Here is a 55195-nt window from a genome sequence, read left to right on the forward strand (position 1 = left end):
CAACAGGTCGAGGACAACCTCGCGCTCTGCAACAGGCTGGCCAGCGAGGCGCGCCAGCAGAGCGGCGCGGTCTCGGCCGCCGAGCGGACCGAGGCCCTGGCGCTTGTGCAGTACCGCATGGGCGCCATCACCTACCTCGAAGTGGTGATCGCCCAGACCGCCGACCTCCAGGCCCAGCAGATGGAGCTGAGCGTCGAGACCCGGCGCCTGCTGGCCAGCGTCGACCTAGTGCGTGCGCTCGGCGGCGGCTGGACCCCGACCACGGCGGCGGCGGCGACCACGACGACGGCCCCGGCGGCTCCGGCCAACTGAGCGGGTCACCCGCCCAGGATCGCGGTCGTCCCGGCGGACCCGTCCCGCGAAGGGAAGGGTGCGCGCTTCGACAGTCGGCGCTCAATGTGACTTGAGAAAAAAAAGAGGCCGGCGCCCCGAAGGTGCGCCGGCCTCGTGTGTCCAGCCCTGCCGGTCGGCGGGGCGTCGGTCAGGCGACTACCGCCACCAGCCGTGGCCCCAGGGACCCCAATCGAACCGGCCCCAGTTCCAGTTGTCCTGGTAGGTCATGGCGGTCATCTGCTGCTCGTCGACGATCTTCTTGGTCAGGACATCCTGCCGATAGGCGCCGTAGGCCTTCTGATCGCCGATGTAGAGGCAGTCGCACACGACCGGGTCGGCATAGACGTATTGCATCGTGTCGCCCGTGGTCTTCGGCACGAACTTGTTCGGCGGGAGCTGGCTCAGTTCAGCCTGGCGCTCGGGTGTGTTCGCCGGCAGCACCGTGAAGCCGGCGGCGGCGAGGGTGTCCTCCTTGGAGCCGATCCGCTGCGCCGTCGTCTCGCAGGCGGCGAGGGCGAGGGCGGTTGCTGAGACCGCAGCGAGGGTTGCGAATGTCTTCATGGCCTGTCGGCTCCTGACCTTGATGGTTCCGAAATGCGCCCAGGACGTTTCGGGTCTCGGGGCGCGTCTATCGTCGAATACTTTGAGAAGCCGGGCTGAGATCCAGCATCGGCATCCTTCCGCATTGATAGGAATGATAACGATTGGGCCGCGCAAAAGTTGTTGGCGCGCCCCTGAGTTGACCTGAGAACATCTGAGTGGAGCACGGTCGGCGCGCGAGGGCCCGGCTGCTGGGGCGATCCTCCGCATGTCTGTAGATTGCAGCCGAGATATTCTCAGCTCTTCTTGCAACAACTCAGACGCGGCGCCGGGATTTCCGCGCGATTTTGCCGGAATGTCTGCAAGATTCGAGCTGAATCGAAGCGCATTCCAGGCAATGACCATGACGCGCCTGTTCGACGATCCGCCGACCCCGGACGGCGCCCTGCGGGCGTCCGGAGGGGCCGTCGCCTGGGCCCGCGCAATCCACCGCAAGTCCCTGGCAAGGAGGACTCCATGGCGAAGCAACCGATCGTGATCCAAGACGCCCGCCGCCTCGGCCGGCGCCATCGCGACACCACGCTCCTGCAGGCCGCCCAGGCCTGCGCCAATTGCGCGCTGAGAGACGGCGTGGCCTGCGCCGACTGCATCTCGCACGCCCTGAGCGGCCACGGGTTCGTCTATCGAACGCCCATCGTGCGGCACTGACCGCCCGCCGCCGGCCCGATCGGGGTCGGCGGCCTTGGCCTCGTCGTCACCGTCGCCGCGGCTGCTCGAGCAGATGGCCCCGCGGCGTCCCTCCGCTCAGGGCTGGCAACTCGCGCGCACACCCCAAACCCCTCCCGCAAGCGGGAGGGGAGCCAGGCAGCCGCCGGCCTCCGTTGAATGTCGATTCAGTCTCGGGCGCGCCGGACGGGTGAACCGGTTTCCGCCTCACCCTGACGCGCGCTAGCGGTGGCCGCCGCCCCCGCCGCCGCCCGTGTGTCCGCCGCCGCCGATGTGCCCACCGCCACCCATGTGGCCGCCGAAATGGCCGCCGCCGCCCATGTGGCCGGGCGCGCCGCCGAAGTGGCCGCCGCCATGGTCGCCTCCGCCGAAGTGGCCGCCGCCAGGGCCGTGATGGTCGCCGCCGGCAAAGCCATGATGGTCGCCGCCGTGGCCGTGGCCGTCGCTGCGCCAGCCGTGCCAGCCGCGCGGGCCGCCCCAGCCCAGGCCATCGCGCCACGCGTAGCCGCACCAGTACCAGCCCGGACCGCGCCACCCGCCGGCGTACCAGCAGTACTGCCGGCCGCCGAACAGGTAGGATCCGAGACTGACGGGGGTGAGCACGGCGCCTTGCAGGTCCACGGGGGCCGCCCGCGCGGCGCTCCCGACCGACAGGCCGCCGGCGAGCGCCGCCGCGAACACGGCCGCTCCGAGCAGTGGTTGTTTCATCCGGTGTCTCCGGGCCATCCGCGGCGCTCCGATGACGGGGCCTGCGCCGGCCGTATGAAGTCCCGCTTCGAAAAAAATGGCGCGGCCGGCCCACGGGACTGGGATCAAGGACCGGCCGCGCCGCGGCCGCCGAAATACGCCGGACCGACCGCACTCGAACCCGACGGGAGGTAACGGGTTCGCCATCACAATCCCGCAGGCCAGCGGCCGCGTCCTTGGCGAGGCCCTGAAGAAACGTGAGATGATCTGAGGCCACCGCCGCGGCCGTTGCATGTAAGCTGAGCCTCGCCCCCGGGACCGCCGCCGAACCGAGCCCAGAATGACCCCTCGCTTGACCCATCCCGCCTCATCCCTGCCGGTCAGCCGCCGGGCGCCCGTCATGCGCATGGGCCGTGACGGCGGCGCGCCGGACCACCGCGAGGTCCCGGAGGAGACGCCGGTGGCCCTGGTGCACGACGGCTCGACCACCGCAGTGATGATGGCCACGCCGTCGGACCTCGAGGACTTCGCCCTGGGCTTCAGCCTGACCGAGGGGATTGTCGCCGACGCGCGCGAGATCGAAAGCCTCGAGGTTGTCGAGACCGAGCTCGGCGTCGAGGTGCGGATGTGGCTGTCGCGCCCGCGCTCGGAGACGCTCGCCGGCCGGCGGCGCTATCTGGCGGGGCCGACGGGGTGCGGGCTTTGCGGCATCGACAGCCTGGGCGAGGCCATGCGCGCCAGCCCCAAGGCCGCGGAAGGCCTCCGCATCTCGCCCGCCGAGATCGCCGCCGCGCTCGAGGCCCTGCCGGAGCGCCAAACGCTGGGCGCCGCAACGCGGGCGGTGCATGCGGCGGGGTGGTGGGCGCTGTCCGGCGACTTTGCCTGCCTGCGCGAGGACGTGGGCCGCCACAACGCCCTGGACAAGCTGGTGGGCGCCCTGGCGGCGGCAAAGACGCCCCGGCCGGACGGCGCCTTGTTCCTGACCAGCCGCATCTCGGTGGAGATGGTCCAGAAGGCCGCGGTCCTGGGCGCCCAGGTGCTGGTCGCGGTGTCGGCCCCGACGGCGCTCGCGATCCGCACGGCGGAGCAGGCGGCGATCACCCTGGTGGGCGTCGCCCGGCGCGACGGCTTCGAGGTCTTCACGCGACCGGACCGGATTTCCTGAGGCCCGCCGTCAGTCGGGCGCGGCGGGGCCGGCCAGCAGGCGCCGGCGTTCTTCGGGCGTGTTGGCCCCCTTCAGCCTGGGCCTCGCGCCGTCGCCGCACGGCAGGATGGCCAGCCCCGCGATCTCAACGAGCCGCTTGAGCGGCCACTGCGCTTCGGTGGCGGCCGGAACGGCGGCGAGGCCGATCACCATCGGCAACGGCAGGCCCTCGTAGGCCGCGCCAGGGTCGCCGGCCTCCAGGAGCGGACGGATGTCGGCCGCGATGATGGTCGGCGCATCGACCGCCAGGATCAGCGCCCGCGCGTAGCCCTCGGCCCGTAGCCGCTGGGCCGCAGCCAGGACGCCGCCGCACGGGCCCTCTCCCGGGCGGGCGTCGAGCACGGCGGGCAGGCCATGGTCCGCGCCTGCCGTCAGCACCATCCGGATTCCCAGATCGTGCGAGAGGGCCGCCAGGCGGTCGATCGCCGAAACGCCGTGCCAGTCGAGGCGCGCCTTGTCCGCGCCCATACGGGACGACGCGCCGCCGCAGAGGATGACAGTGGCCAGGCGTTCCAAGGCTCGTCTCCGGATTTCCTCCGCGCCATTGCGGCCCGAGACGCGCTCGCGCGCAAGGCCTCGCGCGCCGTTCGGCAGTCCCGGCGTGGCGGCTCAGAAATACTCAAGACTCTTCAGAGCTTCGCCAAGGATTTCGGCTCGGCGGGTCGAATAATTGCTGAGGAATATCGAGGCGGTCCTTGCCGTCGTGACGGCTCTTTGGGCGTCGGCCTCTGGAACGATGGATCCCGCTACGCGGCAAGGTCTGCGCGGGCGACTGGAACATGGAGACTGGAATGCGCGAACTCTCCCGGCGCAACTTGTTGGCGGCCACGACGGTCGTGGGCGCCACGACGGCGTTCTCCGCCGCGGCGAGCACCGTGCAACTGGGCAATCCCGATCGGCCGCCCGAGGGCGCGGTCAATGTGAGCAACCCCCAGGCGCTGACCGAGCCCGGGCCTCAGAACCGCATTCTGGCGGACCAGATCCCCGCCGCCGGCAATCCGCCCGCCACCGACGTCAACGGCATGCCCATGTTCTGGTCGTCGTTCAACCTGGCGCACAAGCGCATCCAGGACGGCGGGTGGGCGCGGCAGGTCACCCAGTCCGACTTCCAGATTTCCGAGGATGTTTCGGGCGTGAACATGCGGCTTGGTCCCGGCGGCGTGCGCGAGCTGCACTGGCACCAGCAGGCCGAGTGGGCGGTCATGGTCGACGGCAAGTGCCGCGTCACCGTGCTGGACGCCGAGGGGCGGCCCGCCGTACGGGACGTGACGGCCGGCGACCTCTGGTACTTCCCCGCCGGGCTTCCGCACTCGCTGCAGGGCCTGGGACCCAGCGGGGCGGAGTTCGTCCTGGTCTTCGACAACGGCAGGGCCTCCGAATACAACACCCTGCTGCTGAGCGACTGGATGATCCATACCCCGCCCGAGGTGCTGGCGGAGAACTTCAACCTCCCGGTCAGCGCCTTCCAGAACATGTCCCTCGACGCGCGCTGGATCTACCAGGGCGCGGAGCCGCCGCCCCTCGCCGAGGTCCAGCGCCAGGTGGCCTCGCCCCTGGGCGAGCCGGAGCTCGAGTTCGTCTTCTCGACCAGCAAGATGGCCCCGACCAAGCAGACGCGCAGCGGATCGGTGAAGATCGTGGACACCCGGAACTTCCCCGTCTCCACCACCATCGCGGCGGGCATCGTCACCATCAAGCCGGGCGGCCTGCGGGAGCTCCACTGGCACCCCAACGCCGACGAATGGCAATACTGGGTCCAGGGGACCGGCCGCATGACCGTGTTCAACACCGGCCCCGCCGCAGTGACCATGGACTTCCACGCCGGCGACATCGGCTATGTGAAGAAGGGCCTCGGCCACTACATCCAGAACACCGGCTCCACCGACATCATCATGGTGGAGACCTTCAAGGACAAGCAGTTCGCCGAGGTCACCCTCTCGCAGTGGCTCGCCAATTCGCCCCGGCAGATGGTGGCCGAGACCCTGAAGATGGATCCGCGCCTCATCGAGCAGATCTCCAAGAGCCGGCCCGACGTCGTCCCCGGCTAGACGCCCCGCCTGACCGCAACGTCAGCAACCCAGGGTCCCGAACATGCCGCCGCCCTCCGACATCGCCTTCGTCGACTTGCAGGGGAATGTCGGCGGCCCCGTCGGCGTTGCGGCGGCCACGCGCGCCCGCTTCGCGCCGAAGCGGTGGCTGCGCCTTCGGTTTCCGGCGGCGGCCGCCCTGCTGGTCGGCCCCGGCGCCCTGGCGATGCTGGGCGAGAACGACGGGCCCAGCATGTTGTCCTACGCGACCAGCGGGGCCACCTACGGCCTTGGTTTCCTGCTGCCCTTCATCATCGCGACCTTCGCCGCCGCCTATGTGGTCCAGGAGATGGCCATGCGGCTGGGCGCGGTGACCGGTCGCGGCTACGGAGAACTGGTCTTCCAGCGGTTCGGCCGCGTCTGGGGCTGGGCCTCGGCCGTCGACCTGGCCATCACCAACCTGATCACCCTGGTGACCGAGGTCATCGCCATCCGGCTGGGCATGGGCTTCTTCGGCGTGCCGCCCTGGGCGGCGGTGGCTTGCGCCGTCCTGCTGGTGGCGATGGGATCCTGGGGCGGACGGTACGCGACCTGGGAGCGCCTCGCTGCGGGCCTGGCCGTGTTCAACCTGCTTTTCGTCGCGGTCGCGGTCTTCGCGCGCCCCTCCGCCGACCAGATCCTGCACGCCGTCGCGACCTGGGGCCCGACGCCCAAGACCACCCTGCAGGCGTTCCTGTTGATCCTGGCGTCCAACATCGGGGCCACCGTCACGCCGTGGATGCTGTTCTTCCAGCAGAGCGCCTCGGTGGACAAGGGCATGGGCCGGCGCGACATCCGCCGCGGGCGCCAGAACACGGCGATCGGGGCGGTCATCGCCGCGGTGACGGGCTGCGCCGCCATGGTGGCCGCCGCGCCGCTGTTCACCCATCACGTGGACATGTCCCACTACCAGGGCGGCGCCGGCTTCGCGGAGGCCCTGCGCCCGATCATCGGCGCGCCAGGCGCGGCGCTGTTCGCCCTCGGGCTTGTCGAGGCCGGTGCGGTGGCCATGCTGACCATCTCGGCCAGCACCGCCTATTCGATCGCCGAGATGATCTCGGGCGCCGGCCGGAGCTTCAACGCCTCGCCCCGCCAGGCGCCGCTGTTCCACGCGACCAATATCGGGATCGCGATCCTGGCCGGCGCGGTCGTCCTGATCCCCGGCGCGCCGCTCCTGACCCTGTCGCTCAACGCCAACCTGCTGGCGACCATTCTGATGCCGGCGGCTCTGGTCTTCCTGCTCATGATGAGCGGCGACCGGCAGATCATGGGCGCCGACGCCAACAGCCGGACCGTGACGGCGCTGGGGGTCGCGATCGCCGTGCTGGTGGCCGTCGCGGGCTCTGCCTACGCGGTGGTGGGGTTCCTCGGCGCCCTCGGAATTCACTGGTTCTAGGAGACGAAGCCATGACCCATCTCGATCGCCACCCCGACCGACGCCCCCGCGCGCTGGCGGCTCCGGCTCCCTTCCCGCCGATGCCGTTGGGCCGCGGGACCCAGGCGGCCCTGATCGGCCTTCGCATGTTCATCTGCCTGACCACCGCCATGGCCATCTTCACGATCGTACATGGCTAGGCGCGTCGCGAGCGCGAGCGGCTACCCCGTCAGCACGAGGGGATTGGGCGCGTGCCGCGACCAGCCGGCCTCGGCGACCAGGACGTCCAGTCCCAGCGAGGCGAGGTCGTCTGCCACGGGATCGACCTTCATGTCCTGCGGCTGGTAGAGCATCTTGGCGTAGCTGCGGCAGTCGCCACAGACCTCGGCCCGGACCGCGCCGGACTCGCCCTCGACGCTCATCAGCGATAGCGCCCCCGACTTGCCGCAGGTGATGCAGACCGCCCGCACGTGGTTCCAGGCCGCGGAGCAGAGCGAGCAGTGCAGGTAGCGCGTTCCAGGCGCCCGCCCGGACGCTGTCACCACGCCCGACACGGGCAATGAGCCGCAGCAGGGACAAAGGCCGCGCTCCGGCAGCAGCCGCAGGTCCTCGGCGGGCAACTGCCCCGCGAGGCGGGTGAAATAGACCTGCAGCGCCGCCGCCACATAGAGCGTCGCGCCGGTTTCGGCGGGGGCCACGCCGCCGCTCAGGAAGTCGTCCGCCAGCTTTTCCTGCGCCGCGGCGCCCCGCGCGCGCAGGCTGCGCATCACCGTGCGCGCGTCCGCGGGGATCGTGCCGGCGAAGCGCCCGTTCTCGGAGCTGTCGAGCAGGGCGGCCAGGCCCTCGCGCCACAGCGGATGGCGGCGATGGCCGTCGGCGGCGAGCGGCGGCATGCGCGCCTCCACCGCCTGCCGCACCAGGGTTGCGTCGGGGCCGGCGAGGGGGCCCAGGGCCGCTAGGGCGTCATGCTGGGCCTGCGCAAGGCCGGCCATGAAGCGCAGCCAGTCGGCCATCGCGTGGCCGTCCGCCAAGACCTCCAGCCGCGCCGCGGTGGCGGCGAAGCGCGCGGCGGGATCGGGCAGGATCAGCGGATCGGGGGCGTCGACGCCGCCCTGCGGATTGCCGATCCAAGGCCCGTTGGGGGCGACCTCGCCCTGTCTCACGGAACCCCCTCAGGGCGTGACGTCGGGCCAGGCGACCTGGCGCCGGTCAGGCCGCGCAGCCATTTGCGGTGATGCCGCCACGCCCAGCCCGGCGTCACATAGCCCCGGGTCATCGCCTGCATCGACCCGCGGACCCAGATCCCCGCATAGACGTGAACGATCCAGACCAGGATGGCCGCGATCGCCGCGAGCGAATGGAGCAGGACGGCGATCCTCTGCACGACCAGCGGCGTGAAGGCGGAGAAATAGACCTCCCAGATCACCAGGCCGGTGAAGAGCAGCACCGGGATCAGCAGGGCCATGGCCCAGAAGACGAATTTCTGGCCGGCGTTGAACTGCCCGACCTCGGGAACGCCTTCCTCTTCGTTGACCAGGATGAGGTCGAACTTGCGCACCCAGGCGGTGTCGTCCGGGGTCCAGAAGTTGTCGCGCCAGAACTGGTACACGAGGCCCGCGTAGCTGAGCGCCAGGACGATCCCGATCCAGGGATGCACGGCGCGGGTCCATTGGCCGCCGCCGAACAGCGCCGAGAGGAAGAAGAAGATCGGGTGGAACATCGAAAGGCCGGACAGGGTGAGCAACACGAAGCAGATCGCCGTGATCCAGTGGTTGACCCGGGTCACGGTCGCGTAGCGGAGCACGGTTCCCTCGGGATAGATCATCTCGCGTCGTCCTCGCGATCGACCAGGCGCCGCCCTCGCGCCTCGTCTTCCGGCTGCACCTCGTTCGGGCCTGCGACCACCGAGTGGAAGAAGCCGGCGATCGCGGCCAGCGCGATGCCGGCCACGGCGAGGGGTTTCACCCCGCCTTTCCAGAGCTCGACGAAGGGGCTGATGGCCGGGTGATTGGGCAGGCCCGCATAGATCGACGGCTTGTCGGCGTGGTGCAGCACGTACATCACATGCGTGCCGCCGACGCCCGCCGGGTCGTAGAGGCCGGCGTTGGCGAAGCCTCGGGACTTCAGCTCCGCGACCCGCTCGCCGGCCCAGGCCTTCATGTCCGACTTCGACCCGAACATGATCGCGCCGGTCGGGCAGGACTTGACGCAGGCGGGCTCCAGCCCGACCGAGACGCGGTCGGAGCAGAGGGTGCACTTGTAGGACTTGTGGTCCGTCGGATTGACGCGGGGGATGTCGAACGGGCAGCCCTTCACGCAATAGCCGCAGCCGATGCAGGCGTCGCTGTTGAAGTCGACGATTCCATTGGCGTACTGCACGATCGCGCCGGGCGCGGGGCAGGCCTTCAGGCAGCCGGGATCCTCGCAGTGCATGCAGCCGTCCTTGCGGATCAGCCACTCCAGGTCGCCCTTGTCGTTCTCCCATTCGGTGAACCGCATCAGGGTCCAGGTATTGGGGTCCAGGTCATGGGGATTGTCGTAGGACCCCCGGAAATGCCCGACCTCGCCGCGCAGGTCGTTCCATTCCATGCAGGCGGACTGGCAGGCCTTGCAGCCGATGCAGCGGCTGACGTCGATCAGCTTGGCCACCTCCAGCTCGTGGCGGCGGGCCGAGGGCGGCGTCAGGGTCGACGCCGAGCGCCTGATGTAGTCCTGTGACTGCAGACCGGACATGGACGACTCCTCGAACCCGCGGCGGCGTCAGGCCGCGGGCCCACTCGCTTTCTCGATGTTGACCAGGAACGCCTTGAACTCCGGCGTCTGGGAATTGGCGTCACCCACCGACGGGGTCAGGGTGTTGGCGCCGAAGCCCTTGCGGGCCTGTCCGGTGAAGCCCCAATGGATCGGAACGCCGATCACGTGCGTGGGCTTGCCGTCCACCTGCATCGGCTTGATGCGCTTGGTCACATAGGCCTTGCAGACGACGAACCCGCGCTTCGAGGACACCCGAACCCAGCCGCCCTGCGTGATCCCCTTTTCCTTGGCCAGGGCCTCGCCGATCTCGATGAATTCCTCAGGCTGCAGGATCGCGTTGATCAGCGCGTGCTTGGTCCAGAAGTGGAATTGCTCGGTCAGGCGATAGGTGGTGGCGACATAGGGGAAGTCCGCGCCGGTTCCGAAGTTGGCCCTGTCGTCGGGGAACACCCGCGCGGCGGGATTTGATTTCACCTTCGGATGCAGCAGGTTCGGCGTCGGGGATTCGAAGGGCTCGTAGTGCTCTGGGAACGGGCCTTCCGCCATCTGGTCGCGGGCGAACAGCCGCCCGGCGCCTTCGGCGTTCATGATGAAGGGGCCGACGGAATCCTCGGGCTTGGTGGTCGGCACGTAGTCGGGCACGTCGATGCCCACCCACTTGGTCCCGTTCCACTCGATGACCGGCTTCTGCGGATTCCACGCCTTGCCGGCAGGGTCGGCGCTGGCGCGGTTGTAGAGGATCCGCCGGTTGGCCGGCCAGGACCAGGCCCAGTTCGGCGCGAGGCCCTGCTCGCGCGGATCGGTCGCGTCGCGCCGGGCCATCATGTTGCCCTTCTCGGTGAAGCTGCCGGTGAAGATCCAGCAGCCCGAGGTGGTCGTGCCGTCGTCGCGCAACTGCCCGAAACTGTCGAGCAATTGGCCGGCGTGCACGGTGACCGCGCCGGTGGGGTCCGTGATGTCCGCCAGGGCCCGGCCGTTCATCTCCTTGGCCAGCTCCTCCGGACCTGGATCGACGGGATCGGTGTAGTTCCAGGTGAGGTTGAGGATCGGATCGGGGAAGGCGCCGCCTTCCTTGCGGTACATCTCCCGCATGCGGTGGAAGATGCCGGCCATGATCCAGATGTCGGTCTGCGCCTCGCCCGGCGGGTTGGCCGCCTTCCAGTGCCACTGCATCCAGCGGGACGAATTGACCAGGGAGCCGTCCTCTTCCGCGAAGCAGGTGGTCGGCAACTGGAAGACCTCAGTCTGGATCTTGGACGGATCCGACGGGTTCTGCGGGCCGTGGTTCTCCCAGAACCGGGAGGTCTCGGTGTCCAGCGGGTCCATCACCACCAGATATTTCAGCTTGCCCAGGCCCTTGCGGATCTTGCCCCGGTCCGGGAAGGCCTGCATCGGGTTGAAGCCCTGGCAGATGTAGCCGTTCATCTGGCCGTTGTTCATCATCTCGAAGGCGCGGATGATGTCGTAGCCGCCGCCATCGTACTTGGGCAGCCAGTCATAGGCCCAATCGTTGCCGTCGGTGGCGGCCGCGCCGTAGATCGACTTCTGGAAGCTGACGAAGAACTTCCCGTAGTTCTGCCAATAGCTGGTCTGTCCGGGGCGCAGCGGCTTGTACTGCCGCGTCGACATATATTGCGCGTAGGTAGGTTCGGTCTCCTTCGGCAGCAGGAGGTAGCCCGGCATCGAGGTCGACAGCAGGCCGACGTCGGTCAGGCCCTGGATGTTGGAATGGCCGCGGAGCGCGTTCATCCCGCCGCCGGCCACCCCGATGTTGCCCAGCAGCAACTGGACCATCGCCATGGCGCGGACGTTCTGGGCGCCGACCGAATGCTGGGTCCAGCCCAGGGCGAACAGGCTGGTCATCGCCTTGTCGGGCGCCGAGGTGCTGGCGAACAGCCCGCAGATTTCCAGGAACTTGTCCTGGGGCGTGCCGCAGATGCGCGAGACCATCTCCGGCGTGTAGCGATCGACGTGCTTCTTCAGCAGGTTGATCACGCAGCGCGGATCCTGCCAGCTGTCGTCGACCTTGGCGTAGCCCTGGCCGTCGAGCTCGTAGTCCCAGCTCGTCTTGTCGTAGCTGTGGGTGTCTTCCTTGTAGCCGGTGAACAGCCCGTCCTCGAAGCCGAAGCCGTCCTTCACGATCAGGCTGGCGTTGGTATAGGCCCGCACATAGTCGTGCTGGATGAGGTCTTTCTCGAGCAGGTAGCGGATCACGCCATTCAGGAAGGCGATGTCGGTTCCGGGCCGGATCGGGGCGTAGACGTCGGCCACCGAGGCGGTGCGCGTGAAGCGCGGATCGACCACGACCAGCTTGGCGTGGTTCTCGATCTTGGCGTGGACGACCCACTTGAAGCCGCACGGATGGGCCTCAGCGGCGTTGCCGCCCATGACCACCACCACATTGGCGTTCTTGATATCCTGCCATGTGTTGGTCATTGCCCCTCGACCGAATGTTGGAGCCAGACTGGCCACCGTCGGTCCGTGTCAAACGCGCGCCTGATTGTCGAAGACCAGCATCCCGAACGAACGGGCGACCTTCCAGGTCAGGTAGGAGGTTTCGCTGGACGAGGCCGACGCCGCCAGCATGCCTGTGCTGACCCAGCGATTGACCGTGGTCCCGGCGGCGTTCTTGGCGAGGAAGTTCGCGTCGCGATCCTTCTTCATCAGGGTGGCGATGCGGTCCAGCGCGAAGTCCCAGGAGACCTCCTTGAACTCGCTGGAGCCCGCGGCGCGGTATTTGGGGACCTTCAGGCGGGTGGGCGCATGCACGATGTCGAGCAGGGCCGCGCCCTTCGGGCAGAGCGTGCCGCGGTTCACCGGGTGGTCGGGATCGCCCTCGATGTGGATGATGTTGGAGGTGGCGTTGATGGCCTTGTCGCCAAGGCTATAGATCAGGATGCCGCAGGCGACGGAACAGTAGGTGCAGGTGTTCCGCGTCTCGGTGGCGTGGGTGAGCTTGAAGGGCCGCACGGAGTCGGCCAGCGCCGGGCCCGCGGCGGCGAAGCCGAGGGCGCCCAAGCTCGACGCGGCCAGACCGGCCCCGGTAAGCTTGATGAAGCCCCGTCGACTGAGAGCCATTGTCATGGGCGGGCCACGCGCTCCTGCGAACCGACCTAACGTCAACGCGTCATTAAAGACACGATCCACGTCGGAGATCGATTCAAAAACACCCGGTCCGACCGCATAACTCGCCGAATCATCGGTTGGTTTCAAGCGAATTCCGAACCGTTCATGACGGTGCAATTTCCTCGATTTTCAGCCGCAGCCCACGCCGGTCGAAGAAGTCCGCATGCTTCAACAGGGAGCGGTCGCCCTCGAGGTGGCGCAGAAGCGATTGCAGACGGTGGCGCGCCACCGGATCGCGCACCAGTCCGGCGCGATCGGCCTGGTAGAAGGCCGCCCCATCCCAGGCCGCGCCGGCGCCCGCGAACATCTCGAGGATCTCAGGCCAGCGGGTCTCGTCGCCGATGATGTGCAGATAGGACGAACGCAACAGCCCGACCGTCGTCTCGCCGATCTCCACCAACACGATCAGAGAGGTGAAGGGGCCGACCCGGGTGAAGGTCTCGACCAGCCACTCGTCGAAATCCGTCGCGTAATCCGCAACCATCAGGATCTGCTCCGGGGCGGGGATGGCGGAAGAGAATGGGAGTCGAACCCACCTGGGACAGGCTCGCTGCCCCACTCGGATTTGAAGTCCGAACGCCCCACCAGGGACGACTCTCCTCCATCCGCATCGACCGATGAAACCACGACCGGGCCGAAGAGGTCCAGCCGATGCGGGTTCATTCGGCGCAGATCGCCCTTGCGCAGGGTGACGCCGTGCCGGTCGAAGAACTCGAGAATCTGGATGGCGACCTTGCGGCCGTTGTCGACGCGGTCGCGGAATTGCGCGGCGGTGAAGGCGCCGCCCTGCGCCCGGCCGGCCTCCTCCACGCCGATCGCGACCATCTCCCGCACGGTCGGGCGCAGGAAGAAGTGATCCTGCGCGATCTCGTCCGCCCAACCCAGTCGTCCCGCGAGCTTGAGCAGCCGGCGGATGTCGCGCTCCGGGCGGCCGGTCGTCTCGGCGAGGTCGCGCACCCGCGGCGGCCGGAACCGCTCCGCCCCGCCCAGGCGCGGCGCGACCAGGGCCCAGGCCGCCTCGTCCGCCGGCGCCAGCCGCACCGTGTGGCCGGCTAGGCGCACGAAGGCGCCGTCCAGGACCACCTCGCCGGCCCCGGCTAGCCGCTGGAGGGCGGCGACGAACACCGGCGGGGTCAGCCGCGGCTGCAGTTGCAGGCGCAGCTTTTCCCGGCCCAGGCCCTGCAGGTCGGGGTTCTCGGCGTGATAGGCGCCGAGCTGGCTGGCCAGGTCGCCCGCGAAGCCGCGCCAGCGCTCCGGCGAAATGGCGACGCCGGCGGCGCCGGCCTGCAACTGGACCACCCCCGATTGCGCGGCCAGCCGCTCGGCCTGGGCCGCCGACAGGGCATGGTCGCGGGCGAAGGCCGCCAGGTCCCAGGCGAACGGCGGGGCGTCCAGCAGGGCCGCGAAGGCGGCGGCGGGCTCGGGCAGGGCGAGGGCGGCGAGCTGCCGGCGCCGCTCGGGCGTGCGCCGCCGCCGGGCCGGGCCGCGCAGGTCGATGAAGCGGCCGCCGCCGATCGTGCGCCGGGCCGAGACGTCGCGCAGCACGAAGCGGTCCTGCAACGCCGCGGCGATGGGCCGCTCGAGCACGAGTTGGACGTCGCCTTCCTGGCCGGGCTCAAGGGGCGCGTCACCCAGGGGGACGATGCGGGCGCCGACCTCGGTGGCGGCGTGATGCAGCCGGACCGGGAACCACTGGCCGATGGGTTTGGCCTCGCCGCCCAGGACGCGCAGCCGCGCGTCGATCCGGTCGGCCGGCGCATGCAGGGCGGGATCGAGCACGATGTCGCCCCGGCCCACCGCCTCTTTCGACACCCCCGGGCCGGTCAGGTTGAGCGCGCAACGGTCGCCGGCCCGCCCGGTCTCAGCCGGCCGGTTCTGCGCGTGCAGCGAACGCACCCGCACCGGCAGGCCGGACGGGCTGACCAGCAACTGATCGCCGACATGCACCGCGCCCGACAGCACCGTGCCGGTGACCACGACGCCCACGCCTTGCAGGGTGAAGGCGCGGTCCACGGCCAGGCGAAACCGGGTCTCGGCCGAGCGCTGCGCCAGGGCCGCGGCGGCTGCGGTCAGGTGGCCGCGCAAAGCCTCGAGCCCCTGGCCGGTCACCGCGGACACCGGCAGGGCGTCGTTCGCCGCCAGCACGGTTCCGGCGATGGCCGGCCGGAGCTGGGCGGACACCTCGGCGAGCCGTTCGGGCGTCGCCAGATCGGCCTTGCTCAGGACCACCAGCCCCTGTCCGACGCCAAGCAGGTCGACGATCGCCAGATGCTCCAGGGTCTGCGGCTTGACGCCCTCGTCAGCGGCGACCACCAGCAGGGCGAAGTCGATGCCCGTGGCGCCGGCCAGCATGGTGCGCACGAAGCGCTCGTGCCCCGGCACGTCGACGAAGCCGAGCACCTGGCCGCCGGCGGTCGGCAGGTAGGCGAAGCCCAGGTCGATGGTGACGCCGCGGGCCTTCTCCTCCTTGAGCCGGTCGCCGTCCACGCCGGTCAGCGCCTTCACGAGGGCGGTCTTGCCATGATCGACGTGACCCGCCGTGCCGACGATCATGGCGCCGGCCCCGCAGGGCGCCGCGCCGCCGGGCGCTCACGCCAGGGCATCGCTGTCCAGGCCCGAGAGGGACGCGAGGAACGCCGCTTCATCGGTGAGGCAGCGCAGATCGAGCACCAGCCCGCCGTCCTCGATCCGCCCGATCACCGGCCAGTCGAGGCCGCGCAGCGCCGCCGCCAGGGCCTCCAGCGCGCGCGCGCCCCGATCCGACCTTATGACGAGCCCGGCGCTGGCCAGGGTGTCCAGCGGCAGGGCGCCGGAGCCGATCTGGCTGCGGCAGTCGCAGGGGACCACGGTGAAGGCCGCGCCGACCGCCTGGGCCACGGCCGGCGCCAGCCGCCGCGCCTGGGCGGCGATCTCGGCCTTGGGCCGGGCCAGCAGGCGCAAGGTGGGCAGGCGCTCGGCCAGCCGGTCGGGGTCGCCGTAGAGCCGCAGCGTCGCGGCGATCGCCGCCAGCCGGATCTTGTCCACCCGAAGGGCCCGTTTCATCGGGTTGCGGTTGATCGCGGCGACCAGGGCCTTGTCGCCGACGATGAAGCCCGCCTGTGGCCCGCCCAACAGCTTGTCGCCGGAGAAGGTCACGATCCCGGCCCCATGCGCCACCGCCTCGCGCACGGTGGGCTCGCGCTGCAGCCCGTAGCGCGAGAGGTCTGCCAGCGTTCCGGAGCCCAGGTCGTGCATCAGCGGCACCCCGGCGTCGGCGGCGATCACCGCCAGCTCCGCGGCGCCGACCTCGGCGGTGAAGCCCTGGATCCGGTAGTTGGAGGTATGGACCTTCAGGATCACCCCGGTCTCGGGAGTCACGGCGGCGCGGTAGTCCTTGGCGTGGGTGCGGTTGGTGGTGCCGATTTCCACCAGCCGCGCGCCGGCCCGCTGCATGATGTCCGGCATGCGGAATGCGCCGCCGATCTCGATCAGCTCGCCGCGCGAGACGATGGCCTCGCGGCCGCCGGCCAGGGTGGCGAGAGCGAGCAGCACGGCGCCGGCGTTGTTGTTGACCACGGTGGCGTCCTCCGCGCCGGTCAGGTCGCAGAGCAGTCCGCGCACATGGTCGTCACGCTCGCCGCGGCGGCCGGACCTTAGGTCATATTCCAGGGCCATCGGCTCGCGCATGGCCGCCACCGCGGCCTCGATCGCCGCCTCGGCCAGCACGGCGCGGCCCAGGTTGGTGTGCAGCACCGTGCCCGTGAGGTTGAACAGCGGCCGCAGGTCCGAGCGCGCCTGCGCCTCCAGCCGGGCCAGCGCCGCCAGGGTCAGGTCTTCGGCGGTCGGGGCCGAAGGCGCACCGGCCCGCACGGCCTGCCGCGCCTCGTCCAGGACGGCGCGGATGGCGGCGGTCGCGGCCTGGCGGCCGAAGCGGTCGAGGAGCGTGGCCGCGAGGTCGGTGTTGAGGACGGCGCTGACCGACGCCAGATCGCGCAGCCGCGCGCGGGGCGGCTGTTCCATCGGCGGCTCCAGCGCCGCGCCGAGCGACAAAGATCGGTCCGACATGGTTTCCAACCTCGGCCGGCGCGGGAGGCTCCGACCGCTGCACGATGATCTGGCGCCCCCAGCATCGCATGGATCGCCCCCATTTGGACCCGCAGACGGACAGGGTCTAGGTCGCGGCCGTCTGAAACCGCTCGAGCACGTTGCGGGTGATGCGCTCGACGAACGGGTCGCCGGCGCCCAGGCCGTGCGCCCATTCGGTGGTCCCGGCGTTGAACACCTCGCCCTTGCCGCGTCGGAAGCTGGCCATCACCGCGTGGCCGCGCAGGACCCGGGCCTGGGCCTGCGGGCCGTCATCGCCGAACGCGATCTGGGCGACCACATCGAGCTGTTCCGGCGGGATCAGGGGGCGATAGGGGCTGGGCGACTCCGCGAAAGCCGCCGGCGCCATGGCTGCGATCTCCAGGCCGGCCGGCACGCCAAGGCCGGGCCGCGGCGCGGGCAGGCCGTCGTCGCCGAAGGCGATCGGGCAGCCGTCGTTCTCGTAGCCCAGCAGGGGGACCTGATCGCCGAACACGTCGCCCCAATAGAGGTCGGCGCCGGCCAGCGCCCAATGGTCCGGCCGGTAGACCGTATAGCCGCCCGCGCCGCGCGCCGCGCACAGTCCGAGTCGGTGATAGCCCCCGAAGATGAAGCTGAGGCCGGTGATCGCCGCTTCCGGCCGCGCGAACATCGGATGCGACCACAGGTGGGTGGCGTCGGCCGCATCGACCTCTTCCGCCGTCTCGCCCTTCCATTTGTGGCAGACCAGGGTGCGGCCCGCGTCCTCCCAGCGCACCTTCCAGAAGGCGGTGTTGCCGGAAAAGATCGCCAGCCGGCCGCCCCCGTCGACCCAGGCCTCGATCCGGTCGCGCTGGGGCCCCGACCAGTACTCGCTGTGGCCGACCAGCAGGGCCACGTCGTAGGGCGCGAGCGCCTCGGGATCGGCGTCGAGGTCGTAGTCGGTGAGGTAGTCGAAGTCGTAGCCCGCGGTCTCGGCCCAGCAGACGAAGACGTGCTCCCATTTGTTCAGATAGCCGGCGGAGCCGTCGTAGGGCGACTGGCCGTGGGCGCGCGACCAGGCCGGATCGGCGCCGGCCCAGGGCCGCTGCTCGAAGCCGCGCTTCTCCAGGTTGACCAGCCGCGGCATGTCCTGCGGCGCCGCCAGCAGCAGGGGCGGGAAGGGCCGCTGGGTGGAGAGCACGCCGATCGCCCCGGCCATGGCCTCGGCCAGGCCCGCCCGGCGCGACATCAAGGCCTCGACGTCGCAATAGGCGCTGGCCCCGCCCCAGTAGTTGTAGGCGTGCAGGGTGTTGGTGGTCAGGACGAGCACCATGCGACGGCGGTTCGCCGGCGCCGCCTTCACGCAGACGAAGTGGCGCGCCGTCTCGCCGGCGGCGTTGGTCAGCGCCAGGTCGTAGTAGCCGCTGCGCCAGTCCGCCCCGATCTCGACCTGCGCCGCGGCAGGCCAGCCGCAGCCGTTCCGGTCGGCGTCGTTCGGCGTGGGATGGGCGCCGACGGCGATGCCCTCGCGAACCAGCACCGTCTCGCGCGCCGCCCCGATCCGGGCCACCTCGAGACGGCAGGGGCCGGCGTCGGTGGAGGCGTGGAGCGAGAACCCCTCGCCGGGCTGCAGCGAGGTGCGGTCCGTGTAGCAGGCGATCACGACGCCCGCGCCGGCTCGCGCCACATGGACCAGCAGACCGGCGCGTCGGGCGCGGGCCGGTACTCGGAGACGATCTCGTAGCCGTGCCTTTGGTAGAGCGGCACGTTGCGCGGCGTGGCGGTCTCCAGGAAGCTGGCGCGTCCGCGGGCGTCGAGCTGGGCGGTCTGGGCGGCCAGCAGCCGCGAGCCCAGGCCGTGCCCCTGCGCGTCGGGCCTCACGCCCAGGAACCACAGGTAGTCGTGCGGGCGCTCCATCGGGTGGTGGCCGTCCATGGCCTTGCGCAGGGTCAGCAGCCGTCCGAACCGCGACAGGCCGGTGGCGTTCAGCAGCATCGGCAGGCCGCGCAGCTCGCGGTGGACCGGCTGCGGCCCGAGGTTCTCGGAATCGATCCAGACCGCGGCGGCCGCACCGCTGGCCGGCCGCTGGATGCGCCCGTCCGGGAAGGCGACTTCCCTCAGGATGACCTTGAAGAACCGCTCGCGCGCGGCGTGCCGGCCGGCGTCCCCGCGCATGAACCAGTTGAAGAGGGGATCGTCGACGAAGGCGGCCGCGAGATCGTGCGCCGCATCGTCGAGCTGCGCCCGCGTCGCAGTGACCGGAGCCTGGGCTTCGCGCCGCAGCGTCTCAATATCCATGACCCTCTTCCATCCTGCAGGCCTTTCGACCAAGAGGGCTTCATCGACCCGGAAGGCGGCGCCTCGCCGACAGCCTTGCCGCTTTTACGGCGCGCGACAAGTCCGGGCCGAGGGCTGGTTCGCGCTTGCGCCCATGACGGGCAGGGCGGAGGCGGCGCCCGCATCTGCGACAGGGGCCCTCGACACGTCGACGGGACCGCCTCGCAAGTTGCGGACGCCAACCTCGGACTCTCCGGTCCCGTCATCACCGGGTTCGATCCCTGATCCAACCCGGCGACCTTCGCCGCCGGACGTCCGTTGAAGCTATTGCAGAGCCTTGGCGCCAGAGATCGCGGCGCCGAGGGACGACCTTGCCTCGCTCGCGGCGGACCTGACGCAATGGCCGCCGTCGAGGGTCGGGTTCATGAAGTCGTCGGTTTGAGCGCGCAGCTCCGCGCAATCCTTCTGCGCCACGGTCTGGATCTGCCGATCGATGGCCTTGACGTCCGCCGGGTTGGCCAGGTTCAGGCCGGCGTAGCTTATCGGCCGCGACACGGTCATCTCCTCGATCGGCGCGCCGATCGAGGTGCGCCCGACGATTTCGCGTTGCACGACGGGCGCCGCCGACGTCGCCATGCCGGCGTCCGCGGTCGCGGGTTGCGGCGGGGCGGCGAGGGCGGCCGACCCCAGCATCAGGCCGGCGGCGAGGGCCGCGGGGGCAATCAGGTTACGCATGAGAGAGGGTTCCTTCTGGTTTGCGCCGGCTCAGACCGGCGCCATCAGATGGGCTGGACGCCTCTCATCGGCCCCGTCGCGAGCCTAACATCCTTGCAAGGCGACGGGCTGGCTTGAATTCAAGTCAGCCGGGAAAAGACAGGGGCGTCGCCTATACTCACCTGGAGACCTTCCCACCCAGGTTGATCCAACCTGGGTGGGAAGGTCTCTAGCGCTGCGCGGAGGTCAAGGTGACGGGCTCGGAGGTCCAGGGTCTGGGATCGGCGGGCCAATATTCGCTCGGCGCATAGGTGAGCGCCGCGGTGTCGAAGGTCCAGCCGTCGCGCTCGACGATCCCCGAGGGTTCGGAGAACAGCGCGTCCGCCGATCGCGGGTCCCCGGGGAAGTTCTGCCAGAAGAGCTTCTTGCACTCGATGGCGTCGGCTTCCTTCGGCCAGTGATGCTGGGTCGGGTGTTGGACTATGGTGCCGGGATTGGCCCAGAGCCCTCGCGCCAGCTCGGCGGGATAGTCGCGGTCGACATATTCGAGGTCCGGCGTCGTCACCGTCACGCCGTGCGCGGCCAGGGCCGCGGACAGGGCCAGCTCGTCGCACAGGTCGCCCGGCCAGCGGACGAAGTCGTCGGGCTCCAGGTCGCCCAGGCCCCAATCCTCGATGATCGCGATCCAGGTGTCGATCCAGGGAAGGCAGCTCTCGTCGGCCATCACCGTGCCGGAGTTGTACCGGATCCAGAATTTCTGGGCGGGGTGGCGCATGGAGACCAATGGCGCGCGCCAGGATGGCGGCAGGGGCTTGAGCAGGCGGCACTCGACATCCAGGAACAGGATATGGCCGAACTCGAGGACGCCCCGGCGTATGATGTGCGGGTGGTTGCACCAGGCCTTCATCAGCGAGAGGTAGTGGGCGTCGACCTCGTAGAGATGGTGCCGGTAGCCCAGGCGCGCGCAGTCCTCGCGCAGGCCCCGGGCAAGGTGGGCGTAGTTTTCCGTGGCCCAGCTGATGCAGGTGGGAGCGCCGGCCATGGAGGGGCTCAGGCGTAGGCCTTCAGGGCATCGGCGGTGGGCGGCGCGTCATCCTTGGGCCGCCACCGGCCCGAGGCGAGCGCGTCGGCGATCACCAGGCGCAGCCCCTGGCGCAGGGGCACCTTGGGCGACCACCCCAGCCGCAGGGCGTTCTCGATGCTGGGCCTGCGGTGGACCGCGTCGTCGTAGGCCGCGCCGTAGTAGGCCGATCCGGCGAGCTCGTGCATCACCGCGTCTCCCGACAGGCCGGAGAACCCCGGGAACGCGGACAGCTCCTCGATCATGATGGTGGCCATCTCGCGGATCGAGACGCAGTTGTCGGGGTTGCCGAGGTTGAAGATGGCGCGGTCGGCGAGGCCGTCCGGATTCTGCAGGATGCGCATCAGCCCGTCGATGCCGTCGTCGACATAGGTGAATGAACGCTGCTGCGCGCCGCCGTTGACCAGCGGAATAGGCTCCCCGCGCAGGAGGTGCCCGAGGAACTGGGTCGTGACCCGTGCGCTGCCCGGGGCCGACTGGCGGATGTCGTCCAGGCTGGGCCCGAACCAGTTGAAGGGCCTGAAGAGGGTGAAGTTGAGGCCCTGGGCGCCCATGGCCCAGATCACGCGGTCGAGGAGCTGCTTCGAGCAGGCGTAGATCCATCGCTCCTTGGCGATCGGGCCCAGCACCAGCCGGCTGGTGTCCTCGTCGAACAGGCTGTCCTCGCACATCCCGTAAACCTCGGATGTCGAGGGGAAGATGAGCCGGGCCCCGGCCTCGGCGACCCGCCGCACGATCCGCAGGTTTTCCTCGAAATCGAGCTCGAAGGTGCCGAGGGGGTCCTTGATGTAGCTCGCCGGCAGGGCGTAGGCGGCCAGCGGAAGCACGACGTCGCAGGCGGGGATCAGGCTGTCGATCAGCCCGCGATCCTGCGTCAGATCGGCCTTCAGGAACCTCATCCGCGGGTGGTCCAAGGCCGTCGCCAGCCGGAAGTCGTGGAGGTCGACCCCGCAGACGGACCAGGTGGTGTCGCTGAGGATCCGGCGCGTGAGCGCGCTGCCGATGAAGCCGTTGACGCCCAGGATCAGGACCTTCACCGCGCGACCTCCGCATGCCGCCGGTTTTCGGCCGGCGACGCCGGATCGATCCGGTTGGCGTCCAGCACCCGGATGAGCGCCTGGACGACGTCGCGCTGATCCTGGTCCGCCAAGCCGGGATAGAGGGGTAGTGACAGGATCTCGGCCGCGGCGGCGGTGGCGTTGGGCAGGGGCGGGCCGTCGCCGCGGCGCCGGCGGTAGTGGGCCTGCTGGTGCAGCGCCGCAAAGTGCAGGCCCACGCCGATGTTCTCTCGAGCCAGGGCGGCTATCACTTCGTCCCGATCGACGCGCAGGGCGGCGAGGTCGAGCCTGACCACATAGAGGTGCCAGGCATGCTCGCAGGGGTAGGTGGGCCGGCCGATGGCGGCCACCTGCGCAACCCCGGCCAGCAGTTCGTCGTAGCGGCCCGCCAGCCTGCGCCGTTCGGCGTTGAAGCGGTCCAGCTTGGGAAGCTGCCGCAGGCCGAGGGCGGCCTGGATGTCCATCATGTTGTACTTGTAGCCGGGCTCGACGACCTCGTAGCTGGGCGCGGCCCCGCGGCCATGCCGTGTCCAGGCGTCCTTGGCGACGCCGTGGAACCGGAGCAGCCGGATCCGCGCCGCCAGGGCGTCGTCCGCGCAGATCACCATGCCGCCCTCGCCGGTCGTGATGTTCTTGGTCGGGTGGAAGCTGAAGACCGCCACGGCGCTGTCGGATCCGATCTCATGGCCGGCGAAGGCGGCGCCCAGGGCATGGGCGGCGTCCTCGACAATCGCCACGGGACGCCCGCGGACCGCCTGGCGGACACCCTCCAGGTCGACGGGCGCGCCCGCGAAATGGACCGGGATCACCGCCTTGGTGCGCGGGCTCAGACGCCGGCGGACCTCGGCCGGGTCGAGTTGCAGGGTATCGGGGTCGACGTCGGCCAGCACCGCGCGGGCGCCGAGGAGCTCGACCACGTTCGCCGTCGAAACCCAGGTGAGGGAAGGCACGATGACTTCGTCGCCGCGCCCGACTCCGAGAGCGTGCAGGGCGAGATGAAGGCCTGCGGTGGCGGAGCTGACGGCGATGGCGTGGGGCGCAGCCAGCCGCTCGCGGAACATCTGCTCGAACTGCGCCACGCGGGGGCCTGAGGCCAGCCAGCCCGACCGGAGGCAGGCGGTGACCTCGGCGATCTCATCGTCCTCGATCATGGGACGGGAGAAGGGCAGGAATTCCTCGCGGCGGGGCGGCGACGCCAAGCCTGATCCAATCATCGATGACGCCCCCGCGGCACTTGCGGGTCTGCGCCCGTCCGCTTAGGAAAACATGATCATCCTATAGTAGCAACGCTGGAAAATACTCCCCACGAGAGTCCTGGCCCTGGAGCCGCGCCCCGGAGTCCGATCATGAACCCGCCTCCACCGCCGCCTTCGAGCCTGGCCGGGCTTGTCCGGGCGTGGCTGGTTCACGGGCTGACCGCCAGCGGCGCCGTCCTGGCGTTCCTGGCCTTGCTCGCCGTGGAGAAGGGAGCCTGGGGCGCGGCGCTCGCCTGGCTGACGGTCGCCCTGATGATCGATGGGATCGACGGTCCGCTGGCGCGCTGGTCGCGGGTCGACCGCGTCACCCCGACGATTTCCGGGGCCACGCTCGATCTCGTCGTCGACTACCTGACCTTCGTCTTCGTGCCGGCGCTGTTCATCTATCGCGCCGGGCTGGTGCCCGCCCCGCTCGCCCTGGCGGCGACGATCCTGATCCTGGTCTCGTCGCTCTATCACTACGCCCGCAGCGACCTGAAGACCGAGGACAACTACTTCAGAGGTTTCCCGGCGCTCTGGAACCTGGTCGCCTTCTACCTCTTCGCCTGCCGGGCGCCTCAGGCGGTGGGATTTGCGGTCGTCTGCCTGTGCGCGGCCCTGACCTTCCTGCCGGTTCTCTTCGTTCATCCCGTCCGCGTACGGGAGCATCGTCGGTGGCTGGCGGCGATCACCGGCCTTTGGGTCGTGAGCAGCGTGCTGCTGCTGGCGATCTCCGCCCAGGACGCGGGCGCCGCGGGGTGGCGGATCGCCGCGGTCGCCGGCTCGACAGGCTCGCTTGCCGCCCTGCTGGTCTTCGGGGGTCTGCGAACCATCCGTGGCCCGCGCGCGGGGTTGGCCTGACGATGCCGGGCGCTCCGACGCTTCCTTGCACCCCCATGGCGCTGGGCGCCTTCCGGGTCAGCGCGGGAGCGCAGGCCGAGCGTTCACGCCGTCGCCGGATCCTTCTCGCCCATCCGGAAATCCGCCAGCTCTTCGGCCCCGCGCGGTCCTCGGCGATCCTGGTCGTCCTCCTGGTCGCCGCGCACCTGACCCTGGCGGCGGCGCTGAGCGCGGTGAGCCTCTGGATCGTCGCGGCGGCGGTCGTCTGCCCCGGCGCCCTCCTGGCCGCGAACCTCACGGCGATGATCCACGAGGCCCAGCACGGCCTGATCTTCCGCGGCCCAAAGGCCAATCGAGCCATCGCCCTGGTCGCCAATCTCGGCCTGGTGACCCCTTCGGCGATGGCCTTCTTCCACTATCACGGGTGGCACCACGCCGCGATGGGCGACTACGAGATGGACGTCGGCATCCCCACGCAGGCCGAGGCGCGCTGGGTGGGCGACAGCGCCTGGCGCAAGGCGCTCTGGCTGGCCGCGTTCCCGGTGTTTCAGGGGCTTCGAACCGCCAAGTTTCGCGGCCGCGAGCCGTTCTGGACCGGCTGGATGATCGCCAACACCGCGATCCAGATCGCCGCCGGCATCGGCGTCCTGGATTTCTGGGGGCCCAGGGCGCTCGCCTATCTGGCGCTCAGCTACGCCCTGTCGATCGGCTTCCATCCCCTGGGCACGCGCGTCATCCAGGAGCACTTCGTGGTCGCCGAGGGCCAGGAGACCGGCAACTACGTGGGCTGGGCAAGCCTGCTCGAATGCAACTTCGGCCACCACGCCGAGCACCACGACTTTCCCCGGATCGCCTGGAGCCGGCTTCCGCGGGTCTCCAGGATGGCGCCGGAATTCTATCGGGACACGCCGGTGTTCCGGTCGCGGATCGCCCTCATGGTCAGCTTCATCCTCGACCGGAGATGGCACCTCTATCGCCACGCGGTCAGGGCCTCGTCTTCGTGAGCCAACCCTTGCGCCTGGCCGTTGTCGGCGCGGGCCGTATGGCGCGGCGGCGGCTCGAGGCGCTTGCCGCCACCGGAGGCGTCGCCGTGTGCGGCGTCGCGGCCAGGCGCCGGTCCAGCGCCGAGGCCCTGGCCAGCGACTTCGGCGGCGCCCCGGCCTTCGATGACTATCGGGAGCTGGCCGTCACCCGCCCGCAGGCCGTCCTCGTCGAGACGCCCCACCATGTCCAGGACGAGATCGCGCTCTGGGCGGTCGACCACGGCTGGCATCTTCTCCTCGGCGGCCCGCTCGCCTTGACGTCCGGAGCGGGGCGCAGGCTCGCGCGCGCGGCGTCGCGACGCGGCGTGGTGGTCGAGGCCGGGTTCGAGGCCCGCTACAAGGCGGTGTGGGAAACCGCCCGGACCCTGATCGCCTCCGGGCGGCTGGGCCGCGTCCTGGCGGTGAACGCAGTGGCGCTTTGGGACTGCGATCCGGCGAGCTGGTACAGCAACGAGGCGCTCAGCGGCGGCATGCCGCTCAGCCACATGACCTACTGCTTCCTAAATCCGCTTCGCTGGATGCTGGGCGAGCCCGTGGTGGTCGCGGCGGCCGCCAACCGGCTGGTGCACGGAGGCGACCTCCACGTGCGCGAGGAGACCTGCTGCGCCCTGCTTCGGTTTCCGGGCGACATCCTGGCCAGCCTGACCGCCGGCTATGTCCGTTCCGCCGAGGAGGGGACTTGGCGCGTAATGCTGTTCGGAGAGCGGGCGAGCCTGGATATCGCGCCGGGCGAGGACGGCCCCGGGCGATTGCGCCTTCTGAGCGGCGGCGAGGCCGAGGAATTCGCGTTTCCGCCGCACGAGGACGGCTTCCGGCAGCAGGCCGAGGCCTTCGTGGAGGCGGTGCGCGGCGGGCGGCCTGGACGCAACCGCCCGCAGGACTGCCTGGGCGACCTGCAGGCCGTGGCGGCGATCCGCCGGGCGGCCTCCAGCCGGCGTGGACCGCGATCTGACGCCAGGGACATCTATAGGTAGTGTTGTGGAATATTATATCCTGTGGTGGAGTGCGCAGCCGTCGACGCGGCGGCGGACTGACAGGGGCTGGCGATGGAAAAGGACTATGGCGCCCGGATACTGGCGGGCGGCCTGCTGACCGCGCCCGCCAACGCCGCCTATAATTTCGGGACCGGCGACTTCACCGTCACCGCCCTCTTCGAGACCACCCAGCCCGGCACGCTGGCGGCCCGCAAGTCGACGGCCGGCGGCGGCGGGGATGGCGGCTGGCTGGTGGTGCTGGAGCCCAACGGCCGCATCAAGTTCGCCACCGACAACGGGTTCGGCTTCTATCAGGTGATGTCGGACCCCACCGACGCCCTGGACGGCACATGGCACAGCGTCGCCGCCGTCAGGCGGAACGGGGCGATGACGATCTATTTCGACGCCAAGCCGGTGCCCGTCCAGGCCTCGTCGAGCACGCCCACGCCCACGAACGTCTCCAATTCGCAGCGCCTGACCATCGGCGGGTGCGACCAGGTGGAGGAGCCCTACCGTCAGTTCGTCGGCATCCTCGAGGACGTCTCGCTCTGGAACCGCGCGCTCGGCGCACAGGATATCTGGCGGACCATGTTCAACAAGGTCACGCCCCAGGACCCGGGCCTGGTGGGCCTGTGGGAAATGAACCAGTCGCCGGCCGACAGTTCGCTCACCCGCAACAACGCCAGCGCCTCAGGGCCCGTGGGTTGGGCGCCGGTCATGCATTGCCTCTGGGCGGAGGCGGCCAACACCTATTCCTACCTCGCGATCGACATGCACGAGACGGCCGCCGAGGACTACGGCGCGCAGATCGCCGCCGGGGGCCTGATCGCGATCCCGTCAAACCCGGCCTATCAGTTCGGGCTCGGCGATTTCTCGATCACCTGCCTCTTCAAGACCTCGGCGGGCGGGGGCCTGGTCACCAGCAAGGCGCCGCAGGGCGGCTCTCCGGCCTATGCCGGCTGGCTGCTGGCGTTGAACGCCGACAGCACCTTCACCCTCGCGACCGACAATGGCTACAGCTACTACCTGATCAACTCCGTGCCGACCGCCGCGCTCGACGGCCAGTGGCATTCTATCGCCGCTGTACGCGCCGCGGGCGTCATCACCCTGTGGTTCGACGGCGTCGCGATCCGCGGGACGCCGATGTCCACGGCGCCGTCCCCGCTCAATGTCTCGAGCAATCGGCGCGTCGTCATCGGCCAGCTCGACCAGGCGCCGCTCCAGTTCACGGGCGTCATCGAAGACGTCACGATCTGGAACCGGGCGATCGGCGCCGACCTCGTCCAGGCCGCGCGCTTCAACGCCATCGATCCGACCAGCCCGGGGTTGGTCGGCTACTGGAAGATGGACCGGGATTTCGTCGACGCCTCGCCCACCCACAATACCGGCGCGGCCGTCGGCGCCGTCACCTTCGTGCCGGTCGCCCATCTGGCGCGGCGCCGTCAGAAGCTGAACGTCGCCGCGGGGACCGCCTACCTCTATGGCGGGGTCCTGGACCAGAGCCAGGTCACGGTGGCCTTTCCCCGGGACGTCGTTGTCGCCGTCACCCGGCCCGACGGCACGGTCCTGAACCAGTCGGTCAGCACGCCTCAGCTCGCGGTGCAGATGAACGGCGCCTCGGTGTGGGCCTTTGTGGTCAAGGACCCGATGGCCGGCGACTGGACGTTCCAGGTCGATGCGCCCACCGGCTCGGCCGTCCTGCTCAGCGTCCAGACGACGCCCAGTCAGGACATCGCCGGCACCATCGAGACCGCCTTGACCCCGCTCTATTCCGGCGGGGACAGCACGCGCCGGAGTCTGCGGCGGGCGGCGGCCGAGGCCGAGGTTCTGGCGGTCGACTGGACGTGGGCCGATGTGGCCGCCTTTGCGGGCATGACCATGACGACCGTGGCGGCGGTCATCGTGGGCGGCGCAGTGGCCACCGGCGCCGTTCTGTCCGCGCCTGTCGTGCTGACTTGCGCCGTCGCCGTCGGCGTCGGCAGCCTGGTCGCCAATCTCGGCCTCGCCGCCCAGGTGGAGCAGGGCGCCTACCAGGTCGCCTCCGGGATCGGCCTGCCCGTTCCCGCCCTTGGCGGCTCGGCCCAGGGGAGCGTCGCCCTCCAGCTCGATGGCCGCGACTACTTCCCGGCCCTGCGCGACCTGCTGTTGGCGGTTCAATACGGCCACTACGATCCGGCCGGGATTTCGGTGCCGAACGGGCCGACGGTGCAGAAGATCCTGACCAACATCGGGGGGGCGGGGAAGCAGGTCTCGTTTCTGCTTTGGGACACCAACGATGCCGAGCACCTAGCTCAGAACAACTACTATATCTCGACCTATCTGCGCACCCGCGTGGTGCCGAACTGGGACAAAAACGTCGCGACGCGAGCGGCGTTCGCAGGCGTGGCCAACGTCGATGTGAGGCTTGAATCCTACCACGTCTACGCGTCCCAGCGCTGGTTCAACTCGCAGCACCAGAAGATCGCCATCGTCCGCGTGAACGGCGTGAAGTGCGCGCTGGTCGGCGGGTTCAACCTGCTATGGAGCTACTGGGACACGGTCACCCATCCGACCGTCGGGGGCGCCTCATGGCATGACGCGGCGGTGGTGGTTTCGGGACCTGTGGTGGACGTGATCGAGGCGGAATTCGATCGGCGCTGGGCCAAGGTCGGCGGCGCGGTTTCCGGTCCGGGCGACTACGCCAAGCTGGCCTTCTGGGCGGCCGCCCACGACATGTGCCTGGATGACCCGGTCACCTGCAGCACCGGCGGCCCGACCACCATCCCCTATGCCAATCGGCTGATCGGCGGCCCGCAGTATCCCGTCGATGTGCTGATCACCAACGCCGAGTTCGCGCGCCGGGTCACCCAGGTGCGCGACAAGATGATCGAAAAGATCAATGCGGCGACGTCCTGGGCCTATCTCGAGAACTTCACCTTCCACGACCCGGCCGTTGTTCGCGCCCTGATCGCGAAGCTGGCGGCTGCGCCGGCCTTCAACGTGGTCGTGCTGATTCCCCACCCGCTCAACACCAACGGCCTCCTCAACGCGGGCGAGATTTCCCTGTCCCGGGCGGCGCTCGCCGCGATCATGCTCGCCGGCAGCGAGTGGGTTCAGATGACCTACGACCTTGGCGCCGGGCCGGTCACCGTGACCCTGGCGGCGTGCCGCGGCGCACCGGTCGTGAACCTTCCGGACGGCGTTCCGATCGAGCTTGGCACGTTCAGCTATGTCCTGGCGCTCGACGGCTCCCAACACACCGTCGGCCTGCTCAAGATCACGGATATCGTCCAGACGTCCACGGCGCGGACAATCGCCGCGTCGCCGGCCCGCTATGTGTCCAGCCCGCCGCTGCCGCCATCGCGGCAACTTCCCGGCCTCGCGCCCGGCTTCCGAGGTGTCTATGTCCACTCCAAGCTGGCGCTGTTCGACGCCAACTACGCCATCGTGGGCAGCGCCAACCTGAATTCCCGAAGCCTGGCTTCCGACGGCGAGTGCAGCATCGGGGTGAGCGATCCGACCACGGTCGCCCAGATCCGCCAGTCGGTGCAGGGCCACTGGGGCGTGGACCCCGCCACGCAGAACTGGAAGGCGGCCATGGCCGCCTTCGTCGCCAGCCCCACCGATCGGCTGGGCGTGGTGCCGCTGACCATCTCCGCCATGGCGGGCGCCCAGCCATCCGGCGACCTCTGGTCGGCGATCACCTTCTTCGTCGATCCGTCATTCATCCTTTGATCGCTGGGAGCGCCGACACATGAGCGTGCAGATCACCGGCGGAAGCGCCGACCAGCAGGGCCTCATCCGCCAGGCCCATACCCAGGCCATTTCCTTGGCGACCGCGGCGCAGGCCGCCGCGCAGGCCGGCGGCGCGACCTTCACGCTGTGGTTCGGCGCGGGTTCGACATCGACGGTCGCGGCCAATTTCGGCCAGATCCTCGCCGCCCTCAACAGCTACGCCTGGACCTACGACCTCGGGACCATGACCGACAGCCCGGTTGTGGAATCGGTGTTCGTCAGCCCCAAGACGGTCGACGCGACGGCCGGGGCCGTGACCTCGATCATCTGGAAAGGCCTCTTCATGCAGGCCACGACCGCTGCGGCGCAACGCATGGCCGCCCTGTCGATCGTCCATGTCTGCGCCGAGGTCCGTGAAGGTTGGAGCAACATGATCTTCGTCGAAACCGCCGCAGACGCCCAATGCTACGCGACGCTCGATCCGGCCGGGGCCGCGACGTCGCCGCGCAACTATATGGAATACGCCGGCGCCGTGACGCCCTGAGCCCTGGGCCCGAGAGCCGGAGGCTAAGGTGTCGCTCCGGGCCCGCCCTGGCGGCCCTCCCGGCCTGCGCGCCGCGTGCGACAGCCTGTCGAAAGGCCGCGAAAAACCCCGTGTCTTGGCGTAGAAGCACAGTCGTGCGCCTCGCCACGGGCCGCTGAAGCTACGAGAAAAGTGCAGAAACATCAGTCTTATAGGCTTTCCGTCGCCCCCATGATGGACTGGACGGACCGGCATTGCCGGAGCCTGCACCGGACGCTGACGTCGCGGGCCATGCTCTATACCGAGATGCTGACGACGGGCGCGATCCTGCATGGCGACCGGGCGCGGCTGCTGGCCTTCGACACGGGCGAGCATCCGGTGGCGCTGCAGCTCGGCGGGTCGGAGCCGGCGGACCTGGCGGAGGCCGCCAGCATCGGCGAGGCGGAGGGCTATGACGAGATCAACCTGAACGTCGGCTGCCCCTCGGACCGGGTGCAGTCGGGCCGCTTCGGCGCCTGCCTGATGCGCGAGCCGGAGCTGGTGGCGGAAGGCATGGCCGCCATGGCCGCGGCGGTGAAGGTCCCGGTGACCGTGAAGTGCCGCATCGGCGTCGACGACCAGGACCCGGAGGAGAGCCTGTTCCGCCTGGTCGACCTCTGCGCCGCCGCCGGCGTGCGCCACTTCGTGGTCCATGCCCGCAAGGCGCTGCTGAAGGGCCTGTCGCCCAAGGAAAACCGCGACGTGCCCCCGCTCGACTATCCGTTGGTCTATCGGCTGAAGGCCGAGCGGCCGGAGCTGACCATCGCGATCAACGGCGGGATCGGTTCGCTGGACGAGGCCCAGGCACACCTGGCCCATGTGGACGGGGTGATGCTGGGCCGCGCGGCCTACCACACGCCGGGCCTGCTGGGCGAAGCCGACGCGCGGCTGTTCGGCGCGGGCGAGACGGTGACGCCGGCGCAGGCTGTCGAGCGCTACCGGCCCTACATGGCGCGCGAGCTGGCGGCGGGGACGCACCTGGCGGCCATGACGCGGCACATGCTGGGCCTGTTCCACGGGGCGCCGGGGGCCCGGACCTGGCGGCGGATCCTGACGGTGGAGAGCGTGAAGCCGGGGGCTGGGCTCGAGGTCGTGGACGCGGCCCTGGCGGCCGTATCAGGGCCGCAGGATCAGCGCCTCGCGCGTCGCCTGGAAGCTGGCGAGGCGGCCTAGGTAGCTCATTCCGAGCAGGGAAGCGTCGAGGCCTTTCTCGATCACCAACGCGTCGACGTTCTCCAGCCGCGCCCCGGCGACGGTGACTTCGGCCAGCTTGACCGCCGCGGCGCGGGTCTCGCCCGCCGCGGTGACGACCCGGTAGGTGAACTTCAGGTCGGCCAGGTTGAAGCCCAGCCGCTCGGCGTCGGCGGAGGTCAGGGCCACCGCCGTGGAGCCGGTGTCCACCAGGAAGCGGATGTGCGAGCCGTTCACCAGCCCCTCGGCCCAGTAGTGGCCGTCGCTGGCCTTGGCGATCGACAGGGGCGCGGCCGCCGGGTCGGCCGACGCAGGGGCGGCCGGCGCGGCCTGGGCGTTGGCGGCGCGCAGCGGCGGCAGGCGGTTGGACACCGTCACGATGGTCTGGGCGCTGACCACGGCCGAAAGGCCGGCAAGCGCCGCGACGGCTGCAAATTTCAGGGCGTCCGACACGCGCAGGGTTACCTCGCCTCGATATCCCGGGGGCCGGGATGAGCGGGCGGAGATTAGGCGCGGGGGGTTTTGAAGGCGTGAACGGGCAGGCTTAACCGAACATGGCCAGCTTTTCCGGCCGGATGCGGCTGCGGCGGCCGGGCAGTTCGCCCATGATCCGGCCGCGGTCCTCGTCGCTCAGTGCGGCCCAGCCGGCGACCTCGGAGAGCTGGCGGTAGCAGCCCATGCAGAGTCCTGTCTCGCCGTCCACCACGCAGACCTTCACGCACGGGGTGGCGATGGCCCTGGGCGGGCCGCCGGGCGGGGGAGGCGCAGGCTGGCTCATTGCGGGATAGCGTAGGTGACCGTCGCCTGCGCCGCCAGCCGGTCGGGGCTCTCGGTCCACAGGCGCACGTCGCAGACGGCGTTGCGGCGGCCAAGGCGCAGCATCTCGGCGCTGGCGTGGAGGTCGCCCGGCGCGCAGCCGCGCAGGAAGTTCATGGTCAGCGACGAGGTCACCGCCATCAACTGGTCGCCGATGTGGGCCAGCACAAGGGCGTAGGCCGCGGTGTCGGACAGCGACATCAGGGTCGGGCCGGAGATCACCCCGCCCGGCCTGAGCAGGCCCTCGCGGTAGGGAGCCGTCACCTCGACCCGCCCCGGCGAGACCGCGGTCACGGTCGGGAAGGCGGCCGGCGTGGCGTCGGGGAAGGCCTTGCGCAGCAGGGCGTTGACGCCGGCGGCGTCCAGCACAGGGGTCGGCGGGGGCATGGGCCTTCATGCAAGCTGAACAGCATCTGGACAAGCAAATTATAGTCATAAGTAATTCTAGTGTATCGGTAACATGTGACGAACATTAAATACTGTTCATTGCCTCCAATTAATTTGAGATTTTCCCTCAAATAGATCAAATTGGCCTCGGGGACTGTTATGAGGGAGAAACAACGATGAGGTCGACCGCAGTTCTTCTCGCAGCCCTGAGCCTGGCTATCGCCGGTCAAGCCGGCGCCGCGACGGCTTCAGCGCACCTGACCGACGTCGACTACCTGAAGGCCAACCGCTGCCGCGGCCTGGCCGAGGGCTTCGGCGTCACCGACGCGAGTAGCCTCGACGCCCTGATCAAGACCGAGGGCCGCAGCCGCGTCGAGCCGGTCTACGAGAAGGGCCAGCAGGAACAGGTCCGCGGCAAGCGCGACGCCGCCAAGACCGACGGCAAGGACCGCTTCCAGGCCGAGCTCAACGGCTACTGCACCGCCTTCCTGGGCGGCAAGGACACCGCCTCGGCCCGCTAGCTCGCCCCGATATTGCCCCAACTCGGCTGAGTTCAGCCGGCGCGTCGCCTCCCCGGCCGGCGCGCTTTTTCTTGAGCCGCGCGGGTCCTTGAAGTCCCGCCGGCGGGAACCCTAACTTGACCGCGCGTCTTTGGCCCTGGAACAGAGGGCGGGGCGGTGGGCGAGCAAGGGATCCGTGACGACTTGAATTCCCCGTTGCTCAAGCCGGGCGAGACCTGCTGGCGCGTGGCGCGGGCGGACCGCGCGGCGTTCCTGGTGGACACCGAGGCCTATTTCACCGCGGCCTTCGACGCCCTGCAGAAGGCGCGACGTTCGGTGCTGCTGCTGGGCTGGGGGTTCGATCCGCGCACGCGGCTGTTCCCCGACGGCTACGACGGCCCCGACGACCCGGACGAGGTCGGCCGCATCCTGGTGGAACTGGCCCGGGCGCGGCCGGAGCTCGACGTGCGCCTGCTGATCTGGCGCTCGGCCTTCGCCATCGCCGCCCAGCAGGAGTTCTTCCCGCACCGGGCGCGGGCCTTCTTCAGGAACACCCCGGTGAAGTTCAGGCTCGACGACAGCGTGCCCTTCGGCGCCTGCCATCACCAGAAGGTGCTGGTGATCGACGACCGCGTGGCCTTCTGCGGCGGCGGCGACATCTCGGTGGACCGCTGGGACACCCCCGGCCACCGCGACGACGATCCGCGCCGGATCATGCCCGACCAGGAATGCCACGCCCCGCGCCACGAGGTGGTGATGGCCGTCGACGGGCCGGCGGCCAAGGCGCTGGGCGACCTGGTCCGCGCCCGCTGGGCCAACGCCACCGGCGAGGTCCTGCCGGAGCCCGAGGACGCCGGCGGCGATCCCTGGCCGGAGCACGTCCCGCCGGCCATGACCGGTGTCGAGGTCGCCATCGCCCGCACGGTCCCCAAGTGGAAGCGCCAGGCGGAGGTGGACGAGATCCGCCGGCTCAGCCTGGCCTCGATCGCCCAGGCCAGGGAGATCATCTATCTGGAGAACCAGTACTTCACCTCGCCGCTGATCACCGAGGCCCTGGCCGCGCGCCTGGCCGAGCCGGAGGGGCCGGAGGTGGTGCTGATCTCCACCGGCCACGCGCCCAGTTGGTTCGACCACCTGACCATGGACCGGGCGCGCGGCGCGATGATCTGGCGATTGCGCGCCGCGGACGTCTTCGGACGCTTCCGGGCCTTCTGGCCGGCGACCACGAACGGCGAGACGATCATCGTCCATTCCAAGACCAGCGTCTTCGACGACACCCTGGTGCGCGTGGGCTCGGCCAACCTCAACAACCGCTCCGGCGGCTTCGACACCGAGAGCGAGCTGGCGGTGCAGAGCCACGAGCCGGAGACGCGCGCGGCGATCGGCGCCTTCCGCGACCGGCTGGTGGGCCACTTCATGGGCGTGACCGGCGACGCCGTGGCCAAGGCGCGGGCCGACTACGGGGGCCTCGGGCCCGCCATCGACGCCCTGAACCGCGACGGGCGCCTGCGGCCCATCGAGCCGCCCAAGGTCTCGGCCTTCGGCGAGTTCGTCGCCAAGTACCACCTGGGCGACCCGCAGGATCCGAAGGATTCCTGGAATCCCGGCCGCCGCCGCGACCGGCTCTACGAGGCTGTGCGCCAGATGCAGGTGCTGGGTGGGCCGGCGGCGATTGAATCGCTGGATGACTAAAGCCTTCCCCGTCGAGGGGAAGGGAAGCAGCTAACTCACCACCTCGAAGTCCATCACCAGGGGCAGGTGGTCCGACGCCACGCGGGTCTTGGGCGAGAAGGGGGCGAAGACGTCGGTGACCCGGATCTCGGGGCTGACGAACAGGTGGTCGATCCGCAGCACGGGCAGGGGCGAGGGGAAGGTCGCGGTCGGCGTCTTCGTCTTGGCCAGGCTGCGGGCCGGCGACAGGCCCTGCAGGAAGGTGCGGTAGACCACCGAGGTGGCGGTGGCGTTGAAGTCGCCCAACAGGATCTTCGGGCCTTGGCATTGGGGATGCTGCAGCCAGGCGGGCCCGGCCAGGTGCGCGGCCTGGATCTGCTGCTCGCGCGGCACGAGGCCCAGGTGGGTGTTGATGACCTGCACCGGCGCGCCGTCGATCTCCACCTCGACCCACAGGGCGCCGCGGGGTTCGAGCTGGGGGATCGGGCCGTAGCCGGGCAGGGGACCCACCTTCACCACCCGCTCGGGGAAACAGGTCAGGATCGCGTCGCCGTACTGCTCCTCCTCGACGGTGAGCGCGGCGTTGAAGTGGCAAGCCATGTCGAGGCGCCGGGCGATCTCGTGGGCCTGGTCCACGTGGCCGGTGCGCGCGCGGCCCACGTCCAGCTCCTGCATCGCCACGATGTCCGGCTCCAGCGCCGCCAGCACGTCGGCGATGCGGCCCACGTCCAGCCGCCGGTCGTTCCCGACGCAGCGGTGGACGTTGTAGGTGACGATGCGGGGCATGGATCAGGCGTGCACGGCTTCTGCGACGGCGGCAAGGCTGGCGGAACGGCCGAAGCGGCAGGGAGGTTCGTCGTCCCCGTTTTGTATTACGTTGACGTAAGCGTCATCTTCCCAGGCCTGGGGCTTCTGGCCTATGGTCGCCGCCGAGCGGATACGCCGTAAATCGGCGGGTCCGGAGACGGCCCAGGGAGCGCGCCATGAACCTTGATTTCTCACCCGAAGAGAACGCTTTCCGCGCGGAAGTCCGGGCCTTTATCGCGCAAAACTATCCGGCAGAGCTGCGCGCCGCGCAGGACGCCGGCCGGCCCCTGACCAAGGAGGAGTACCTGTCCTGGCACAAGGTGCTGGCCAAGAAGGGCTGGGTCGCGCCGTCGTGGCCGGTGGAGTTCGGCGGCACGGGCTGGACGCCCACGCAGAAGTACATCTGGTCCGAGGAGCTGGCCCGCGCCGACGCCCTGCCGGTGCTGCCGTTCGGCGTCTCCATGCTGGCCCCGGTGGTCTACACCTTCGGGACAGAGGAGCAGAAGAAGCGGTTCCTGCCGGGCATCTACAACGGCGAGGTCTGGTGGTGCCAGGGCTACTCCGAGCCGGGCGCGGGCTCGGACCTGGCCAGCCTGAAGACCAAGGCCGAGAAGATCACCGCCGACGACGGCAAGGAGTACTACATCGTCAACGGCCAGAAGACCTGGACGACGCTCGGCCAGTTCGCCGACTGGGGCTTCTTCCTGGTCCGCACCGACCCCGACGCCAAGCCGCAGGCCGGCATCTCCTTCCTGCTGATCGACATGAAGAGCCCGGGGATTTCGGTCCGGCCGATCATCACCCTGGAGGGCGGCCACGAGGTCAACGACGTCTTCCTCGACAATGTGAAGGTGCCCGTCGAGAACCGCATCTTCCACGAGAACCAGGGCTGGACCTGCGCCAAGGCCCTGCTGGCGCATGAGCGCAGCGGCATCGCGGGTGTCGCGCGCTCCAAGCGCAACCTCGAAAAGCTGCGCGAGATCGCCGCGACCGAGCGGTCGGACGCCGGCGGCCCGCTGCTGGGCGACGCCTTTTTCCGCCGCAAGGTCGCCGAGCTGGAGATCGACCTGACGGCGCTGGAGTTCACCGAACTGCGCACGCTGGCCGGCGAGAGCAGCGGCAAGGGGCCGGGCCCGGAAAGCTCGATCCTGAAGATCAAGGGCACCGAGATCCAGCAGCGGCTGCAGGAGCTGGCCCTGGAGGCCGTGGGCCACTACGGGGCCCCGTTCCTGCGCGACCTCGGCCACAACGCCGGCGTCGGGCCGGACTACGCCGTGGGCCTGGCCGGCGAGATGTTCAACGGCCGCAAGACCTCGATCTACGGCGGCTCCAACGAGATCCAGCGCAACATCATCGCCAAGATGGTGCTGGGGCTCTGACGTTGACGCCAGAGAATTCCCCTGCTGCTCGCCGGCTCGTCGCGAAGGCCGCGCAAGCGGCGTCAGATACGAAAACCACCAAGAACACCAAGATCGCCAAGAGGCTGTGGCGGGTGGCGCCGCCGTGGTTCTCGGGACCTCTTGGTGTCCTTGGCGATCCTGGTGGTTAAATGAACAGCGCCTGCGGCGCGAGCTGAACTGATCGTTCAAATGCGATCCCTCCCCATGAACGGGAGGGCAATCCGACGGAGCCGACCGAGAGATGGACTTCAACTTCACCGATGAGCAGTCGATGCTGCGCGACACGGTCGCGAGCTATCTGGCGGATCACTATTCCTTCGATCAGCGCCGCGCGATGCTGGCCAAAGAGCCCCATTGGAGCCCCGCGATCTGGAAGGCCTTCGCCGAGGAGCTGGGCATCCTGGGGGCGCCGTTTTCCGAGGAACTGGGCGGCCTGGGCGGCGGGCCGGTCGAGAACCTGATCGTCATGCAGGAGATGGGCAAGGCGCTGGTGGTCGAGCCCTACCTGGGCACGGTGGTGATCGGCGGCGGGTTCCTGAAGCACTCCGGCTACGCCGGCGCCGAGGCCCTGATCGGCCGGATCATCGCCGGCGAGGCGATCTTCGCCTTCGCCTACGCCGAGCCGCAGGGCCGCTACAATCTCGCCGACCTGAAGACCACGGCGAAGAAGGAGGGCGGCGCCTGGGTGCTGAACGGCCAGAAGGCCGTGGTCATCGGCGCGCCCTACGCGACCCACCTGATCGTCACGGCCCGCACCGGCGGCGGCCAGCGCGACGCGCAGGGGGTCAGCGTCTTCATCGTGCCGAAGGGCGCGGCCGGGGTCACGACCCGCGACTATCCGACCGTCGACGGCTTCCGCGCCTCCGAGGTGATCCTGGAGAACGTGAAGGCGGGCGCCGACGCGCTGGTGGGCCCCGAAGGCCACGCCCTGCCGCTGATCGAGAAGGTGGTGGACGAGGCGATCGTGGCGACCTGCGCCGAGGCCTGCGGCGTGCTGACCCGGCTGCACGAGGGCACGCTCGAATATACCCGCCAGCGCAAGCAGTTCGGCCAGCCGATCTCGGCCTTCCAGGTGCTGCAGCACCGCATGGTCGACATGTTCATCCAGGTCGAGCAGTCGGTCTCGATGACCTACATGGCCACCGTCAAGCTGTCGGAGGATGACCAGCGGTCCAAGGCCGCCGCCGCGGCCAAGGTGCAGATCGGCAAGGCGTGCAAGTTCGTCGGCCAGAACGCCATCCAGCTTCACGGCGGCATGGGGATGACCGACGAGATGGCCATCGGCCACTACTTCAAGCGAGCCACCATGATCGAGAGCGCCTTCGGCTCCACCGACCACCACTTGGCCCGCTACGAGTTCCTGAGCCTCGGCCAGGCCGCTTAGACCCCCATCCGCTCATCCCCGCGAACGCGGGGACCCAGGTGTTTTTTGTGTTTCTGAGCCTGCGGCGACACAGGCGGTGTATGGCTGTCCGCTGAAACAGAAAAAGCCTGGATCCCCGCCCCCGCGGGGACGCGCGGAGATTTGAATGGCCTTTGTCAGCACCAAGAGTCGGATGGACAAGATCGGGGTGAAGGACGGCATGCGCGTCGCCGTCATGGGCGTGAAGGATCCGACGCTCAGCGCCGAGCTGGCCGGCCAGGGCGCGATCCCGGTGACCGAACTCGCCAACCTCGACCTCCTGTTCTACGCCGCCGACAGCGCCGAGGCCCTGGCCCACCTCGACGCTCTCGCCCCGATGCTGGCGGAGAAGGGCGCTCTGTGGGTCGTCTCCACCAAGGGCAAGGCCGCCACCGTCCAGCACGCCGACGTCATCGGGGCGGCGAAGGCCCACGGCCTGATCGACAACAAGGTCGTCGCCTTCTCCGACACCCAGACCTCTCTGCGCTTCACCCGCGCCAAGGTTGCGGCGCCGGCCGAAGTTGTTGCTGAGCCTGGCCTCTAATTTCACCCCGCTCATCCCGGCGAAGGCCGGGATCCAGATGGAATGGCTCGGAAGTGGGCTCGAAACGCTCAGAGGTCGACCAGCCCAAATCGACGCCTGGCGATCTGGATCCCGGCCTTCGCCGGGACGAGCGGGAATTGTATGGAGGTCCGGATTTAGTCGGGCCGGGCCGTGTTCTACACCTATATCGTCGCCAGTAAGCGGAATGGGACGCTCTACACGGGTTCGACGGAAAGCATCGTCAAACGCGCCTATGAGCATCGCGAGAAGCTCCGCACGGGCTTCACAGCCAAGTACGGCGTTTCGCTTCTGGTCTGGTTCGAAGCACACGATACGAGGGAAGGTGCGTTCCGCCGGGAACGCCAGATCAAGGAGTGGCGACGGGTCTGGAAGTTGCGTCTGATTGAAGAGAGCAACCCGACGTGGCGCGATCTCTATGAGGACCTGTTCTAATTCATGCCCCTGAGCCTCCCATGCCCCTGAGCCTTATCGAGGCGCCCAGCCCCAACTTCGACGCCCGCACGGCGCCGCCGGACATCCTGGTGCTGCACTACACCGGGATGAAGACCGGCCCGGAGGCCCTCGACCGCCTGCGCGACCCGGAGGCGAAGGTCAGCTCGCACTACATGGTCGAGGAGGACGGGCGCATCTTCCGCCTGGTGCCGGAGGAACGGCGCGCCTGGCACGCGGGCGCCTCCTACTGGAAGGGCGCGCGCAACATCAACGGCGTCTCGATTGGCGTGGAGATCGTCAATCCGGGCCACGAGTGGGGCTATCGCCCGTTCCCCGACGCCCAGATCGGCGCGGTGATCGATCTGGTCGGCGACATCCGCAGCCGCTGGACGATCGGCGACGACCGCATCGTCGGCCACTCCGATGTGGCCCCAGGCCGCAAGGACGATCCCGGGGAGCTGTTCCCCTGGAAGCGGATCGCGCAGGCCGGCCACGGCCTGTGGATCGACGCCCCGCCCGCGCCCGGCCTGCCGCTGGCCGAGGGCGAGGAGAGCGCGGCGGTCTTCGCCCTCCAGGCCGGCTTCACGCGACTGGGCTATGACCTGCCGCCGACCGGCCAGTTCGACGCTGCCACCAAGGCCGTGGTCACCGCCTTCCAGCAGCATTGGCGGCAGGACAAGGTAGACGGGATCGCCGATGGCGCGACGCGCGCCCAGCTCATCGCCCTCCTGCGGCTGGCCGGCTGATGCATCCCGCGACCATGTTCCGCGAGGGCGAGGTCGAGCCGCTGCTGGCCCATCTCGCCGCACATCCCTTCGTGACCCTGGCCGCCGCGCCGGAGGGACGGCTTTTCGTCGCCCATGCGCCGGTGGTGGTCCGGCGGCTGGAGGGCGGCGTGGCGCTGGACTTCCACCTGGCGCGCAGCAATGCGCTCGCGCCGGGCCTCGATCAGGGTTTCCGCGCCATCGCCGTCAGCCTGGCGGCGGACGCCTATGTCAGCCCCGACTGGTACGAGAGCGCCGAGCAGGTCCCGACCTGGAACTACGTCAGCGTCGAGGCGGAGGGGCCGGTGGCCGCGCTCGACGAGGCGGGCCTTCTGACCCTGCTGGACGACCTTTCGGCGCAGGAGGAGGCGCGGCTGGCGCCCAAGCCGCCCTGGACCAGGGCCAAGCTGACGGACCGCCGCTTCGAGGCGCTCAGCCGCGCCATCATCGGCGCCCGCCTGAGCATCGAGCGGCTGGAGGGCACGACCAAGCTCGGCCAGAACAAGGACGTGGCCGACCGGACCGGCGTCATCGCCGCGCTGGGCGACCATCCGATGGCGGCCCTGATGCGCGCCACAATTCCGCCCGGAGCCTGAACGGCGGGCGAAGCGCGATCTCAGAGGCCGTTCAACGGCTGAGGTCCAGTCTCACGACACTTGGCGCCGGTCCTCCGACGCGCAAGCGGCTTAGAGACAAAGGGAACCCCGTCATGAACTTCAAACGCACCGTCCTCGTCCTGACCATGGGCGTCGTCGGCTTCGGCGCCCTGGCCGCCACGGCCGACGCCCAGCCCCTGCAACCGGCCAAGCGCGAGGTCCTGGCCCGCGTCCACAACCAGAAGCAGGAAATCCGCGCCGAACAGCGCGCCGGCAAGATCGGCCCGATGAAGGCCCATCGCCTTCTGGCCGCCGACCGCCGCATCGCCCGCGAAGCGCGCGCGCCGGGCCACCTGACCCGCGTCGAGGCCAAGCGGCTGAACCACCAGGAGAACCGCATCCACCGCCACCTCAAGAGCTGATGCGCTCCCGCGGTGTCATCCCGGAAAGCTCCGGCGAGACCGGGATGACACTGGCGTGGGAAAACTTGACCCATGGCCGCCCGTCCCTCAGGTTCCGCCCCGGACCAGACGGCCGGGCGATCGCGGCTCCCGCAAGGGGGTCGAGGAAAGTCCGGGCTCCACCACGACATGGCGGCGGGTAACGCCCGCCGGGGGCGACCCCAGGGATAGCGCCACAGAAAGCAAACCGCCCTTCATTCGAGGGGTAAGGGTGAAAGGGTGGGGTAAGAGCCCACCGCGTGCCTGGTGACAGGGACGGCATGGCAAGCCCCGCCAGGAGCAAGACCGAATAGGGACCGTGCGCCCTCCGCAAGGAGGGCAGGGCTGTCGTAGGCCTGGGCGGTCCGGGTAGGTCGCGAGAACCGTCCCGCAAGGGGCGGTCCAGAGGAATGATCGTCGCGTCCCGGGCTTCGGCCCGGGGCGGCACAGAACCCGGCTTACAGGCCGTCTGGTCCATCTTGCGCCGCAGGCGCGTCTTTCAACCACCAAGAGCACCAAGAGCGCCAAGAGGTCGTGGCCGAGTCCCTGGCGTCGCAGCGTCCCGGGCCGCCTTGGTGTTCCTGGTGGTTTGCATAGGCGCCGGCGCGCCGTTCGAATTGGGACGGAATGACTCCGTCCACAGGCCTACAGCCCAGTTCGTTAACGGTTGTGGCGAAAGTTCGCGGTATGTTCTGTGGATAACAATATCGGATTAACCATACTTGGCTGTGAAGCCTTGGTTTCTCTAGCAAATAGTCAATTGGAGTCATTTACTCCCAATTCATCCCATGATACCCCATTCGTACTTCGCTAACCAAACCGCGCAGTTGGGGCGGCGGCCGGGTGAGCGAGGCAGAGGGCGGCTGGTGGGGCCGCTTAGTGTTGGGGCGTGGCGGTGTTTCTCTCGACCTTCGAGAAACAACTGGATGGAAAGCGGCGCATCGTCGTGCCGCAGGATTTCCGCGCCCAGACCGCGGGGCCGTTCGACGGCGTCTTCTGCTTCCCCTCCATCGAGGCCGACTGCATCGAAGGCGGCGGCAAGCCCCTGTTCGACCGCTACGTGGGCGTGATCGAGGAGCTGGAGTTCGGCGACCCGATCCGCAGCGCGCTGGAGGTCTCGGTGCTGGGCGGCATGGCCCAGCTCTCCTATGACACCGCGGGGCGCATCACCCTGCCGGAGGTGCTCTGCGACCAGTTCGGCCTGACCGACTGGGTGGTGGTCGTGGGCCTCGGCGATCGTTTCCAGATCTGGAGCCGCGAGGCGTTCCAGGCCCACCGCGCCGCCCAGCGGGACGTGGCCCGCGAGGGCCTCGCCACGATGCGCGCCCAGCAGCGCGCTGCGAAGCTGAGTGCGGCCCTATGACCGCACCGCACATTCCCGTCCTGCTGAACGAGGTCGTGGACGCGATGCAGCCCGCGGCGGGCAAGACCCTGGTGGACGGGACCTTCGGCGCCGGCGGCTACAGTCGCGCCCTGCTGGCGCGCGGCCCCTCGATCATCGCCTTCGACCGCGACCCCAGCGCCCGGCGCTTCGCCGAGGGCCTGCCCGCCGACCGCTTCCGCCTGGTCGAGGGCCGTTTCTCCGAGCTCGACGCCGAGACGGGCGAAGGCGCGGTGGACGGCGTGGTGCTGGACATCGGCGTCTCGTCCATGCAGCTCGACGAGGCCGAGCGCGGCTTTTCGTTCATGCGCGACGGGCCGCTGGACATGCGCATGGCCGCCGACGGTCCCACCGCCGCCGATCTGGTCAACGAGGCCGAGCCCGCCGAGATCGCCCGCATCCTCTATGTCTACGGCGAGGAGCGCGAGAGCCGCCGCATCGCGCGCGCCATCGCCCGGCGGCGCGAGGAGCAGCCCTTCAGTCGCACCCTCGAACTGGCGGAGTTCATCGAGAAGACCCTGGGCGGCCGCAGGGGCGCCAAGGTGCATCCGGCCACGCGCTCGTTCCAGGCGATCCGCATCGCCGTCAACGAGGAGCTGGCGGAGCTGGAGGCGGGCCTGGCGGCGGCCGAGCGGGCGCTGAAGACGGACGGGCGGCTCTGCGTCGTCACGTTCCATTCGCTCGAGGACAGAATCGTGAAGACCTTCATGGCGGTGCGGGCGGGCAAGACCCCGGGTGGATCGCGCCATGCGCCGCCGGCTCATGCCGCCGCGGCGCCGAGCTTCCGGCTGCTGTTCAACGGCGCGCAAGGGCCGTCGGAGGCCGAGCTGGCGGCGAACCCCCGGGCCCGATCCGCGAAACTGCGGGCGGCGGTGCGCACGGACGCGCCGGTGTGGAGGGCGGCGGCATGAATTGGCTCAATCGCCGGGTGCGCGGGTTCCGGCTGGTGGACCTGGTGGCGCTGGGCCTGCTGGTGATGCTGATCCTGGGCGTCTATCTGGCCAAGACCGTGGCCGGGGGCGAGCGCGCCAAGATCGCCGCGGTCGAGCGGCAGATCGTCGCCGAGAAGGCCCGCATCCGCCTGCTGCAGGCCGAGGTCAGCCACCTGGAGCAGCCGGCGCGCATCGAGCGCCTGTCAGAGACCTATCTGGGCCTCGCGCCGGTCAGCGAGAAGCGCGTCGCCGATTTCAACCAGCTTCCCGAACTGGCCCGCAAGCCCTTGGCCTTGCCCGCCAAGGCGGTGGAGGCCACGCCCGACCCGCTGGCCATCGCCCCGTCGCAGCCCGCCGCGCCGCTGGCCGCGCCGACCCAGGTCGCCGAGGTCACGCCGCGATGAGCCTGGGCCAGATCTCCTTCGGACCCTCCTGGTTCTCCCGGCGCGTCTCGGGCCTGGTCTGGCGGCTGGAGCACGCCTTCGAGCGGGCGCGCGCTTCCGGCCGGGCGGAGGACGACACCCGCATCCGCATCTTCTTCGTGCTCGCCCTGTTCAGCGCGGGCTTCCTGATCCTGGCGCTCGGCGCCACCCACGCGGCCCTGTTCTCCCGGGCCGGGGACACCGACACCTACGCCCCGCCGCAGGGCGCGGCGCGCGCCGACCTGGTGGACCGCAACGGCCAGATGCTGGCCGCGGACCTGCTGCACTACGGCCTCTACATCGACCCGCGCGAGATCTGGGACACCGGCGAGACCCGCCGGGCGCTCACCGCCAACCTGCCGGACCTGACGCCCGAGCGGCTCGAGCGGGCGCTGCGCGCCGGCCGCCGCACCTTCGTGATCGGCGGCCTGACGCCGGAGGTCCGCGCCCAGATCCACGACATGGGCCTGCCCGGCGTCAGCTTCGAGCCCGAGGAGAAGCGGGTCTATCCGCTGGGCTACACCGCCGCCCATCTGGTGGGTTTCGCAGACACGGGCGGCGAGGGCCTGGCCGGCGCCGAGGCCGCGCTGAACGACGACATCCGCACGGCCGCGGCCAGCCACGGCGCGGTGCCCCTCTCCATCGATCTGCGTATCCAGGCCGCGCTGGAGGACGAGCTCTACAAGGCCACCGCCCAGTTCCACCCCAAGGGCGCGGCTGGCGTGGTGATCAACGTCCACACCGGCGAGATCCTGGGCCTCGCCAGCTATCCCACCTTCGACCCCAACAAGCCGGGCGCCGCCAGCCTCGACGCACGCCTCAACCGCGCGGCGGGCGCGATCTATGAGATGGGCTCGACCTTCAAGGGCTTCACCGTCGCCACCGGCCTCGACACCGGGGTCGCCACGCCGTCATCGACCTTCGACGCCACCCACCCGTTCCAGCTCGGCTACCGGACGATCCACGACTATCACGCGACCCACGCCGTGCTCACACTGGTGGAGGTGTTCCAGCATTCCTCAAACATCGGCACCGCGCGGCTGGGCGAGGCGATCGGGCCCGAGCGGCTGCACGCCTACTTCGACCGCTTCGGCCTGACCCAGACGGCCAAGACAGAACTGATCGAAAGCGCCCGGCCGCTGACCCCCAGGGTGTGGAACGACGACGCCATCGCCTCGACCTCCTTCGGCCACGGGATCAACGTCACCCCGCTGGCGGTGGCGCGCGCCTATTCGGGCCTGATGAACGGTGGCGAGCTGCTGCCGCTGACCATCAGGAAGTTGCCGGCGGGAACCGTGGTGCACGGTCCGCGGATGATTCAGGAAAGCACCGCGCTGACGCTGCTGCAGATCATGCGCTCGAACGTCTCCTGCACCTGCGGCTCCGGGAAGTCGGCCAACATTCCGGGCCTGAATGTCGGTGGGAAAACCGGCACCGGCGACAAGTGGGACGCCGCGGCGCGGCGCTATTCCACCACCAAGCAGGTCTCGTCCTTCGCCGCGGTCTTCCCCACCGACGGAGCGCTGAACGCGCCGCGCTATTTCGTGCTGGTCCTTCTCGACGAGCCGCAGCGTGACAAGACGGGGGCCGACCCCACCGGCGGCATCGCTGCGGCGCCTGCCGCCGGCCGCATCATCGAGCGGATCGCGCCGTTCCTGGGCGTCCAGAAGCGAGCCGAGACCAATCCCTTCACCCCGGCCGATCCCAACGCCTCCGCGGCAGAGGAGCATTGACGCGCATGCGCCTCTCCGACCTCGTCAAACGCGACCTCTCCTTCGATCCGCAGATCGAGGGCGTCACCGCCGACAGCCGCAAGGTGAAGCCCGGCTGGCTGTTCGCGGCCCTGCCGGGCGCCAAGGTCGACGGCCGCAGCTTCGCCCCGCGCGCGGTGGAGCAGGGCGCCGTGGCGGTCCTGGCCGGCCGCGAGATCGAGGGCCTGCCGGCGCCGACCGTGATCGCGTCGGACCCCCGCCGCGTCTATGCGCTGGCCGCCGCCGCCTTCTGGGGCCAGCAGCCGGCCACCTGCGTGGCGGTCACCGGCACCAACGGCAAGACCTCGGTGGCGGGCTTCTGCCGCCAGATGTTCGCTCACGCCGGCTTCAAGGCCGCCAGCATGGGCACCCTGGGCGTGCGGGTCAGCGCCCCCGGCTCCCCTGACCAGCAGGTCACTCCGCCGGGCCTCACCACGCCGGACGCCTCCGACGTCGCCGAACTCCTGGCCCGCGTCGCCCAGATGGGCGTCACGCACCTGGCGCTGGAAGCCTCGTCGCATGGCATCGATCAACGCCGCCTGGACGGTGTGAAGCTGAGCGCCGCCGGCTTCCTGAATCTCACCCAGGACCATCTGGACTACCACGGCACCATGGGGGTCTATCGCGCCGCCAAGCTGCGCCTGTTCGAGACCCTGCTGAGCCGCGGCAAGACCGCGGTGCTGAACGCCGACAGCGACGCCTATCCGGCCTTCGCCGCGACAGCGGTCAGCGCTGGCCAGACCCTGATGAGCGTCGGCGAAGCCGGCCAGGGCCTGAAGCTGATCGGGCGCGCCCTGCTGGCGGACGGCCAGGCGCTGAAGATCGCCTATGGCGGCAGGACCTATGACCTGCGCCTGCCGTTGGCGGGCGCCTTCCAGGCCTCCAACGCCCTGGTGGCCGCGGGCCTGTGCATCGCCGCGGGCCTTACGATCGAGCAGGCGCTGGCCGGCCTTGAGAACATCGAAGGCGCGCCCGGCCGCCTGCAGCGGGTCGGCCAGGGGCCGCGCGGCGGCGAGGCCTATGTGGACTACGCCCACACGCCGGACGGGCTGGAGACGGTGCTGAAGGCCCTGCGCCCCCACGTGCGGGGCAAGCTGATCGTGGTGTTCGGCGCCGGGGGCGACCGCGACCGCACCAAGCGCCCGCTGATGGGCCGCATCGCCGCCGAGCTGGCCGACCTGGCCATCGTCACCGACGACAATCCGCGCAGCGAGAATCCCGCCGCCATCCGCGCCGAGATCCTGACCGGGGCGAGAGGCGCGAAGGAAATCGGCGATCGGCGTGAGGCGATCCGGGCCGCTGCCGGGTTGCTATCCGAGGGCGACATCCTGGTGGTCGCCGGCAAGGGACACGAGCAGGGGCAGACCGTGGGCGACGTAGTCCATCCCTTCGACGACGTGGCCGAAACCGCCCAGGCTTTGGGGGGAGACGCCCTCGATGGCTGAGCCGCTCTGGACCTCGGCGGAGATCGAGGCGGCCACGGGCGGCAAGCTCAGCGGCGAGGCCTTCGTCGCCACCGGCGTCTCCATCGACACCCGCACCCTGGAGCCCGGCGACCTGTTCGTGGCCCTGGGCGGCGTCCGTGACGGCCATGAGTTCGTAGATCAAGCTAGGGACAAGGGCGCGGCCGGCGCGCTGGCGTCCCGGCCGGTGCTGGGATCGGCGGTGATGGTCGACGACACGCTGAAGGGATTGGAGCGTCTGGGGGAAGCGGCTCGCGAGCGCACGCCCGCGGCCAGGCGCGGGGCCGTGACCGGCTCTGTGGGCAAGACCAGCGTCACCCAGGCGATCATGGCGGGCCTGACCCTGGCCGGCCGGGCGCACTCGTCGGTGAAGTCCTACAACAACCACATCGGCGTGCCGCTGACCCTGGCGCGCATGCCCCGCGACACCGAGCGCGCGGTGTTCGAGATCGGCATGAACCACGCTGAGGAGATCCGCCCGCTGACCCGCATGGTCCGCCCGCACGCCGCGGTGGTCACCACCGTAGGGCCGGTGCACACCGAGAACTTCCCCGACGGCGAGGCCGGCGTGGCCCGGGCCAAGGCCGAGGTCTTCGAGGGCCTGCAGAAGGGCGGCGTCGCGGTGCTCAACGCCGACGACCGCTGGTTCGATCTGCTCAGGGCCGAGGCCGAGGCGGCGGGCGCGCGGGTGCGCACCTTCGGCCGGGCCGGCGGCTGCGATGCGCGGCTGATCGACTTCCAGGGCGCGGGTAGTCACGCGGTGGTGCAGGCGCGTTTCCACGGCAAGGGCCTGGATTTCCCGATCCTGCAGACCGGCATGCACTGGGGCCTCAATTCCATGGCCGTGCTGCTGATGCTGGAAGCGCTGGACGTCGACCTGGGCGACAGCCTGGCCGCGCTCGGCTCGTTCGAGCCGCTGGCGGGCCGCGGCGCCGAGACGGCGGTGCGCCTGGCCGGCGGCGCCTTCACCCTGATCGACGAGAGCTACAACGCCAACCCGATCTCCATGGCCTCGGCGATCGCCACCCTCGGCGCCCGCAAGACGTCGGGCCGCAAGGTCGTGGCGCTGACCGACATGCTGGAATTGGGCGCGGAAGCGCCGGGCTATCATGCGGCCCTGGCCGAGCCCCTGGCCGACGCCAAGGTCGACCTGGTGTTTGCCGCTGGCCCCCTGATGAAATCCCTCTGGGACGCCCTTCCGCCGACTCGGCGCGGCGGCTACGCCGAGAAGGCGGCCGACCTGGCCGCTGAAGTCGCCCGGGCCGCAGAGCCTGGCGATGTGGTGATGGTGAAGGGCTCGAACGGGTCGAAGGCCGGGCTGATCGCCCAGGCCTTGGCGCGCCTCGACGTCCGGCCAGGGGAGGCCGGCTGATGTTCTATTGGCTCTACGAGCACTTCTCCAACGGCGGCCACGGCCACGTCTCGATCCTGAACCTCGTCAGGTACCTGACCTTCCGCACCGCCATGTCGATCTTCACGGCCCAGATCATCGTGGTCGCCATGGGCTCGCGCTTCATCCGCTGGATGCAGGCCAAGCAGGGCAAGGGCCAGCCGATCCGCGCCGAGGGTATCCAGCGCCACATCACCGAGAAGGCCGGCACCCCGACCATGGGCGGGGTGATGATCCTGGCCGGGCTGATCATCGGCACGCTGCTGTGGGCGGACCTTTCCAACGTCTACATCTGGGCCGTGCTGCTGGTCACCGCCGGCTACGGCCTTCTGGGCTTCCTTGACGACTATTCCAAGGTCACCAAACAGACCACCGACGGCATCTCCGGCAAGACGCGCCTGCTGCTCGAGGCGCTGATCGCCATGGCGGCGATCAGCCTGATCATCCTCTTCGCCGCCAAGCCGCCGGAAGACCCGTCGCTGCTGACCTCGGTGACCTTCCCGGTCTTCAAGGGCGCGGTGCTGAACCTCTCCTGGTTCTACCTGCTGTTCGGGGCCTTCGTGATCGTCGGCGGCGCCAATGCCGTGAACTTCACCGACGGCCTCGACGGCCTGGCCACGGTGCCGGCGATGATCGCGGCGGCGGCCTACGGCCTGATCGCCTACCTGGTCGGCAACTTCGTCTTCGCCAACTACCTGCAGCTCCACTTCGTGCCCGGGGTCGGCGAGATCGCCATCTACTGCGGGGCGATGATCGGCGCCGGCCTGGGGTTCCTCTGGTACAACGCCCCGCCGGCCCGGATCTTCATGGGCGACACCGGCGCGCTGGCCCTGGGCGGCGGCATCGGGGCGGTGGCCGTCGCGACCCGCCAGGAGATCGTGCTGGGCGTCATCGGCGGCCTGTTCGTGGCCGAGACGCTGTCGGTGGTCATCCAGGTGGCCTGGTTCAAGCGGACCGGCCGGCGGATCTTCCTGATGGCTCCGATCCACCATCACTTCGAGAAGCTCGGTTGGTCGGAATCGACCGTCGTGATCCGCTTCTGGATCGTCTCGATCATGCTGGCCCTCCTGGGGCTGGCCACGCTCAAGCTGCGGTAGGGAGGGACAGCGCCAGCCATGATCCCGGTCCGCGGCTTCGAGGGGAAGACGGTCGCCGTGTTCGGCCTGGCCCGCACGGGCCTCGCGGCGGCGCGCGCCCTGATCGCCGGCGGCGCCGAGGTGGCGCTGTGGGACGAGAACGCCGAGCGCCGCGCGGCCGCCGAGGCCGAGGGCCTGCCGCTGGTCGACCTGGCCGCCGCCGACTGGAGCCGGTTCGCCGCCCTGATGCTTTCGCCCGGCGTGCCGCTGACCCATCCGGCGCCGCACTGGACGGTTGAGAAGGCCCACGCCGCCGGCGTCGAGATCGTCGGCGACATCGAACTCTTCGCGCGCACCGTGAACGCCGCGCCGGAGCACAGGAAGCCGAAGATCGTCGCCATCACCGGCACCAACGGCAAGTCGACCACCACCGCCCTGATCGGCCACGTCTGCGCCCAGGCCGGCCGCGACGTGCGCATCGGCGGCAACATCGGGATCGGCGTCCTGGACCTCGAGGATATGCACGGCGGGGCCGTCTACGTGCTGGAGATGAGCTCCTATCAGCTCGACCTGACCTCCAGCCTGCACGCCGACGTCACGGTGATCCTGAACCTCTCGCCGGACCACCTGGAGCGGCACGGCTCGATGGAGGGCTACGTCGCCGCCAAGCGGCGCATCCTCGCCAACCAGGGCAAGGGCGACACCGCCGTGATCGGCGTCGACGATCCCTGGGGCCAGCAGATCTGCACCGAGATCACCGCCGCCAACCGCCGCACCATCGTGCCGATTTCGGCCAACAAGGCCATGGGCCGGGGCGTCTATGTGCTGAACGGCCTGCTCTATGACGCCACCGGCGAGCGGGCCCAGGAAGTGGCCGACCTCAACCGCGCCCGTTCGCTGCCCGGCCGGCACAACTGGCAGAACGCCGCGGCCGCCTACGCCGCCGCCAAGGGCCTGGGCATCGCGCCCGACGAGGCGGCCGAGCACCTGCTGACCTTCCCGGGCCTGGCGCACCGCATGGAGACGGTGGCGACGCTCGGCCGCGTGCGCTTCGTCAACGACTCGAAGGCCACCAACGCCGACGCCGCGCGCCAGGCGCTGTCCAGCTATCCCAGGTCCTACTGGATCGCCGGCGGGCGGGCGAAGACCGACGGGATCGAGGCGCTGGAAGACCTCTTCCCGCGCGTCGCCAAGGCCTATCTGATCGGCGAGGCGGCGCCCGCCTTCGCCAAGACGCTCAAGGGCAAGGCCCCGGCCGTCGAGTGCGGGACCCTGGACGTGGCGGTGGCCCAGGCCTACGCCGACGCCGCGGCCGGCGGCCAGGACGCGGTGGTGCTGCTGTCGCCCGCCTGCGCCTCCTTCGACCAGTACGCCGACTTCGAAGAACGTGGCGAAGCCTTCCGGTCCGCCGTCCAGCGCCTCGCCCATGCGGCGAAAGGCGCCGCGTGACGGCGTTCCGACTCAAGCTAGCGTCGCCCTCTGCATGACCGCCGCGACGCCTCAGGCGACCCACGCCTTCGCCCGCTCCGACCGCAGCGCCATCGGCGTCTGGTGGTGGACGGTGGACCGCTGGATGCTGGGCGTGGTGGCGCTGCTGATCGCCGTGGGCGTGGTCATCGCCTTCGCCGCCAGCCCGGCCGCCGCGGCGCGCATGAACATCGGCGATCCGTTCCACTTCGCGGTGCGCCAGTGCGTCTTCGCCGCCGCCGCCGCGGTGATCCTGGTGGTCACATCGATGTTCGACGTCCGCACGGTCAAGCGGAGCGCCTTCTTCATCTGGCTGATCGCCATCGCGATCATGGTCGCCTTGCCGTTCCTGGGTCACAACGCCAAGGGCGCGACGCGCTGGGTGGAGCTCGGCGGCTTCTCCCTGCAGCCCTCGGAATTCATGAAGCCGGCCCTGATCGTCCTGGTCGCCTGGATGTTCTCGGAAGGCCAGAAGGGGCAGGGCGTGCCCGGCGTCTCCATCGCCTTCGGCCTCTACCTGATCCCGGTCGCGCTGCTGCTGATGCAGCCGGACGTGGGCCAGACGGTGCTGATCACTGCGACCTTCGGGGCCGTCTTCTGGATGGCCGGGGTGCCATTGTCCTGGGTGATGGGACTGGGCGTCGTCGCCGTGGCGGGGCTCGGCTCGACCTATTTCCTGCTGCCGCACGTGGCGTCCCGCGTGGACAAGTTCCTGCAGCCCGACAAGGCCGACACCCACCAGGTGGACGCCGCGCGCGTCGCCCAGGCGGCCGGCGGCCTGTTCGGCCGCGGCCCCGGCGAGGGCGTGCTGAAGCGCTCGATCCCCGACGCCCACACCGACTTCGCCCTGTCCGTCGGGGCCGAGGAGTTCGGCCTGGTGTTCCTGGTGCTGGTGGTGACGCTCTTCACGATCATCGTGGTGCGGGGCCTCTACCGGGCGATGAAGCTCAGCGACCCCTTCGAACAGGTGGCCGCCGCCGGCCTCTTCGTGCTGGTGGGCTTGCAGGCGATCATCAACGTCGCGGTCAACCTCGACATGATCCCGACCAAGGGCATGACCCTGCCGTTCATCAGCTACGGCGGCTCCTCGATGCTCGCCATGGGGCTGACGCTGGGCCTGGCTCTGGCGCTGACCCGGCGCAGGCCCGGCGCCTATGCGGTCGGGGAAGGCCTCGCCAAGGCCGGCTCGTTCGCCTAAGCGCAAGCGATCATGCGCAAAATCGCGGTTCTCGCCGCCGGGGGCACCGGCGGGCATCTGTTCCCCGCCCAGGCGCTGGCCGAGGCGCTGATCGCGCGCGGCTGGTCGATCGTGCTGGCGGCGGACGAGCGGGTGGCGGGCCTGTCGCAGGACTTCCCGGCCGAGCGCCGCATCGGCCTGTCGGCGGCCACCTACCGGCGCGGCAATCCGCTCAGCGTGGCGACTGCGGGCCTGGCGGTGCTGCGCGGGGCGAGCCAGGCGCGCGCCCTCTACCGCGAGATCGGCCCGCGGATCGTGGTGGGTTTCGGCGGCTACCCGTCGGCCCCGGCCCTGGTGGGCGCGATCTTCGACAGGCGCCGCACGGTGATCCATGAGCAGAACGCGGTGATGGGCCGGGCCAACCGCATGCTGGCTGCCCGCGTGACCCGCGTCGCCTGTGCTTTCCCGACCCTGCTGAAGGCGCCGCCCCAGGTGGCGGAGAAAGCGACCGTGGTGGGCAATCCCGTGCGTCCGGCGATCCGGGCCCTGGCCGACCTGCCCTATACGCCGCCCGTCGCGGACGGCCCGATCCGTATCCTGGTCACCGGCGGCAGCCAGGGCGCGCGGCTGCTGTCGGAACTGGTGCCTGAGGCGATCGCCGCCCTGCCGGACGGCCTGCGCCAGCGGTTGGTGGTCCAGCAGCAGACCCGCCCGGAATCCATGGAGGCGGCGCGCCGCACCTACCGCAACGCCGTAGTCGACGCCGAGATCGCCCCCTTCTTCCGCGACCTCGCCGGGCGGCTGGGCGCAGCGCACCTGGTGATCGGCCGCTCGGGCGCGGGCAGCGTCTGCGAGTTCGCGGTCGCCGGGAAGCCTTCGATCCTGGTGCCGCTGGCCGTCGCGCTGGACGACGACCAGGGCCAGAACGCCAAGCTGTTGGCCGACGTGGGCGGCGCCGAGGTGGCCCGCGAAAGCCAACTCACCGTCGAGAGCCTGTCCGGCGCGCTGGAGAAGCTGCTCAGCAACCCGGCGCGGCTGGCGCGCATGGCCGCGGCCGCCCGCAGCGTGGCGATCCCCGACGCCGCGGAGCGCCTGGCCGACGTGGTCGAAGAGACCGCCGGGATCTAGACGGCGACCAGGGCCCGGCGCCGGCGCAAGGCCGCGCCCATCAGGCCGAGGCCGGTGATCATCAGCGCCCAGGCGGAGGGTTCCGGAACCCCGATGTTGTAGCCGATCGCCTGCAGGGCGAGCACCTCAGGCGAGGTCAGGTCGAGGCCGATCTGCGGCTTGCCCGGGCACCCCTGCCAGTCCTGCACGAACTGGGGACCGCCGCAGTTCGTGACCCAGTCGGCGTAGTCGCCGTTCGGGCCCTGGTTGAAGCCGCGAATGTTGGTGACGCCCCCGTCGTAGGAGAAATAGGACGTCGCGTTCGGGTCGGTGGTGAAGCTCGCGGTGTGGGCGCCCGAATAGCGATAGAGATCCTCTGCCCCCATGTAGAGCGGACCGAAGGGCTGGTTGACCAGGCTGCCCGGGCCGCCGACGCCGAGCACCTCGTCGATCTCGTGCTGGATCACCGGATTGGCGGGATAGAGGCTCGGATCCACCGTGTCGGTGAAGTTCATGATGCTGGCGTTGAGCGTGATGACGCCGTCGAAGGTGCCGTCGACCGCGCCGGGCGCGCCGCTGTAGCCTAGAGCCCTGAAATCCGCGCTCGTCGCCGCGATGTCGGGCTTCACATTGCCAAACGGCAGGTTGGCGACCGCCGTCTGCAGGACGGTGTTCTGGGGGTTGGCCAATGCGTCGAGGGCCAGCGCGCCCGTGTAGTTTGCGTAAGTGTCGCCATAGAGGCTGGTGGTGCTGCCGCCCAGGCCGCCGCCGAGCTTGAACTTGATGGCGACCGTCACCGGGTTGGTGAAGGTGTTGTCGTAGAACTGCATCGCCGAATTGATGGCGGCCTCGATCTGGGCGGCGTTGGCCGCGCCGGTGACCGTGCTGTCGAAGGTGCCGACGATCGTCAGGGCGTGGCCCTGCGACGCCGCGGCCAGGGCGACAGCCCCCGCCAACCCGCCCAGCAGACGGCGCTTCATCGATCCGGAATGCCTAGCCATGACGTTTTCCCCCGCTCACCCCGGCCGGTGGCGAACCACCCCCGTCGGCCAAGATGGCCGATTTTTGCAGGCGACGGCTAAGGATCGCGCCAACGATTCAAAGGCTTGCCGCCCACCACCGCCGATAACTCCACTCGCCTGTAACGATTTGTCAATCAAGTAACCCTGAGAGGCGAATTCTTCGCCTGGACGGGGCATGCGCAGCCACAATAGCGGGCAGGCGATGCGGCCGCGGCCGGCGGAGGGCGCCGCAGGCGGGAGTTTCGCGTCCAGCGCGATTGCGCTAGCACCTGCCCATGACCCGCCGCCCCGTGCCCTTCGATATCGGCCCCGTTCACTTTATCGGCATCGGCGGCATCGGCATGAGCGGCATCGCCGAGATCATGCTGCGCATCGGCTATGCCGTGCAGGGGTCCGACGCCAAGGCGAGCGCCAACACCGAGCGGCTGGAGAAGCTGGGGGCCAAGGTGTTCATCGGCCATGACGCGAGCCACGTGGAGGGCGCCTCGGCCATCGTCTATTCCACGGCGGTCAAGCCGGACAATGCGGAGATGGCCGCCGCGCGCGAACGGCGCCTGCCCCTGGTGCGCCGCGCCGAGATGCTGGCCGAGCTGATGAGGTTGCAGTTCTCGGTGGCCGTGGGCGGCACGCACGGCAAGACCACCACCACTTCGATGGTCGCCGCCATCCTCGACGCGGCCGGCTTTGATCCCACCGTGGTCAAC

The 55195-nt window shown here is 69.9% G+C and carries 52 protein-coding genes, 1 tRNA gene, 1 other RNA gene and 1 pseudogene (1 of these 55 running past the window's edge); 33 read left to right on the forward strand and 22 right to left on the reverse strand.

Annotated elements, in window-relative coordinates:
* Positions 1 to 312, forward strand: the end of a protein-coding gene (locus VNW53_RS03030) for an efflux transporter outer membrane subunit (protein ID WP_325553554.1). The gene continues 1143 nt to the left of window position 1, outside the view; 312 of the gene's 1455 nt are visible here — the last part of the coding sequence; its start codon lies off the left edge, out of view; the stop codon is at positions 310 to 312.
* A 177-nt stretch (positions 313 to 489) separates the two neighbouring features.
* Here VNW53_RS03030 and VNW53_RS03035 read toward each other — a convergent pair whose 3' ends face one another.
* On the reverse strand, positions 490 to 894 hold the full coding sequence (locus VNW53_RS03035) for a hypothetical protein (protein WP_325553555.1): 405 nt from the start codon (positions 892 to 894) through the stop codon (positions 490 to 492).
* 495 nt (positions 895 to 1389) lie between these two features.
* Between VNW53_RS03035 and VNW53_RS03040 the strand changes: the two genes are divergently transcribed.
* Positions 1390 to 1581 (forward strand): hypothetical protein, encoded by a 192-nt coding sequence (locus VNW53_RS03040; RefSeq protein ID WP_325553556.1) that lies wholly within the window; start codon positions 1390 to 1392, stop codon positions 1579 to 1581.
* 240 nt (positions 1582 to 1821) lie between these two features.
* Here VNW53_RS03040 and VNW53_RS03045 read toward each other — a convergent pair whose 3' ends face one another.
* Positions 1822 to 2307 (reverse strand): hypothetical protein, encoded by a 486-nt coding sequence (locus tag VNW53_RS03045; protein ID WP_325553557.1) that lies wholly within the window; start codon positions 2305 to 2307, stop codon positions 1822 to 1824.
* 319 nt (positions 2308 to 2626) lie between these two features.
* On the opposite strand from VNW53_RS03045, the gene fdhD reads away from it, so the two are divergent.
* A complete protein-coding gene (gene fdhD, locus VNW53_RS03050; protein ID WP_325553558.1) occupies positions 2627 to 3451 on the forward strand; it encodes a formate dehydrogenase accessory sulfurtransferase FdhD in 825 nt (274 codons plus the stop codon).
* A 9-nt stretch (positions 3452 to 3460) separates the two neighbouring features.
* Here fdhD and mobA read toward each other — a convergent pair whose 3' ends face one another.
* A complete protein-coding gene (gene mobA, locus VNW53_RS03055; RefSeq protein ID WP_325553559.1) occupies positions 3461 to 4006 on the reverse strand; it encodes a molybdenum cofactor guanylyltransferase in 546 nt (181 codons plus the stop codon).
* Positions 4007 to 4281: 275 nt separating this feature from the next.
* Here mobA and VNW53_RS03060 point away from each other — a divergent pair, with 275 nt between their 5' ends.
* Genes VNW53_RS03060 through VNW53_RS03070 form a run of 3 tightly spaced genes read left to right on the forward strand, consistent with a single transcriptional unit; the run spans position 4282 to position 7131 of the window.
* Entirely contained in the window at positions 4282 to 5538 is a 1257-nt protein-coding gene (locus tag VNW53_RS03060; protein ID WP_325553560.1) for a cupin domain-containing protein, read from the forward strand.
* Between the two features lie 43 nt (positions 5539 to 5581).
* Complete coding sequence (locus tag VNW53_RS03065; RefSeq protein ID WP_325553561.1) at positions 5582 to 6952, forward strand: NRAMP family divalent metal transporter; 1371 nt, start codon at positions 5582 to 5584, stop codon at positions 6950 to 6952.
* A gap of 11 nt (positions 6953 to 6963) precedes the next feature.
* The gene (locus tag VNW53_RS03070; protein ID WP_325553563.1) at positions 6964 to 7131 is read left to right on the forward strand and encodes a hypothetical protein; all 168 of its coding nucleotides are present in this window, start codon (positions 6964 to 6966) and stop codon (positions 7129 to 7131) included.
* A 21-nt stretch (positions 7132 to 7152) separates the two neighbouring features.
* On the opposite strand, the gene fdhE is transcribed toward VNW53_RS03070, so the two are convergent.
* From fdhE to VNW53_RS03140, 14 genes and pseudogenes are all read right to left on the reverse strand, one after another.
* Positions 7153 to 8094 carry a formate dehydrogenase accessory protein FdhE gene (fdhE, locus tag VNW53_RS03075; RefSeq protein WP_325553565.1) on the reverse strand — a complete coding sequence of 314 codons (942 nt, stop codon included), beginning with the start codon at positions 8092 to 8094 and terminating at the stop codon, positions 7153 to 7155.
* Entirely contained in the window at positions 8091 to 8756 is a 666-nt protein-coding gene (locus VNW53_RS03080; protein ID WP_325553566.1) for a formate dehydrogenase subunit gamma, read from the reverse strand. Before VNW53_RS03080 ends, fdhE begins: the two co-directional genes overlap by 4 nt.
* Entirely contained in the window at positions 8753 to 9664 is a 912-nt protein-coding gene (fdxH, locus tag VNW53_RS03085) for a formate dehydrogenase subunit beta (protein ID WP_325553568.1), read from the reverse strand. The genes VNW53_RS03080 and fdxH overlap by 4 nt, the downstream gene beginning before the upstream one ends.
* A 27-nt stretch (positions 9665 to 9691) precedes the next feature.
* Complete coding sequence (gene fdnG, locus VNW53_RS03090; RefSeq protein ID WP_325553619.1) at positions 9692 to 12763, reverse strand: formate dehydrogenase-N subunit alpha; 3072 nt, start codon at positions 12761 to 12763, stop codon at positions 9692 to 9694.
* 151 nt (positions 12764 to 12914) lie between these two features.
* The gene (locus VNW53_RS03095) at positions 12915 to 13295 is read right to left on the reverse strand and encodes a hypothetical protein (RefSeq protein WP_325553570.1); all 381 of its coding nucleotides are present in this window, start codon (positions 13293 to 13295) and stop codon (positions 12915 to 12917) included.
* Between the two features lie 23 nt (positions 13296 to 13318).
* Positions 13319 to 13414: transfer RNA gene (locus VNW53_RS03100), tRNA-Sec, on the reverse strand.
* Positions 13415 to 13531: 117 nt separating this feature from the next.
* A pseudogene (gene selB, locus VNW53_RS19885) lies at positions 13532 to 15364 on the reverse strand (selenocysteine-specific translation elongation factor); the annotation flags it as partial.
* Positions 15365 to 15400: 36 nt separating this feature from the next.
* On the reverse strand, positions 15401 to 16810 hold the full coding sequence (selA, locus tag VNW53_RS03110) for an L-seryl-tRNA(Sec) selenium transferase (protein WP_325553574.1): 1410 nt from the start codon (positions 16808 to 16810) through the stop codon (positions 15401 to 15403).
* A gap of 151 nt (positions 16811 to 16961) precedes the next feature.
* The gene (locus tag VNW53_RS03115; protein WP_325553575.1) at positions 16962 to 18521 is read right to left on the reverse strand and encodes a N,N-dimethylformamidase beta subunit family domain-containing protein; all 1560 of its coding nucleotides are present in this window, start codon (positions 18519 to 18521) and stop codon (positions 16962 to 16964) included.
* Complete coding sequence (locus tag VNW53_RS03120) at positions 18494 to 19132, reverse strand: GNAT family N-acetyltransferase (protein ID WP_325553576.1); 639 nt, start codon at positions 19130 to 19132, stop codon at positions 18494 to 18496. Before VNW53_RS03120 ends, VNW53_RS03115 begins: the two co-directional genes overlap by 28 nt.
* Positions 19133 to 19435: 303 nt before the next feature.
* Positions 19436 to 19846: a UrcA family protein gene (locus tag VNW53_RS03125; RefSeq protein ID WP_325553577.1), complete on the reverse strand. Its 411-nt coding sequence runs from the start codon at positions 19844 to 19846 to the stop codon at positions 19436 to 19438.
* Positions 19847 to 20054: 208 nt separating this feature from the next.
* Positions 20055 to 20867 carry a hypothetical protein gene (locus VNW53_RS03130; RefSeq protein WP_325553579.1) on the reverse strand — a complete coding sequence of 271 codons (813 nt, stop codon included), beginning with the start codon at positions 20865 to 20867 and terminating at the stop codon, positions 20055 to 20057.
* A gap of 8 nt (positions 20868 to 20875) precedes the next feature.
* Entirely contained in the window at positions 20876 to 21943 is a 1068-nt protein-coding gene (locus tag VNW53_RS03135; RefSeq protein ID WP_325553580.1) for a bifunctional UDP-4-keto-pentose/UDP-xylose synthase, read from the reverse strand.
* Positions 21940 to 23163, reverse strand: coding sequence for a DegT/DnrJ/EryC1/StrS family aminotransferase (locus VNW53_RS03140; RefSeq protein ID WP_325553581.1), 1224 nt, complete (start codon positions 23161 to 23163; stop codon positions 21940 to 21942). Before VNW53_RS03140 ends, VNW53_RS03135 begins: the two co-directional genes overlap by 4 nt.
* Positions 23164 to 23310: 147 nt before the next feature.
* On the opposite strand from VNW53_RS03140, the gene VNW53_RS03145 reads away from it, so the two are divergent.
* From VNW53_RS03145 to dusA, 6 genes are all read left to right on the forward strand, one after another.
* The gene (locus VNW53_RS03145) at positions 23311 to 24060 is read left to right on the forward strand and encodes a CDP-alcohol phosphatidyltransferase family protein (protein WP_325553582.1); all 750 of its coding nucleotides are present in this window, start codon (positions 23311 to 23313) and stop codon (positions 24058 to 24060) included.
* Between the two features lie 35 nt (positions 24061 to 24095).
* Complete coding sequence (locus tag VNW53_RS03150) at positions 24096 to 25043, forward strand: fatty acid desaturase (protein ID WP_325553584.1); 948 nt, start codon at positions 24096 to 24098, stop codon at positions 25041 to 25043.
* An 8-nt stretch (positions 25044 to 25051) separates the two neighbouring features.
* A complete protein-coding gene (locus VNW53_RS03155; RefSeq protein WP_325553585.1) occupies positions 25052 to 26056 on the forward strand; it encodes a Gfo/Idh/MocA family oxidoreductase in 1005 nt (334 codons plus the stop codon).
* 72 nt (positions 26057 to 26128) lie between these two features.
* Complete coding sequence (locus VNW53_RS03160) at positions 26129 to 29770, forward strand: LamG-like jellyroll fold domain-containing protein (protein WP_325553586.1); 3642 nt, start codon at positions 26129 to 26131, stop codon at positions 29768 to 29770.
* Positions 29771 to 29789: 19 nt separating this feature from the next.
* On the forward strand, positions 29790 to 30314 hold the full coding sequence (locus tag VNW53_RS03165; protein WP_325553587.1) for a hypothetical protein: 525 nt from the start codon (positions 29790 to 29792) through the stop codon (positions 30312 to 30314).
* A gap of 171 nt (positions 30315 to 30485) precedes the next feature.
* On the forward strand, positions 30486 to 31505 hold the full coding sequence (dusA, locus tag VNW53_RS03170) for a tRNA dihydrouridine(20/20a) synthase DusA (protein ID WP_325553588.1): 1020 nt from the start codon (positions 30486 to 30488) through the stop codon (positions 31503 to 31505).
* Here the strand turns inward: dusA and VNW53_RS03175 are convergent.
* From VNW53_RS03175 to VNW53_RS03185, 3 genes are all read right to left on the reverse strand, one after another.
* The gene (locus VNW53_RS03175) at positions 31449 to 31976 is read right to left on the reverse strand and encodes a TIGR02281 family clan AA aspartic protease (RefSeq protein WP_325553589.1); all 528 of its coding nucleotides are present in this window, start codon (positions 31974 to 31976) and stop codon (positions 31449 to 31451) included. The two genes, dusA and VNW53_RS03175, sit on opposite strands and share 57 nt — an antisense overlap.
* Positions 31977 to 32067: 91 nt before the next feature.
* A complete protein-coding gene (locus VNW53_RS03180) occupies positions 32068 to 32301 on the reverse strand; it encodes a DUF1289 domain-containing protein (RefSeq protein WP_325553590.1) in 234 nt (77 codons plus the stop codon).
* Positions 32298 to 32726 (reverse strand): PaaI family thioesterase, encoded by a 429-nt coding sequence (locus tag VNW53_RS03185; protein ID WP_325553591.1) that lies wholly within the window; start codon positions 32724 to 32726, stop codon positions 32298 to 32300. The genes VNW53_RS03180 and VNW53_RS03185 overlap by 4 nt, the downstream gene beginning before the upstream one ends.
* A gap of 176 nt (positions 32727 to 32902) precedes the next feature.
* Between VNW53_RS03185 and VNW53_RS03190 the strand changes: the two genes are divergently transcribed.
* Together VNW53_RS03190 and VNW53_RS03195 are read left to right on the forward strand one after the other, a co-directional pair.
* Positions 32903 to 33247 carry a hypothetical protein gene (locus VNW53_RS03190; RefSeq protein ID WP_325553592.1) on the forward strand — a complete coding sequence of 115 codons (345 nt, stop codon included), beginning with the start codon at positions 32903 to 32905 and terminating at the stop codon, positions 33245 to 33247.
* A gap of 183 nt (positions 33248 to 33430) precedes the next feature.
* Complete coding sequence (locus VNW53_RS03195) at positions 33431 to 34918, forward strand: phospholipase D-like domain-containing protein (RefSeq protein WP_325553594.1); 1488 nt, start codon at positions 33431 to 33433, stop codon at positions 34916 to 34918.
* A gap of 30 nt (positions 34919 to 34948) precedes the next feature.
* On the opposite strand, the gene VNW53_RS03200 is transcribed toward VNW53_RS03195, so the two are convergent.
* Entirely contained in the window at positions 34949 to 35683 is a 735-nt protein-coding gene (locus VNW53_RS03200) for an endonuclease/exonuclease/phosphatase family protein (RefSeq protein WP_325553596.1), read from the reverse strand.
* Positions 35684 to 35880: 197 nt separating this feature from the next.
* Here VNW53_RS03200 and VNW53_RS03205 point away from each other — a divergent pair, with 197 nt between their 5' ends.
* From VNW53_RS03205 to murG, 18 genes are all read left to right on the forward strand, one after another.
* Positions 35881 to 37083, forward strand: a complete 1203-nt coding sequence (locus VNW53_RS03205; RefSeq protein WP_325553597.1) for an acyl-CoA dehydrogenase family protein — start codon at positions 35881 to 35883, stop codon at positions 37081 to 37083.
* Positions 37084 to 37345: 262 nt separating this feature from the next.
* Positions 37346 to 38488: an acyl-CoA dehydrogenase family protein gene (locus tag VNW53_RS03210; RefSeq protein WP_325553598.1), complete on the forward strand. Its 1143-nt coding sequence runs from the start codon at positions 37346 to 37348 to the stop codon at positions 38486 to 38488.
* Between the two features lie 145 nt (positions 38489 to 38633).
* Positions 38634 to 39050 (forward strand): hypothetical protein, encoded by a 417-nt coding sequence (locus tag VNW53_RS03215; RefSeq protein WP_325553599.1) that lies wholly within the window; start codon positions 38634 to 38636, stop codon positions 39048 to 39050.
* A gap of 171 nt (positions 39051 to 39221) precedes the next feature.
* Entirely contained in the window at positions 39222 to 39503 is a 282-nt protein-coding gene (locus VNW53_RS03220) for a GIY-YIG nuclease family protein (RefSeq protein WP_325553601.1), read from the forward strand.
* Between the two features lie 20 nt (positions 39504 to 39523).
* Positions 39524 to 40249 carry an N-acetylmuramoyl-L-alanine amidase gene (locus tag VNW53_RS03225; RefSeq protein ID WP_325553602.1) on the forward strand — a complete coding sequence of 242 codons (726 nt, stop codon included), beginning with the start codon at positions 39524 to 39526 and terminating at the stop codon, positions 40247 to 40249.
* The gene (locus VNW53_RS03230) at positions 40249 to 40863 is read left to right on the forward strand and encodes an FMN-binding negative transcriptional regulator (protein WP_325553603.1); all 615 of its coding nucleotides are present in this window, start codon (positions 40249 to 40251) and stop codon (positions 40861 to 40863) included. Before VNW53_RS03225 ends, VNW53_RS03230 begins: the two co-directional genes overlap by 1 nt.
* Positions 40864 to 40976: 113 nt before the next feature.
* Complete coding sequence (locus VNW53_RS03235) at positions 40977 to 41285, forward strand: hypothetical protein (RefSeq protein WP_325553604.1); 309 nt, start codon at positions 40977 to 40979, stop codon at positions 41283 to 41285.
* Positions 41286 to 41389: 104 nt separating this feature from the next.
* An RNA gene (gene rnpB / locus VNW53_RS03240) (RNase P RNA component class A) lies at positions 41390 to 41780 on the forward strand.
* 418 nt (positions 41781 to 42198) lie between these two features.
* On the forward strand, positions 42199 to 42666 hold the full coding sequence (locus VNW53_RS03245) for a division/cell wall cluster transcriptional repressor MraZ (RefSeq protein WP_325553620.1): 468 nt from the start codon (positions 42199 to 42201) through the stop codon (positions 42664 to 42666).
* Positions 42663 to 43595, forward strand: a complete 933-nt coding sequence (rsmH, locus tag VNW53_RS03250) for a 16S rRNA (cytosine(1402)-N(4))-methyltransferase RsmH (protein WP_325553605.1) — start codon at positions 42663 to 42665, stop codon at positions 43593 to 43595. Before VNW53_RS03245 ends, rsmH begins: the two co-directional genes overlap by 4 nt.
* Positions 43592 to 44020, forward strand: coding sequence for a cell division protein FtsL (ftsL, locus tag VNW53_RS03255; RefSeq protein WP_325553606.1), 429 nt, complete (start codon positions 43592 to 43594; stop codon positions 44018 to 44020). Before rsmH ends, ftsL begins: the two co-directional genes overlap by 4 nt.
* A complete protein-coding gene (locus VNW53_RS03260) occupies positions 44017 to 45771 on the forward strand; it encodes a penicillin-binding protein 2 (RefSeq protein ID WP_325553607.1) in 1755 nt (584 codons plus the stop codon). The genes ftsL and VNW53_RS03260 overlap by 4 nt, the downstream gene beginning before the upstream one ends.
* Positions 45772 to 45776: 5 nt before the next feature.
* Positions 45777 to 47234: a UDP-N-acetylmuramoyl-L-alanyl-D-glutamate--2,6-diaminopimelate ligase gene (locus tag VNW53_RS03265; RefSeq protein WP_414693234.1), complete on the forward strand. Its 1458-nt coding sequence runs from the start codon at positions 45777 to 45779 to the stop codon at positions 47232 to 47234.
* Positions 47227 to 48624, forward strand: a complete 1398-nt coding sequence (locus VNW53_RS03270; RefSeq protein WP_325553610.1) for a UDP-N-acetylmuramoyl-tripeptide--D-alanyl-D-alanine ligase — start codon at positions 47227 to 47229, stop codon at positions 48622 to 48624. The genes VNW53_RS03265 and VNW53_RS03270 overlap by 8 nt, the downstream gene beginning before the upstream one ends.
* Complete coding sequence (mraY, locus tag VNW53_RS03275) at positions 48624 to 49739, forward strand: phospho-N-acetylmuramoyl-pentapeptide-transferase (RefSeq protein ID WP_325553612.1); 1116 nt, start codon at positions 48624 to 48626, stop codon at positions 49737 to 49739. Before VNW53_RS03270 ends, mraY begins: the two co-directional genes overlap by 1 nt.
* An 18-nt stretch (positions 49740 to 49757) precedes the next feature.
* Complete coding sequence (gene murD / locus VNW53_RS03280) at positions 49758 to 51167, forward strand: UDP-N-acetylmuramoyl-L-alanine--D-glutamate ligase (protein ID WP_325553613.1); 1410 nt, start codon at positions 49758 to 49760, stop codon at positions 51165 to 51167.
* Positions 51168 to 51201: 34 nt separating this feature from the next.
* Positions 51202 to 52383 (forward strand): putative lipid II flippase FtsW, encoded by a 1182-nt coding sequence (ftsW, locus tag VNW53_RS03285; RefSeq protein ID WP_325553615.1) that lies wholly within the window; start codon positions 51202 to 51204, stop codon positions 52381 to 52383.
* A gap of 12 nt (positions 52384 to 52395) precedes the next feature.
* Positions 52396 to 53490: an undecaprenyldiphospho-muramoylpentapeptide beta-N-acetylglucosaminyltransferase gene (gene murG, locus VNW53_RS03290; RefSeq protein ID WP_325553616.1), complete on the forward strand. Its 1095-nt coding sequence runs from the start codon at positions 52396 to 52398 to the stop codon at positions 53488 to 53490.
* Here murG and VNW53_RS03295 read toward each other — a convergent pair.
* Positions 53487 to 54470 carry an NF038122 family metalloprotease gene (locus VNW53_RS03295; RefSeq protein ID WP_325553617.1) on the reverse strand — a complete coding sequence of 328 codons (984 nt, stop codon included), beginning with the start codon at positions 54468 to 54470 and terminating at the stop codon, positions 53487 to 53489. The two genes, murG and VNW53_RS03295, sit on opposite strands and share 4 nt — an antisense overlap.
* Positions 54471 to 54760: 290 nt before the next feature.
* Between VNW53_RS03295 and VNW53_RS03300 the strand changes: the two genes are divergently transcribed.
* The coding region (locus tag VNW53_RS03300; RefSeq protein WP_325553621.1) for a Mur ligase domain-containing protein at positions 54761 to 55195 on the forward strand (435 nt) is incomplete at its 3' end.

This window comes from Phenylobacterium sp., assembly GCF_035569475.1.
Taxonomy (GTDB): domain Bacteria; phylum Pseudomonadota; class Alphaproteobacteria; order Caulobacterales; family Caulobacteraceae; genus Phenylobacterium.

What these genes read in the sequence shown, in the direction of transcription:
- VNW53_RS03035 (WP_325553555.1), bottom strand. Translation starts at nt 894, where the DNA reads ATGAAGACATTCGCAACCCTCGCTGCGGTCTCAGCAACCGCCCTCGCC.
- VNW53_RS03040 (WP_325553556.1), top strand. Translation starts at nt 1,390, where the DNA reads ATGGCGAAGCAACCGATCGTGATCCAAGACGCCCGCCGCCTCGGCCGG.
- VNW53_RS03045 (WP_325553557.1), bottom strand. Translation starts at nt 2,307, where the DNA reads ATGAAACAACCACTGCTCGGAGCGGCCGTGTTCGCGGCGGCGCTCGCC.
- fdhD (WP_325553558.1), top strand. Translation starts at nt 2,627, where the DNA reads ATGACCCCTCGCTTGACCCATCCCGCCTCATCCCTGCCGGTCAGCCGC.
- VNW53_RS03060 (WP_325553560.1), top strand. Translation starts at nt 4,282, where the DNA reads ATGCGCGAACTCTCCCGGCGCAACTTGTTGGCGGCCACGACGGTCGTG.
- VNW53_RS03065 (WP_325553561.1), top strand. Translation starts at nt 5,582, where the DNA reads ATGCCGCCGCCCTCCGACATCGCCTTCGTCGACTTGCAGGGGAATGTC.
- VNW53_RS03070 (WP_325553563.1), top strand. Translation starts at nt 6,964, where the DNA reads ATGACCCATCTCGATCGCCACCCCGACCGACGCCCCCGCGCGCTGGCG.
- VNW53_RS03080 (WP_325553566.1), bottom strand. Translation starts at nt 8,756, where the DNA reads ATGATCTATCCCGAGGGAACCGTGCTCCGCTACGCGACCGTGACCCGG.
- fdxH (WP_325553568.1), bottom strand. Translation starts at nt 9,664, where the DNA reads ATGTCCGGTCTGCAGTCACAGGACTACATCAGGCGCTCGGCGTCGACC.
- VNW53_RS03095 (WP_325553570.1), bottom strand. Translation starts at nt 13,295, where the DNA reads ATGGTTGCGGATTACGCGACGGATTTCGACGAGTGGCTGGTCGAGACC.
- selA (WP_325553574.1), bottom strand. Translation starts at nt 16,810, where the DNA reads ATGGAACAGCCGCCCCGCGCGCGGCTGCGCGATCTGGCGTCGGTCAGC.
- VNW53_RS03120 (WP_325553576.1), bottom strand. Translation starts at nt 19,132, where the DNA reads ATGGATATTGAGACGCTGCGGCGCGAAGCCCAGGCTCCGGTCACTGCG.
- VNW53_RS03125 (WP_325553577.1), bottom strand. Translation starts at nt 19,846, where the DNA reads ATGCGTAACCTGATTGCCCCCGCGGCCCTCGCCGCCGGCCTGATGCTG.
- VNW53_RS03130 (WP_325553579.1), bottom strand. Translation starts at nt 20,867, where the DNA reads ATGGCCGGCGCTCCCACCTGCATCAGCTGGGCCACGGAAAACTACGCC.
- VNW53_RS03145 (WP_325553582.1), top strand. Translation starts at nt 23,311, where the DNA reads ATGAACCCGCCTCCACCGCCGCCTTCGAGCCTGGCCGGGCTTGTCCGG.
- VNW53_RS03150 (WP_325553584.1), top strand. Translation starts at nt 24,096, where the DNA reads ATGGCGCTGGGCGCCTTCCGGGTCAGCGCGGGAGCGCAGGCCGAGCGT.
- VNW53_RS03160 (WP_325553586.1), top strand. Translation starts at nt 26,129, where the DNA reads ATGGAAAAGGACTATGGCGCCCGGATACTGGCGGGCGGCCTGCTGACC.
- VNW53_RS03165 (WP_325553587.1), top strand. Translation starts at nt 29,790, where the DNA reads ATGAGCGTGCAGATCACCGGCGGAAGCGCCGACCAGCAGGGCCTCATC.
- VNW53_RS03180 (WP_325553590.1), bottom strand. Translation starts at nt 32,301, where the DNA reads ATGAGCCAGCCTGCGCCTCCCCCGCCCGGCGGCCCGCCCAGGGCCATC.
- VNW53_RS03185 (WP_325553591.1), bottom strand. Translation starts at nt 32,726, where the DNA reads ATGCCCCCGCCGACCCCTGTGCTGGACGCCGCCGGCGTCAACGCCCTG.
- VNW53_RS03190 (WP_325553592.1), top strand. Translation starts at nt 32,903, where the DNA reads ATGAGGTCGACCGCAGTTCTTCTCGCAGCCCTGAGCCTGGCTATCGCC.
- VNW53_RS03200 (WP_325553596.1), bottom strand. Translation starts at nt 35,683, where the DNA reads ATGCCCCGCATCGTCACCTACAACGTCCACCGCTGCGTCGGGAACGAC.
- VNW53_RS03205 (WP_325553597.1), top strand. Translation starts at nt 35,881, where the DNA reads ATGAACCTTGATTTCTCACCCGAAGAGAACGCTTTCCGCGCGGAAGTC.
- VNW53_RS03210 (WP_325553598.1), top strand. Translation starts at nt 37,346, where the DNA reads ATGGACTTCAACTTCACCGATGAGCAGTCGATGCTGCGCGACACGGTC.
- VNW53_RS03215 (WP_325553599.1), top strand. Translation starts at nt 38,634, where the DNA reads ATGGCCTTTGTCAGCACCAAGAGTCGGATGGACAAGATCGGGGTGAAG.
- VNW53_RS03225 (WP_325553602.1), top strand. Translation starts at nt 39,524, where the DNA reads ATGCCCCTGAGCCTTATCGAGGCGCCCAGCCCCAACTTCGACGCCCGC.
- VNW53_RS03230 (WP_325553603.1), top strand. Translation starts at nt 40,249, where the DNA reads ATGCATCCCGCGACCATGTTCCGCGAGGGCGAGGTCGAGCCGCTGCTG.
- VNW53_RS03235 (WP_325553604.1), top strand. Translation starts at nt 40,977, where the DNA reads ATGAACTTCAAACGCACCGTCCTCGTCCTGACCATGGGCGTCGTCGGC.
- rsmH (WP_325553605.1), top strand. Translation starts at nt 42,663, where the DNA reads ATGACCGCACCGCACATTCCCGTCCTGCTGAACGAGGTCGTGGACGCG.
- ftsL (WP_325553606.1), top strand. Translation starts at nt 43,592, where the DNA reads ATGAATTGGCTCAATCGCCGGGTGCGCGGGTTCCGGCTGGTGGACCTG.
- VNW53_RS03260 (WP_325553607.1), top strand. Translation starts at nt 44,017, where the DNA reads ATGAGCCTGGGCCAGATCTCCTTCGGACCCTCCTGGTTCTCCCGGCGC.
- VNW53_RS03265 (WP_414693234.1), top strand. Translation starts at nt 45,777, where the DNA reads ATGCGCCTCTCCGACCTCGTCAAACGCGACCTCTCCTTCGATCCGCAG.
- VNW53_RS03270 (WP_325553610.1), top strand. Translation starts at nt 47,227, where the DNA reads ATGGCTGAGCCGCTCTGGACCTCGGCGGAGATCGAGGCGGCCACGGGC.
- mraY (WP_325553612.1), top strand. Translation starts at nt 48,624, where the DNA reads ATGTTCTATTGGCTCTACGAGCACTTCTCCAACGGCGGCCACGGCCAC.
- murD (WP_325553613.1), top strand. Translation starts at nt 49,758, where the DNA reads ATGATCCCGGTCCGCGGCTTCGAGGGGAAGACGGTCGCCGTGTTCGGC.
- ftsW (WP_325553615.1), top strand. Translation starts at nt 51,202, where the DNA reads ATGACCGCCGCGACGCCTCAGGCGACCCACGCCTTCGCCCGCTCCGAC.
- murG (WP_325553616.1), top strand. Translation starts at nt 52,396, where the DNA reads ATGCGCAAAATCGCGGTTCTCGCCGCCGGGGGCACCGGCGGGCATCTG.
- VNW53_RS03295 (WP_325553617.1), bottom strand. Translation starts at nt 54,470, where the DNA reads ATGGCTAGGCATTCCGGATCGATGAAGCGCCGTCTGCTGGGCGGGTTG.